The sequence below is a fragment of the Paraburkholderia sp. genome, from assembly GCF_035948235.1.
Taxonomy (GTDB): Bacteria; Pseudomonadota; Gammaproteobacteria; order Burkholderiales; family Burkholderiaceae; genus Paraburkholderia.
This window is the reverse complement of sequence record NZ_DASZJJ010000310.1, coordinates 1-41,160: the sequence shown is the minus strand read 5'-3', so window position 1 is coordinate 41,160 and position 41,160 is coordinate 1. Positions and strand designations below refer to the sequence as shown.

Annotated in this window: 42 protein-coding genes; 23 read left to right on the top strand and 19 right to left on the bottom strand. The window is 64.5% G+C overall.

Annotated features, from left to right (window positions below; genetic code table 11):
- From VG320_RS27760 to cysM, 5 genes are all read left to right on the top strand, one after another.
- On the top strand, window positions 1-862 hold an 862-nt coding region (locus VG320_RS27760; protein WP_327203272.1), incomplete at its 5' end, for a UDP-glucose dehydrogenase family protein.
- Complete coding sequence (rfaE1, locus tag VG320_RS27755; protein ID WP_327203271.1) at window positions 825-1,817, top strand: D-glycero-beta-D-manno-heptose-7-phosphate kinase; 993 nt, start codon at window positions 825-827, stop codon at window positions 1,815-1,817. The genes VG320_RS27760 and rfaE1, both read left to right, overlap by 38 nt.
- Window positions 1,818-1,921: 104 nt before the next feature.
- Entirely contained in the window at window positions 1,922-2,914 is a 993-nt protein-coding gene (gene rfaD, locus VG320_RS27750) for an ADP-glyceromanno-heptose 6-epimerase (RefSeq protein ID WP_327203270.1), read from the top strand.
- A 78-nt stretch (window positions 2,915-2,992) separates the two neighbouring features.
- Window positions 2,993-3,361, top strand: a complete 369-nt coding sequence (locus VG320_RS27745; RefSeq protein ID WP_327203269.1) for a ComEA family DNA-binding protein — start codon at window positions 2,993-2,995, stop codon at window positions 3,359-3,361.
- A gap of 252 nt (window positions 3,362-3,613) precedes the next feature.
- The gene (cysM, locus tag VG320_RS27740) at window positions 3,614-4,516 is read left to right on the top strand and encodes a cysteine synthase CysM (protein ID WP_327203268.1); all 903 of its coding nucleotides are present in this window, start codon (window positions 3,614-3,616) and stop codon (window positions 4,514-4,516) included.
- Window positions 4,517-4,609: 93 nt separating this feature from the next.
- Here the strand turns inward: cysM and mltB are convergent, their stop codons facing one another.
- Complete coding sequence (gene mltB / locus VG320_RS27735) at window positions 4,610-5,926, bottom strand: lytic murein transglycosylase B (protein WP_327203267.1); 1,317 nt, start codon at window positions 5,924-5,926, stop codon at window positions 4,610-4,612.
- 273 nt (window positions 5,927-6,199) lie between these two features.
- On the opposite strand from mltB, the gene VG320_RS27730 reads away from it, so the two are divergent.
- Together VG320_RS27730 and VG320_RS27725 are read left to right on the top strand one after the other, a co-directional pair.
- Window positions 6,200-7,126, top strand: coding sequence for a histone deacetylase family protein (locus tag VG320_RS27730; protein WP_327203266.1), 927 nt, complete (start codon window positions 6,200-6,202; stop codon window positions 7,124-7,126).
- A gap of 22 nt (window positions 7,127-7,148) precedes the next feature.
- Window positions 7,149-7,931, top strand: coding sequence for an enoyl-CoA hydratase (locus tag VG320_RS27725; protein WP_327203265.1), 783 nt, complete (start codon window positions 7,149-7,151; stop codon window positions 7,929-7,931).
- Window positions 7,932-7,940: 9 nt separating this feature from the next.
- On the opposite strand, the gene VG320_RS27720 is transcribed toward VG320_RS27725, so the two are convergent.
- Window positions 7,941-8,774, bottom strand: a complete 834-nt coding sequence (locus tag VG320_RS27720) for an alpha/beta hydrolase (protein ID WP_327203276.1) — start codon at window positions 8,772-8,774, stop codon at window positions 7,941-7,943.
- Between the two features lie 386 nt (window positions 8,775-9,160).
- Here VG320_RS27720 and VG320_RS27715 point away from each other — a divergent pair, with 386 nt between their 5' ends.
- From VG320_RS27715 to VG320_RS27690, 6 genes are all read left to right on the top strand, one after another.
- Complete coding sequence (locus VG320_RS27715) at window positions 9,161-10,198, top strand: methionine ABC transporter ATP-binding protein (RefSeq protein ID WP_327203264.1); 1,038 nt, start codon at window positions 9,161-9,163, stop codon at window positions 10,196-10,198.
- The gene (locus VG320_RS27710; protein ID WP_327203263.1) at window positions 10,188-10,841 is read left to right on the top strand and encodes a methionine ABC transporter permease; all 654 of its coding nucleotides are present in this window, start codon (window positions 10,188-10,190) and stop codon (window positions 10,839-10,841) included. The genes VG320_RS27715 and VG320_RS27710 overlap by 11 nt, the downstream gene beginning before the upstream one ends.
- Window positions 10,842-10,941: 100 nt before the next feature.
- Complete coding sequence (locus tag VG320_RS27705; protein WP_327203262.1) at window positions 10,942-11,739, top strand: MetQ/NlpA family ABC transporter substrate-binding protein; 798 nt, start codon at window positions 10,942-10,944, stop codon at window positions 11,737-11,739.
- Between the two features lie 269 nt (window positions 11,740-12,008).
- The gene (locus VG320_RS27700; RefSeq protein WP_027817369.1) at window positions 12,009-12,758 is read left to right on the top strand and encodes an electron transfer flavoprotein subunit beta/FixA family protein; all 750 of its coding nucleotides are present in this window, start codon (window positions 12,009-12,011) and stop codon (window positions 12,756-12,758) included.
- 15 nt (window positions 12,759-12,773) lie between these two features.
- A complete protein-coding gene (locus VG320_RS27695; RefSeq protein WP_327203261.1) occupies window positions 12,774-13,709 on the top strand; it encodes an electron transfer flavoprotein subunit alpha/FixB family protein in 936 nt (311 codons plus the stop codon).
- 115 nt (window positions 13,710-13,824) lie between these two features.
- Entirely contained in the window at window positions 13,825-15,612 is a 1,788-nt protein-coding gene (locus tag VG320_RS27690; protein ID WP_327203260.1) for an acyl-CoA dehydrogenase, read from the top strand.
- Between the two features lie 85 nt (window positions 15,613-15,697).
- On the opposite strand, the gene VG320_RS27685 is transcribed toward VG320_RS27690, so the two are convergent.
- Window positions 15,698-16,984 carry a D-amino acid dehydrogenase gene (locus VG320_RS27685; protein ID WP_327203259.1) on the bottom strand — a complete coding sequence of 429 codons (1,287 nt, stop codon included), beginning with the start codon at window positions 16,982-16,984 and terminating at the stop codon, window positions 15,698-15,700.
- 180 nt (window positions 16,985-17,164) lie between these two features.
- Here VG320_RS27685 and VG320_RS27680 point away from each other — a divergent pair, with 180 nt between their 5' ends.
- Window positions 17,165-17,653 carry an Lrp/AsnC ligand binding domain-containing protein gene (locus tag VG320_RS27680; RefSeq protein WP_103707571.1) on the top strand — a complete coding sequence of 163 codons (489 nt, stop codon included), beginning with the start codon at window positions 17,165-17,167 and terminating at the stop codon, window positions 17,651-17,653.
- A 95-nt stretch (window positions 17,654-17,748) separates the two neighbouring features.
- The gene (locus VG320_RS27675) at window positions 17,749-18,942 is read left to right on the top strand and encodes a PA0069 family radical SAM protein (protein ID WP_327203258.1); all 1,194 of its coding nucleotides are present in this window, start codon (window positions 17,749-17,751) and stop codon (window positions 18,940-18,942) included.
- Between the two features lie 12 nt (window positions 18,943-18,954).
- Here the strand turns inward: VG320_RS27675 and VG320_RS27670 are convergent, their stop codons facing one another.
- Complete coding sequence (locus tag VG320_RS27670) at window positions 18,955-19,425, bottom strand: NINE protein (RefSeq protein WP_327203257.1); 471 nt, start codon at window positions 19,423-19,425, stop codon at window positions 18,955-18,957.
- 137 nt (window positions 19,426-19,562) lie between these two features.
- Window positions 19,563-20,678, bottom strand: a complete 1,116-nt coding sequence (locus VG320_RS27665) for a PQQ-dependent sugar dehydrogenase (RefSeq protein ID WP_414696137.1) — start codon at window positions 20,676-20,678, stop codon at window positions 19,563-19,565.
- 353 nt (window positions 20,679-21,031) lie between these two features.
- Between VG320_RS27665 and rpsP the strand changes: the two genes are divergently transcribed.
- The 6 genes from rpsP (at window position 21,032) to VG320_RS27635 (ending at window position 25,354) form a co-directional block, all read left to right on the top strand.
- Window positions 21,032-21,292, top strand: coding sequence for a 30S ribosomal protein S16 (gene rpsP / locus VG320_RS27660; protein ID WP_027817363.1), 261 nt, complete (start codon window positions 21,032-21,034; stop codon window positions 21,290-21,292).
- Between the two features lie 84 nt (window positions 21,293-21,376).
- On the top strand, window positions 21,377-22,123 hold the full coding sequence (rimM, locus tag VG320_RS27655) for a ribosome maturation factor RimM (protein WP_327203256.1): 747 nt from the start codon (window positions 21,377-21,379) through the stop codon (window positions 22,121-22,123).
- Between the two features lie 34 nt (window positions 22,124-22,157).
- Window positions 22,158-22,925, top strand: a complete 768-nt coding sequence (gene trmD, locus VG320_RS27650) for a tRNA (guanosine(37)-N1)-methyltransferase TrmD (protein ID WP_327203255.1) — start codon at window positions 22,158-22,160, stop codon at window positions 22,923-22,925.
- Window positions 22,926-23,078: 153 nt separating this feature from the next.
- Entirely contained in the window at window positions 23,079-23,477 is a 399-nt protein-coding gene (gene rplS, locus VG320_RS27645; protein WP_103707565.1) for a 50S ribosomal protein L19, read from the top strand.
- Window positions 23,478-23,563: 86 nt separating this feature from the next.
- Window positions 23,564-24,259, top strand: a complete 696-nt coding sequence (locus VG320_RS27640; RefSeq protein ID WP_327203254.1) for a CoA pyrophosphatase — start codon at window positions 23,564-23,566, stop codon at window positions 24,257-24,259.
- Window positions 24,260-24,415: 156 nt separating this feature from the next.
- Window positions 24,416-25,354 carry a CobD/CbiB family protein gene (locus VG320_RS27635; protein WP_327203253.1) on the top strand — a complete coding sequence of 313 codons (939 nt, stop codon included), beginning with the start codon at window positions 24,416-24,418 and terminating at the stop codon, window positions 25,352-25,354.
- A gap of 81 nt (window positions 25,355-25,435) precedes the next feature.
- Here the strand turns inward: VG320_RS27635 and VG320_RS27630 are convergent, their stop codons facing one another.
- From VG320_RS27630 to VG320_RS27620, 3 genes are read right to left on the bottom strand one after another with little or no spacing between them, the layout of a single operon-like run.
- Window positions 25,436-25,759: a DUF2007 domain-containing protein gene (locus VG320_RS27630; RefSeq protein ID WP_327203252.1), complete on the bottom strand. Its 324-nt coding sequence runs from the start codon at window positions 25,757-25,759 to the stop codon at window positions 25,436-25,438.
- 21 nt (window positions 25,760-25,780) lie between these two features.
- Window positions 25,781-26,764, bottom strand: coding sequence for a ribosome small subunit-dependent GTPase A (gene rsgA, locus VG320_RS27625; protein ID WP_327203251.1), 984 nt, complete (start codon window positions 26,762-26,764; stop codon window positions 25,781-25,783).
- The gene (locus VG320_RS27620; RefSeq protein ID WP_327203274.1) at window positions 26,761-28,023 is read right to left on the bottom strand and encodes a M48 family metallopeptidase; all 1,263 of its coding nucleotides are present in this window, start codon (window positions 28,021-28,023) and stop codon (window positions 26,761-26,763) included. Before VG320_RS27620 ends, rsgA begins: the two co-directional genes overlap by 4 nt.
- A 151-nt stretch (window positions 28,024-28,174) precedes the next feature.
- Between VG320_RS27620 and orn the strand changes: the two genes are divergently transcribed.
- Window positions 28,175-28,819, top strand: a complete 645-nt coding sequence (gene orn, locus VG320_RS27615; RefSeq protein WP_327203250.1) for an oligoribonuclease — start codon at window positions 28,175-28,177, stop codon at window positions 28,817-28,819.
- Between the two features lie 71 nt (window positions 28,820-28,890).
- On the opposite strand, the gene mog is transcribed toward orn, so the two are convergent.
- Together mog and yjgA are read right to left on the bottom strand one after the other, a co-directional pair.
- Window positions 28,891-29,514 carry a molybdopterin adenylyltransferase gene (mog, locus tag VG320_RS27610; protein WP_327203249.1) on the bottom strand — a complete coding sequence of 208 codons (624 nt, stop codon included), beginning with the start codon at window positions 29,512-29,514 and terminating at the stop codon, window positions 28,891-28,893.
- On the bottom strand, window positions 29,501-30,112 hold the full coding sequence (gene yjgA, locus VG320_RS27605) for a ribosome biogenesis factor YjgA (RefSeq protein WP_327203248.1): 612 nt from the start codon (window positions 30,110-30,112) through the stop codon (window positions 29,501-29,503). The genes mog and yjgA overlap by 14 nt, the downstream gene beginning before the upstream one ends.
- A 267-nt stretch (window positions 30,113-30,379) precedes the next feature.
- On the opposite strand from yjgA, the gene pmbA reads away from it, so the two are divergent.
- Window positions 30,380-31,750 carry a metalloprotease PmbA gene (gene pmbA, locus VG320_RS27600; RefSeq protein ID WP_327203247.1) on the top strand — a complete coding sequence of 457 codons (1,371 nt, stop codon included), beginning with the start codon at window positions 30,380-30,382 and terminating at the stop codon, window positions 31,748-31,750.
- A 93-nt stretch (window positions 31,751-31,843) separates the two neighbouring features.
- Here pmbA and VG320_RS27595 read toward each other — a convergent pair whose 3' ends face one another.
- From VG320_RS27595 to VG320_RS27555, 9 genes are all read right to left on the bottom strand, one after another.
- Entirely contained in the window at window positions 31,844-32,341 is a 498-nt protein-coding gene (locus VG320_RS27595; RefSeq protein WP_327203246.1) for a dihydrofolate reductase, read from the bottom strand.
- Window positions 32,342-32,483: 142 nt separating this feature from the next.
- On the bottom strand, window positions 32,484-33,887 hold the full coding sequence (locus VG320_RS27590; protein WP_414696136.1) for a sigma-54 dependent transcriptional regulator: 1,404 nt from the start codon (window positions 33,885-33,887) through the stop codon (window positions 32,484-32,486).
- 242 nt (window positions 33,888-34,129) lie between these two features.
- A complete protein-coding gene (locus tag VG320_RS27585) occupies window positions 34,130-35,623 on the bottom strand; it encodes a hypothetical protein (RefSeq protein WP_327203244.1) in 1,494 nt (497 codons plus the stop codon).
- A 192-nt stretch (window positions 35,624-35,815) separates the two neighbouring features.
- A complete protein-coding gene (locus tag VG320_RS27580; RefSeq protein WP_327203243.1) occupies window positions 35,816-36,682 on the bottom strand; it encodes a peptidase C39 in 867 nt (288 codons plus the stop codon).
- A 14-nt stretch (window positions 36,683-36,696) separates the two neighbouring features.
- A complete protein-coding gene (locus VG320_RS27575; RefSeq protein WP_414696135.1) occupies window positions 36,697-37,416 on the bottom strand; it encodes a C39 family peptidase in 720 nt (239 codons plus the stop codon).
- A gap of 93 nt (window positions 37,417-37,509) precedes the next feature.
- The gene (locus tag VG320_RS27570; RefSeq protein WP_327203242.1) at window positions 37,510-39,093 is read right to left on the bottom strand and encodes a hypothetical protein; all 1,584 of its coding nucleotides are present in this window, start codon (window positions 39,091-39,093) and stop codon (window positions 37,510-37,512) included.
- A 27-nt stretch (window positions 39,094-39,120) separates the two neighbouring features.
- Window positions 39,121-39,732, bottom strand: a complete 612-nt coding sequence (locus tag VG320_RS27565) for a hypothetical protein (protein ID WP_327203241.1) — start codon at window positions 39,730-39,732, stop codon at window positions 39,121-39,123.
- Window positions 39,729-40,241 carry a hypothetical protein gene (locus VG320_RS27560; protein ID WP_327203240.1) on the bottom strand — a complete coding sequence of 171 codons (513 nt, stop codon included), beginning with the start codon at window positions 40,239-40,241 and terminating at the stop codon, window positions 39,729-39,731. The genes VG320_RS27565 and VG320_RS27560 overlap by 4 nt, the downstream gene beginning before the upstream one ends.
- A 119-nt stretch (window positions 40,242-40,360) precedes the next feature.
- Window positions 40,361-40,969 (bottom strand): hypothetical protein, encoded by a 609-nt coding sequence (locus VG320_RS27555; protein ID WP_327203239.1) that lies wholly within the window; start codon window positions 40,967-40,969, stop codon window positions 40,361-40,363.
- Window positions 40,970-41,160: the final 191 nt, after the last annotated feature.

Sequence of the window (41,160 nt, the reverse complement as noted above, 5' to 3'; positions counted from 1 at the left end):
CACGCGCTCGGAGAAAGCGCGCAAGATCATGGCGGAGCTCTACGGACCTTTCGTCCGCACCGAGAACCCGATCCTCTTCATGGATCCGCGCTCGGCCGAGCTGACCAAGTACGCGGCCAACGCGATGCTGGCCACGCGCATCTCGTTCATGAACGAGATGGCGAATCTGGCCGACCGCGTGGGCGCGGATATCGAATCCGTGCGCCGCGGCATCGGCTCCGATCCGCGCATCGGCTATCACTTCCTGTACGCGGGCTGCGGTTACGGCGGCTCGTGCTTCCCGAAGGACGTGCAGGCGCTCATCCGCACCGCTGCGGAATCGGGCCAGAACCTGCGCATCCTGGAAGCCGTCGAGGACGTCAATCACGCCCAGAAGGACGTGCTGGTGGGCAAGATCGTCAAGTCGCTGGGCGAGGATCTGCGCGGGCGTCACTTCGCGGTCTGGGGTCTCGCGTTCAAGCCGAATACCGACGACATGCGCGAGGCGCCGAGCCGCCGCCTGATCGCCGAATTGGTGTCGCGCGGCGCGACGGTGTCGGCCTACGACCCGGTCGCCACCGAAGAAGCGCGCCGCGTGTTCGCGCTCGACTTCGCGCAGTCGCCCGAGTTGCTCGCGCGCATCACTTTCGCGCCCAGCCAGGACGACACGCTCACGGGTGCCGACGCGCTCGTGATCGTGACCGAATGGACGGCCTTCAAGGCGCCCGATTTCGAAGCGCTCAAGGCGGAACTCAAAGCGCCGCGCATCTTCGACGGACGCAATCTCTACGAGCCGGACGCGATGGCGGAGCACGGCTTTGACTATCACTCGATTGGGCGGCCCCATGTCAAACACGCAAGCGACGCAACCCCAGCAGCCTGACCACGCGGCCCTCGCGCCCGACGTCCAGGTGGTGCCGCGCGAGCAGTTCGGCAAATCGCGCGTGCTGGTGGTGGGCGACGTGATGCTCGACCGTTACTGGTTCGGCGACGTCAACCGCATCTCGCCGGAAGCGCCGGTGCCGGTCGTGCACGTGCAGCGCCAGGAAGATCGCCTGGGCGGCGCGGCCAACGTCGCGCGCAACGCGGCGGCGCTCGGTGCGCAGGCAGGGCTGCTGTGCGTGGTGGGCCATGACGAGCCGGGCGAGCGTATCGTCGCGCTGCTCGGCGAAAGCCATGTGCACGCGCATCTCGAACGCGACCCCGCGCTGCCGACCACCATCAAACTTCGCGTGCTGTCGCGCCAGCAACAACTGCTGCGCGTGGACTTCGAGAACACGCCGGCGCACGAGGCGCTGCTCGCGGGCCTGGCGCGCTTCGACGCGCTGTTGCCCACGCACGACGTGATCCTCATGTCGGATTACGCGAAGGGCGGCCTTACGCACGTTACGCAGATGATTTCGAAGGCGCGCGCGGCCGGTAAGGCGGTGCTGGTCGATCCGAAGGGCGACGACTGGGAGCGCTATCGCGGCGCGAGCGTCATCACGCCGAATCGCGCGGAGTTGCGCGAAGTGGTGGGCACCTGGAAGTCGGAAGAAGATCTGTTCGCACGCGTGACGAAGTTGCGTACGGAACTGCAGTTCGACGCGCTGCTGCTCACCCGTTCGGAAGAGGGTATGACGCTCTTTTCCGCGGACGGCGTGCTGCACACGCCGACGGTTGCGCGCGAAGTGTATGATGTCTCGGGCGCCGGCGACACGGTGATTGCAACCGTTGCAGTCGCGCTGGGCGCGGGCCTTTCACTGCAGGAAGGCGTTGCGCTCGCCAATCGTGCGGCGGGCATCGTGGTCGGCAAGCTCGGCACCGCCACCGTCGATTACGACGAACTCTTTCAATGACGTTGCACGCGTAGCTGCCCATCGCACCGCTTTGGGCAGCCGAAGGCCGGGATTTCTGGAGAGTTCTCCCGGCCTCGCGTGAACTTCATCAACGCAGAAATACCATGACCATCATTGTGACCGGCGCGGCCGGCTTCATCGGCAGCAACATCGTCAAGGCGCTGAACGAACGTGGCGAAGACCGCATCATCGCCGTCGACAATCTCACGCGCGCCGACAAGTTCAAGAATCTGGTCGATTGCGAAATCGACGACTACCTCGACAAGACCGAATTCGTCGAGCGCTTCACGCGCGGCGACTTCGGCAAGGTGCGCGCGGTGTTCCACGAAGGCGCCTGTTCGGACACGATGGAAACCGACGGCCGCTACATGATGGAGAACAACTTCCGCTTTAGCCGCGCGGTGCTGGACGCATGCCTGGCGCAGAGTGCGCAGTTCCTCTATGCGTCGTCGGCGGCAATTTATGGCGGCTCGACGCGCTTTGTCGAGGATCGCGAAGTGGAAGCGCCGCTGAATGTCTACGGCTATTCGAAGTTCCTGTTCGACCAGGTGATCCGCCGCGTGCTGCCCAAGGCGCAAAGCCAGATCGCGGGCTTCCGCTATTTCAACGTGTATGGCCAGCGCGAGACGCACAAGGCGCGCATGGCGTCGGTGGCGTTCCACAACTTCAACCAGTTCCGCGCAGAAGGCCGCGTGAAGCTGTTCGGCGAGTACAACGGCTACGCGCCGGGCGAGCAGACGCGCGACTTTGTTTCCGTGGAAGACGTGGTGAAGGTCAACCTGTTCTTCTTCGATCATCCGGAGAAGAGCGGCATCTTCAATCTGGGCAGCGGCCGTGCGCAGCCGTTCAACGATATCGCCACGAGCGTGGTCAACACGCTGCGCGCGATGGACGGCAAGCCTGCGCTCACGCTCGAAGAGCAGGTCAAGGAAGGTCTGATCGAGTACATCGCGTTTCCGGACGCGCTGCGCGGCAAGTACCAGTGCTTCACGCAGGCCGATCTCACGAAGCTGCGCGCAGCGGGTTACGACGCGCCGTTCCTGACGGTTCAGGAAGGCGTCGATCGTTACGTACGTTGGCTATCTGGCCAGGTGTAAGCGCAAGCGGTCTCTCCCTAAACTGGACTCTCCTCGCCGGCGATGGTCGCCGGTGTTGGCTCACAACGGAGATCCAGCATGATCAGGAAAATTCTCGCACTGGTGGCGCTGCTCGCCGCCTTCGGCCAGGCATTTGGTGCCGTGGACGTGAACACGGCCAATGTGGACGCGCTGCGCGGCATCAAGGGCATTGGGCCCGCGCGCGCCAAGGCTATTCTCGACGAGCGCGGCGCACATGGTCCGTTCAAGGACGCTGCCGATCTCAGCAAGCGCGTGAAGGGACTGGGCGGCCATACCGTCGAACGTCTGCAGGCCGAAGGATTGTCGGTTGGCCCCGCTAACGGCAAGCCCGGTGCCGCAACGCAGACGGCCAATGCTGCAACCGGCGCGAAGGGCGCGGTGGCTGGCGCTAACACCGGTAGCACTACGGTCGCGGTCAAGAAGTAGCGTTTGCGCTTGAAAGCCGCGCTGCGTGCCTCGCGTGGCGCGGCGGCAGTCTCCTTCAGGTGTCGCCACGGTGCCGCTCAACCACCGTTCAGGCGAAGTTGAACCCGCGGTCCAGGCCGCGGGCTTTTTGCGTCTGTTTTGCCTGCAGACTCGACCCTTCTGCCACCATGGCCAGCCGGAGCGCCCCAGCGCTGACAGGCCGCGTGGTTTAGAATCGAAAGATCACGTAATCGCGCCTGACTGCCATCCCCTATGCCATACAAGACTATTGAAGACACGATCGGCAATACGCCGCTCGTGCAACTCGTCCGTTTGCCCGACGACGACATCCGCGCCCGCAACAACATCGTGCTGGCCAAGCTGGAAGGCAATAACCCGGCAGGTTCGGTCAAGGACCGCCCGGCGCTCTCGATGATCCGTAAGGCGGAGCAGCGCGGCCGCATCAAGCCGGGCGACACGCTGATCGAAGCCACCAGTGGCAACACCGGCATTGCGCTGGCGATGGCAGCGGCGATTCGCGGCTACAAGATGATCCTCATCATGCCGGAAGACCTGTCGGTCGAACGCCGCCAGAGCATGGCCGCCTACGGCGCCGAAATCATGCTCACGCCCGTGAAGGGCGGCATGGAATACGCGCGCGATCTCGCTGAACAGATGCAGCGCGACGGCAAGGGCATCATCCTCGACCAGTTCGCCAATCCCGACAATCCGCTTGCGCATTACGAAGGCACCGGCCCCGAACTCTGGCGCGAAACCGAAGGCCGCATCACGCACTTTGTGTCGTCGATGGGGACGACGGGCACGATCATGGGCACGTCGCAGTATCTGAAAGAGCAGAACCCGGCCATCGAGATCGTCGGTGCGCAGCCGGAAGAGGGCTCGCGCATTCCGGGTATCCGCAAGTGGCCCGAAGCCTATCTGCCGAAGATCTTCGATCGCAGCCGCGTGGATCGCGTCGAGAATGTGAGCCAGGCCGCCGCCGAAGCGATGGCACGACGTCTGGCCTCCGTCGAAGGCATCTTCGCGGGGATTTCGTCGGGCGGCGCGTGTGAAGTGGCGATGCGTCTTGCGCGTCAGCTCGAAAACGCGACGATCGTGTTCATCGTCTGCGATCGCGGCGACCGTTATCTGTCGACGGGCGTGTTCCCGGCGTAAGCGTCGCCGTTAAGCCGGCTCGCTCGAATGCAAAAGGGCGGTCTGTCGTGAAGACAGACCGCCCTTTTTTATGGCGCGAAGACCGGTTACGCCTTATTGCCCTTGCTTCAAGCGCTGCAATTGTTGCGGTGTCAGCGTCGTCGTACCGTTTGACGGCCCTGCGCTTACGCCATCGTCCGAGTCGGCGCCCGAATCCGTGCCGGTACTCGCTCCCGACTGCGTTGCCAGCATTTGCGCCTTCACGCGCATGCCTAGCTGATACACCGACAGCGCGTAGAAGAAGCTGCGGTTATAGCGCGTGAGCACGTAGAAGTTCTTCAGGCCCAGCATGTATTCGGTCGGGCGTCCGGGCGTCGGCAGGTCGATTACCGTGACCGGCGTGCCCCCTTCGGCGGCGATGTCCACATTCGGCTCATTGAGCACGAGGCCCGAGCGCAGCAGTTGCACAAGCGGCCAGCGCGGATCCGGTTTGCCGTCGGCGGCGGCCTGCGCGATGCCCTGGCTGCCCGGATCGTTGGCAATCTTCCACACCACGGGGCGGCCCGTTTCCCAGCCGTTCTGCTTCAGATAGTTCGCGACGCTGCCGATCGCATCGGCCGTGCTCGCACGCAGATCGATATGGTGATCGCCTTCGTAGTCGACGGCGTACTGCACGATGCTGCTCGGCAGGAACTGGGGGATACCGATCGCGCCCGTGTACGAACCCAGCACCGTCGACGGATCGATCTGCGAACCGCGCGTCCACACCAGGTAGTCTTCGAGGTTCTTGCGGAACGTCGCCATGCGGTCGGCGCGATTGGGCGTATCCGGATAATCGAACGCGAGCGTCGTAAGCGCGTCGAGCACGCGGAAGTTGCCCATATAGCGGCCGTAGATCGTTTCCACGCCGATGATGCCGACGATCACTTCGGGCGGCACGCCGAACTGATCGGAGGCGCGTTGCAGCGTCGCCTGGTTCGCGCGCCAGAACTTCACGCCCGCGTTGATACGCACGGTGTCGAGAAAGCGCGACTGATACGCGCGCCAGTTTTTCGCGCCCGGCGTGGGCGAAGGTGTGACCAGCTTCACCGCCGTGGCCGAATAGCTCGCGCTCGAAAACAGCGCGTGCAGTGCATCGGCGTTGAAGTCGTAGCGCGCCACCATGTCGTTGATAAAGGCATCGACATTCGGGTTGTTCGCGTAGCGTTGCGGAACGATCTCCTCTTCGAACGTCTGGCCTTGCGAGGCGGATTGCGGCTGCGCCTGGGCGAGCGTCACGGGCTTGCGCTTCGTGACGGACGCGCCCGCGGATTGCGCGTGCGCGGCGCCGGTCCACAGCGCCGCAGCAGTGCAGAGCGCGAGGGCGAAAGACGGGATGCGCGGGTGGCCGGAAACAAACGGAGCGGACTTTTGCGCGGACTTGTGCGTCATGGGAGGCGAGCGGGTCTGAACGGGAGGAGATGATCCGGGGCAGTATACCCGAGCACTTCGCGAGCACTAGCCCTGATGGGCGTGCGGCAGACACGCGGCGTTTGCATCCCGCGCCGGCTGGCGCAATCGATGCAGTAGCCGTGTGGTAACGTGACGCTGGACCGCGCTCGACCGCGGCCCGCGCGACTGTTGCGAATCCCTGCGCAGCACCCGACGAAAGACCTGATGGAGACCCGTGTTGCGCATCGTTGCGCCGCGCGGCCAGTACGACACATGACGACCGGATTTTTCACGCACCCCGACTGTCTGCTGCATGAAATGGGCGAATGGCATCCCGAATGTCCGGCGCGCCTGCAGGCAATCGAAGACCAGCTCATCGCCAGCCGCATCGACTCGCTGATCGAACGCGACGACAGCGCGCCTCTTGTGGACGAAGCAGCGTTACTGCGGGTGCACACCCAGGCGCATGTCGACTACCTGCGCCAGCTTGCGCCGCAGGAAGGCTACGCCGCGATCGATCCCGATACCTCGATGAACCCGCACACCTGGCAGGCCGCCTTGCGCGCGGCGGGCGCAGCCGTCGCTGCCACTGACGCCGTGATCGCGGGCCGCTTCGAAAACGCCTTCTGCAGCGTGCGCCCGCCCGGCCATCACGCCGAACCCGCGCGCGCGATGGGCTTCTGCTTCTTCAACAACGTGGCCGTCGCGGCGCGTCATGCGCTCGATGTGCATGGACTGTCGCGCGTCGCCGTGATCGACTTTGACGTACATCATGGAAACGGCACGGAAGCCGCCTTCGCGGGCGATTCGCGCGTGCTCATGTGCAGTCTGTTCCAGCATCCGTTCTACCCGTTCTCGGGCGCCGACAATCAGGCGCCGAACATGGTTAACGTGCCAATGGCGGCGCGCACCAAAGGCATGGAAGTGCGCGAGGCCATCGACATTCTGTGGCTGCCGCGCCTGCACGAATTCAAGCCCGAAATGGTGTTCGTCTCGGCGGGTTTCGATGCGCATCGCGAGGACGATCTCGGCAACATGGGGCTTGTCGAGGACGACTACGCGTGGATCACCGAGCAGATCGTCGATATCGCCAAACGCTATGCAAAAGGGCGCATCGTGAGTTGTCTCGAGGGCGGCTATAACCTATCGGCGCTCGGGCGCAGCGTGGTGGCGCATCTGCGCGCGCTGGCCGGCATCTGATTTTCAAAGGGAGCACGGCGTCATGAATCCCGCTTCTTCGCTGGTCGACGTGACGCACGACGCCTATGGCGTAGCGGGCGTTGTACGTCTCACCCTGAACCGGCCCGATGCGTTCAACGCGCTATCCGAGGCGCTGATCGACGCGTTGCAGGCACAACTCGCCGATATCGCGAAATCGGACGCGCGCGTGGTCGTGATCGCGGCGGCGGGGCGCGCGTTCTGCGCGGGCCACGATCTCAAGGAGATGCGCGCCGAGCCCTCGCTCGACTATTACAAGGCGCTGTTTGCGCGCTGCTCGAAGATGATGCTGGCGATCCAGAAGCTGCCGCAGCCCGTGATTGCGCGCGTGCAGGGCGTGGCAACGGCGGCGGGCTGCCAGCTCGTGGCGATGTGCGATCTCGCCGTGGCCGCCGACAGTGCGCGCTTCGCGGTGTCGGGCATCAACCTCGGGCTGTTCTGCTCGACGCCCGCGGTGCCGCTCACGCGCAACGTGTCGCGCAAGGCCGCCTTCGAGATGCTGATGACGGGCGACTTTATCGACGCCATGACGGCGCAGCGCGAAGGGCTCGTGAATCGCGTCGTGCCCGCGGAGGAACTGGATCACGCTGTGTCGGCGCTGGCCGCGAGCATTTGTGCGAAGCCGCGCGAGGCGGTGGAAGCGGGCAAGGGGCTCTTCTACCGCCAACTCGAAATGGGTATCGAGGCCGCCTATCAGCTCGCCGGGCAGACCATGGCGTGCAACATGATGACGGAGCCTGCACTCGATGGCGTGCAGGCTTTTATCGACAAGCGCGGATCGAAATAGCCCTGTGCTTCAGCAGCGTTTGTCGATCCAGTCGAGCAACGCCGTAATCACCCGCTCGCGATCCAGATCGTTGAGCGTCTCGTGCAAGCTGCCTTCATAGAGCGTAAGCGTGCGGTCGGGCGAACCCACCCGCGCGCCGAACGCGCGGCTGCCTTCCGGTTCCGTGAGCTTGTCCTCGGTGCCGTGCCAGACGAGCACCGGCAGGCGCAATTGCGCGCGGCCCGCCTCGATGCGTTTCATCGCTTCGAGCAATTCCGCGCCGGTACGCGCGGGAATCGCACCGTGGTGCACGAGCGGATCGGCGCGATTGGCCTCGACCACGGCGACATCGCGCGCCAGCAGCGCGGCGTCGATTTTCATCGCCGGGAAGCTCGGCCAGATCGCGCTCATTACGCGGCTTGCGGAAATCATCCACTGCGGCACATCACGGCCGGGTGCGAGCGCGGCGCTCGACAGCAGCAGGCCCGCGAATTTCACACCCGCGCGCGGCGCGCGCTCGATGGCGTAGAGCGCGGCGATCGCGCCGCCCATGCTGTGGCCCATCAGAAAGAGCGGTGTGTGGCGCTTCGCGGTTTGCGCAGCGGCATGCGCGACGAGCGCCTCCGTGTCGTCGAGATAGTCGTCGAAGCGCCGGATGGTGGCGCGCCGCCCGCTCGCACGGCCGTGGCCGCGCAGATCGATCGCATAGACGTCGATGCCTGCGGCGTTCAGCCGCGCTGCCAGTGCGGTATAGCGGCCGGCGTGTTCGGCAAGGCCGTGAATCAGCGCGATAGCGGCGCGCGCCGGCGTGGTGTGGGTGCGCCAGACGTAGAGCGGCAGTTCGGCGCCGTCGCGGGCGCGCAGCGTGACGGTCTCGGCTGCGCCGTAGCCGTTTTGCGTGGTGTCTGCAACCCGGTTCGGCACGGCAGCCGCCTGGTTTGTCTCCATATGCGCCTCTTTTCCTTGATGGTGTCGTTATTGTTTGAAACGGGATCGGGCAGTCGGGGCAGGGTAGCGCCGTTTCGCCGCACGCACAGCCGCATTTCACCGCACGTTCCCTCTAATGAGCAGGAGTTATGAAAGTATCGGAATTGATTATTAAAAGGAATTTTGCGAGCCAGGGTAAAATGCCGAGTTGATTCCAGTCCAGCAAACGGCGGCAGTCTGCCGGCGCGACGCGGCTTGTGCGGTTGAAAGATCGCGGCAAGATTCCAGCGGCGCGCGGCACACCCCGCCGTTTCGTTTTTTTCATGATCGAAATTCGAAATGTGTTCCAACGCTTCGCCGGCCCGCAAGGTGGCTGGGTCGAGGCGTTGCACAACGTCAATCTGACGATTCCGCAGGGCGAGGTGTTCGGCATCATCGGCCGCAGCGGCGCGGGCAAGAGTACGCTCGTGCGCACCCTCAATCTGCTCACGCGACCCACCGAAGGCGACATCGTCGTCAACGGGCGTTGGCTCACGTTGCTCTCCAGCGCAGAGCTGCGCGAAGCGCGTCGCGAGATCGGCATGATCTTTCAGCACTTCAACCTGCTGTCGTCGCGCACGGTCTACGACAACGTGGCGCTGCCGCTCGAACTCGCGGGCATGAAGCGCGCGCAGATCGACGAGGCGGTGCTGCCGCTGCTCGATCTCGTCGGCCTGACGGCGCAGAAGGATCGCTATCCGTCGCAGATCAGCGGCGGGCAGAAGCAGCGCGTGGGCATTGCGCGCGCGCTCGCCAGCAAGCCGAAGGTGCTGCTCTCGGACGAGGCGACTTCGGCGCTCGACCCTGAAACCACGCGTGCGATTCTCGATCTGCTGCGCAAGATCAACCGCGAGCTGAACCTGACCATCGTGATGATCACGCACCAGATGGAAGTGATCAAACAGGTCTGCGACCGCGTGGCCGTGCTCGACGCGGGCCGAGTGGTGGAAAGCGGCCCGGTGCTCGACGTGTTCCTGCAGCCGCATCACGAAGTCACGCGCGCGCTGCTCGGCGACGTGATCGCCCAGGAACTGCCGCCCACGCTCAAGGCGCGCGTGGTCGAGCGTCTGGCCAAGGGCAACGCCCATCTGCTGCGTCTGGCCTTCAAGGGCTCGGGCGTCGATCAGCCGGTGCTGTCGGAAACGATCCGTCGCTTCGAACTCGATTTCAACATCCTGCACGGCCAGATCGACGAGATCCAGGGGCAGGCGTTCGGCTCGCTCGCGGTGCTCGCGGGCGGCGATCCGGTGAAGGTGGCGCAGGCCATGACGTGGCTGCGCGAGCAGGGTGTGGTGGTGGAGGAGCTGTCCCATGTGGAGTGAAATGTTCGATATGTTCGTCCAGTCGTTCTGGGAGACGCTCATCATGGTGGGCATCTCCGGACTGGTTGGCGCGGCGGTCGGCTTGCCGCTCGGCGTGCTGCTCTATCTGACAGACCGCAACGGCGTGCTGCAGAACGTGGGCGTCAATCGCGCCATGGGCGTGGTCGTCAATGCCGTGCGCTCGACGCCCTTCATCATCCTGCTGGTGGCCGTGATTCCGTTCACGCGCATCGTGGTCGGCTCGTCGATCGGCACGGCGGCCGCTATCGTGCCGCTGACGATTTCCGCCGCGCCGTTCATCGCGCGTCTGGTGGAAACGGCGCTGCGTGAAGTCGACCGCGGCCTGATCGAAGCCGCCCAGTCGATGGGTGCGACCACCAGCCAGATCGTATTCAAGGTGCTGCTGCCGGAATCGCTGCCGGGCGTGGTGGCGGGTCTCACGATCACTTTCATCTCGCTGGTCGGCTATTCGGCGATGGCCGGTGCGATCGGCGGTGGCGGTCTGGGGGATCTGGGCATCCGCTACGGCTATCAGCGCTTCGAGCCTGAAGTCATGCTGCTGGTGGTGGTGGTGCTGATCGTGTTCGTGCAGATCGTGCAGTCGTTCGGCGACTGGCTGGTGCGGCGCTTGAGCCACAAATGAGTCACAAATGAGCCACAAATAAGGCGATCGTCCAAACCGACGAGGCTGGCCGTACGTTTTTTCGCTATAGATAAACACTACAGAGACAAAGGTTAGGCTTATGCAACGTCGTTTTGTGATCCGGATGGCTGCGGCGCTCGGCGCTGCGGCACTCGCCGCGCCGCTGTTCGCGCATGCCGCCGAAACCATCAAGGTGGGTGTGACGGGCGGCCCGCACGAGCAGGTGATGGAAGTGGTGAAGCGGGTCGCGGCGAAGAACGGCCTCGACATCAAGATCGTCGAGTTCTCGGACTACGTGCAGCCGAACGCGGCGCTGGCGGGCGGCGATCTGGACGCCAACAGCTATCAGCACGAGCCGTATCTGGATGCACAGGTGAAGGATCGTGGCTACAAGCTGGTGAAGCTGGCGGACACGGTCACCTTCCCGATGGGCATCTACTCGAAGAAGATCAAGTCGCTCGCGGATCTGAAGCCGGGCGCGCGCATTGCGGTTCCTAACGATCCGACCAATGGCGGGCGAGCCTTGCTGCTTCTGCAAAAACAGGGGCTCATCAAGCTGCGCGCCGATGCGGGTCTCAAGGCCACGCCGATCGACATCGTGGATAACCCCAGGAAGCTGAAGATCATCGAACTGGACGCGGCGCAGATTCCGCGTTCGCTCGACGATGTGGACGTCGCCGCGATCAACACGAACTTCGCGATGCAGGCGGGCCTGAAACCCCGCGAAGATGCGATTGCGATCGAAGATCCGCATGGGCCGTACGTGAATATCCTCGCGATCCGCGCCGAAGACCGCAACAAACCGTGGGCGGCGAAGCTGGCGGCGGCGTACCGGTCGCCGGAGGTCAAGCAGTACATCGAGCAGAAATTTGGCGGCGCGGTGATCGCCTCTTGGTAATGCTGATAAGGCAAGTCCAATCGCGACGCGAATTAGATAGAGAATTCAGTCGGAGCCCGGGCTTGAGCCCGGGTTTTTTCCGACATAAAATCGCACGACCGTTCGCTACTGGCGACAATGTAGCTAACCACGCAATCCGACCCCGAAACAGGGGCGGCTGCGGTATCAAAGCGGGTCGTGCGGGAAAAATGCTGGCGGCGGATGCGCGCGGGAACGCTATCGCTATAATGTCCGCCAGGTTGACGTATTCGTAACTTCGGAGCATGTGAATGAAAGTCCTTGTGCCAGTCAAGCGCGTAGTCGATTACAACGTGAAGGTTCGTGTGAAGTCGGATGGCACGGGCGTCGACATCGCAAACGTGAAAATGTCGATGAACCCGTTCGACGAAATCGCTGTTGAAGAAGCGGTGCGTCTGAAGGAAGCGGGTGTGGCGACGGAAGTGATCGCTGTTTCCGCCGGTGTGGCGCAGGCGCAGGAAACGCTGCGCACGGCGCTGGCGATCGGCGCGGACCGCGCGATCCTGATCGAGTCGAACGAAGACCTCCAGCCGCTGGCTGTCGCCAAGCTGCTCAAGGCGCTGGTCGACAAGGAACAGCCGCAGCTCGTCATCCTGGGCAAGCAGGCGATCGACGACGATTCGAATCAGACCGGCCAGATGCTGGCTGCGCTGGCCGACCTGCCGCAAGCCACCTTCGCTTCGAAGATCACGGTTGCCGACGGCAAGGCGACGGTTGCGCGTGAAGTCGACGGCGGCGCGGAAACGCTCTCGCTGACGCTGCCCGCAGTCGTTACGACGGACCTGCGCCTGAACGAGCCGCGCTACGTCACGCTGCCGAACATCATGAAGGCGAAGAAGAAGCCGCTGGAAACGATCAAGCCCGAAGACCTCGGTGTGGACGTCACGCCGCGTCTGAAGACCCTCAAGGTCGCCGAGCCGCCCAAGCGCAGCGCAGGCGTGAAGGTCGCCGACGTGAAGACGCTGGTCGAGAAGCTGAAGACCGAAGCCAAGGTGCTGTAAGGGAGCGAGAAGAAAATGACGAATCTGGTTATTGCTGAACACGACAACGCATCGATCAAGGCAGCGACGCTGAACACGGTTGCAGCGGCGCAGAAGATTGGCGGCGACGTGCACGTGCTGGTCGCAGGTCACAACGCGCAAGCAGCGGCCGACGCAGCGGCGAAGATCGCAGGCGTTGCAAAGGTGCTGCTCGCCGACGCGCCGCAACTCGCGCAAGGTCTGGCTGAGAACGTCGAAGCGACGGTTCTGGCGATTGCGAAGAACTACTCGCACATCCTCGCGCCGGCAACGGCAGCGGGCAAGAACGTCACGCCGCGTATCGCCGCGAAGCTGGACGTCGCGCAGATCAGCGATATCACGGCAGTCGATTCGCCGGATACGTTCGAGCGTCCGATCTATGCAGGCAACGCCATTGCCACGGTGCAATCGGCGGATCCGGTCAAGGTCATCACGGTTCGTACCACGGCATTCGACGCTGTTGCAGCAGAAGGCGGCAACGCAGCGGTCGAAAAGCTCGAAGCCGCAGCCGACAACGGCAAGACGGCGTTCGTTGGCCGCGAAGTCACGAAGCTCGACCGTCCGGAACTCACGAGCGCGAAGATCATCGTCTCGGGTGGCCGTGGTCTGGGCAGCGGCGAGAACTACACGCAAGTGCTCGAACCGCTCGCTGACAAGCTCAACGCCGCTCTGGGCGCATCGCGCGCAGCAGTGGATGCGGGCTACGTGCCGAACGACTATCAGGTCGGCCAGACCGGCAAGATCGTCGCGCCGCAACTGTATGTGGCAGTGGGCATCTCGGGTGCGATCCAGCATCTGGCCGGCATGAAGGACTCGAAGGTCATCGTCGCGATCAACAAGGACGAAGAAGCGCCGATCTTCAGCGTGGCCGATTATGGCCTCGTCGGCGATCTGTTCACGGTCGTGCCGGAACTCGTCAAAGAGCTCGGCTGAACCGCGAACGTCGCGTGAAAGAAGCAAACAGACGCTTGTCACCACATGACGTCTGACACAGAAAAGGGGCGCCTCGTGCGCCCCTTTTTCATTATCGGAGACAGGGAGGACTGACATGTACGACGCGCCAATCAAGGACATGCTGTTCGTAATGAAGGAACTCGCGGGACTCGACGAAATTGCCGCGCTGCCCGGCGGCGAGGACGCCACGCCTGAAACGGTCGAAGCCGTGCTGCACGAGGCCGCGAAGTTCTGCGGCGAAGTGCTGGCGCCGCTGAACGCCGAAGGCGACCGTAACCCCAGCCGCTGGGACAACGGCACGGTGCACGCGACGCCGGGTTTCGGTGAGGCGTTCAGCCAGTACGTCGCCGGTGGCTGGCAGGGCGTGCAACATCCTCAGGAATACGAAGGACAGGGTTTGCCCAAACTGGTCGGCACGCCGGTCGTGGAAATGCTCAACGCGGCCAACCTGTCGTTTGCGCTGTGTCCGCTGCTGACCGACGGCGCGATCGAGGCGCTCCTTACCGCAGGCAGCGAGGAGCAGAAACAGCGCTTCGTGCCCAGGCTCATCTCCGGCGTCTGGACCGGCACGATGAATCTCACCGAGCCGCAGGCAGGCTCCGATCTCGCCGCTGTGCGCACGCGCGCCGAGCCGCAGCCCGACGGTACGTACAAGGTGTTCGGCACCAAGATTTTCATCACGTGGGGCGAGCACGATATGGCGGAGAACATCGTCCATCTCGTGCTGGCGCGCACACCCAATGCGCCCGAAGGCGTGAAGGGCATCTCGCTCTTTATCGTGCCGAAGTTCCTCAGCAACGCGGACGGTACGCCAGGCGCGCGCAACGATGTGCAGTGTGTGTCGATCGAGCACAAGCTCGGCATCAAGGCGAGCCCGACGGCGGTGCTGCAGTACGGCGACCACGGCGGCGCGATTGGCGAATTGATCGGCGAAGAGAATCGCGGCCTCGAATACATGTTCATCATGATGAACGCCGCGCGCTTCGCGGTGGGCATGCAGGGCGTGGCGGTGTCCGACCGCGCTTACCAGAAGGCACTCGCCTACGCGAAGGAGCGCGTGCAGAGCCGGCCCGTCGATGGCTCGGCGAAACAGGCGGTGACGATCATTCATCACCCGGACGTGCGCCGCATGCTCGCAACCATGCGCGCGCAAACCGAGGCCGCGCGCGCGCTCGCGTACGTGGCGGCAGCAGAAAGCGACCGCGCGCATCGCGATCCCGACGAGGCGCGACGCGCGCGCCATCAGGCCCGCTACGAATACCTCGTGCCGATCGTGAAGGGCTGGAGCACGGAACTGGCCATCGACGTCGCGAGCCTGGGCGTGCAGGTACACGGCGGCATGGGTTTCATCGAGGAAACCGGCGCTGCGCAGTTCTATCGCGACGCGCGCATTCTGGCGATCTACGAGGGCACCACGGCGATCCAGGCCAACGACCTGATCGGCCGCAAGACGCTGCGCGACGGCGGCGCGGTGGTGAAGGCGCTGATCGAGGAAATCGGCCAGACCGTCACGGAGCTGGTCAAACACGAGGGCGCCGCCTTCAAGTCGATGGCGAATCACCTGGCGCTCGGCCAGCAGGCGTTGGGTTTGACGGTGGACTTCGTACTGGCGAATGCGAAGCGCGATCCGAACGCCGTGTTCGCGGGCAGCGTGCCGTATCTATTGCTCGCAGGCATCGTGCTGGGCGGCTGGCAGATGGCGCGCGCGATGCTCGCCTCAGCGCGTCTGATGCAGGACGATCCGAAGTTCCACGGCGCGAAGATCGCGACGGCGCAGTGCTACGCCGAACACGTGCTGCCGCAGGCAGTGGCGCTGGAAGCGGCGATCGTCAGCGCGAATGGCTCGGAAGGTGTGCTTGCGCTGGACGAGGATCAGTTCTGATCCCAGCCGCGCGGTGAGTGGTAAACGCAAAACGGCGGCCCATTTAAACAGGCCGCCGTTTTTCTACAACCGGTAGAAGAGTGCTTTAAGCGTAAGCCGGACGATGCTCGCCCTTGATTTCGCCGAGATAGCGATAGACCGAAAGATCGTCGGCCTTGATTGCGGGTTTCTTGCCCGAGATGAGATCGGCGAGCAACTGGCCCGAGCCGCACGACATGGTCCAGCCCAGCGTGCCGTGGCCCGTGTTCAGGAACAGGTTCGAGAACGGCGTGCGGCCCACCACCGGCGTGCCGTCCGGCGTCATCGGACGCAGGCCGGTCCAGAAGGTGGCCTTGGTCGTGTCGCCGCCGCCCGGGAACAGGTCGTTCACGCACATTTCCAGCGTTTCGCGGCGGGCCTGCTTGAGCGTCTTGTCGAAGCCGACGATCTCGGCCATGCCGCCCACGCGAATGCGGTCGTCGAAACGCGTAATCGCGATCTTGTAGGTTTCGTCGAGCACGGTCGAAACGGGCGCTGCGCCCGTGTTGACGATCGGCGCGGTGATCGAATAGCCCTTGAGCGGATAGACCGGAATCTTCACGAGACCGGCGAGCATCTTCGTCGAGAACGAACCGAGCGCGACCACGTAGGAATCCGCGCGCACGACTTCAGCGCCGCACTGCACGCCCGCGATGCGCTCGCCTTGTACAACGAGGCCGTCGATCGGCGTGTTGTAGCGGAACTTGACGCCCAGTTCAGCCGCCATGGCGGCGAGGCGCGTGGTGAAGAGCTGGCAGTCGCCGGTTTCGTCGCCCGGCAGACGCAGGCCGCCCGTGAGCTTGTGCGACACGGCAGCGAGCGCCGGTTCCGCGCGATGCAGTTCGGCGGCGCTCAGCAGTTCGTACGGGACGTTGGCGTCCTTGAGGACGGCGATGTCCTTCTGCGCACCGTCGAATTGCTGCTGGGTGCGGAACACCTGCAGCGTGCCGCCGGTGCGGCCTTCGTACTGGATGCCGGTGTCGGCGCGCAGTGCCTGCAGGCAGTCGCGGCTGTATTCGGCCAGACGCACCATGCGGCCCTTGTTGAGCGCGTAGCGGTCGGTCGTGCAGTTCTGCAGCATTTGCCACATCCACTGCAACTGGAATTTCGTGCCGTCGAGGCGAATGGCCAGCGGCGCGTGCTTTTCGAACATCCACTTGATGGCCTTGAGCGGCACGCCCGGCGCCGCCCACGGTGCGGCGTAACCCGGCGAGATCTGGCCGGCGTTCGCAAAGCTGGTTTCCAGAGCGGGGCCGGCCTCGCGGTCGATCACCGTCACTTCATGGCCCGCGCGGGCAAGATACCAGGCGCTGGCCACCCCGACCACACCACTGCCCAACACGACGACTCGCATAGCTGCTCCACCAGTTAGATTTGTTTGGGGCTACGCCGTTTTGCCGGGCCGGATACGCCTGTTTGAGGCGTGTGCAGCGCACAAGGCATGAAAAATCGGGGGTAGCCAGTGATATCGACTATGCTATTGTTCTACGTCTAGATTTTGTTATCGTATTTTTCAGATTTTCAGGAAAAAGACATGAGAACGCAGCGTCAGCCGGTCCGTGCGCTCGACCGGCTCGATCACCGCATCCTGAAACTGCTCCAGGAGGATGGCCGCATGGCCATGAAGGACCTCGCAGAGCAGGTGGGGTTGTCGGTCACGCCCTGCATCGAACGGGTCAAACGCATGGAGCGCGATGGCGTCATCACCGGCTACTACGCGCGCGTGAATCCCAACGTGCTGGGCGCGGCGTTGCTGGTGTTCGTGGAGATCACGCTCGACCACAAGAGCGGCAACATGTTCGACCAGTTCCGCCGCGAGGTGCAGAAGATTCCCGAAGTGCTCGAATGCCATCTGGTCTCGGGCGATTTCGATTATCTGATCAAGGCGCGCATTGGCGAGATGGCCGACTACCGCAAACTGCTCGGCGACATCCTGCTGCAACTGCCGGGTGCCGTGCAGTCGAAGAGCTATGTGGTGATGGAAGAGATCAAGGAATCGCTGACGATCGCCGTGGGCGAGTAGCAGCGATAGAGTCTGCGGCCCCGTTTTTCGCGCTCGACAAAGCGTCTCGATACTGTATATTTGTACAGTATCGAGACGCTTTTTTGCATTGAGCCGTGAACGACCCACACTCCAGGCGCGCGAGCGAAACCGCACGCGAGCGCGAGCCCGACTCCGAAACGTGGTATCCCGTCGCCCCGCCTGCGCCGCGCAAGGGGCGCGGCGCGGTCACGAACCTGCAGGGCCGCTACGAAGTCGATCAGCGCGAAGCCTTCGACGATGGCTGGCAGCAGGCGCCATCGGAAGAAGGCGAGGCGCATGACGAGGGCTATGAAGCGGCTCAAGCCGACATCCTCCGCACTCAGGTTTTCGAGGAGCGCGCGAAGAGCATTCTCACGCGCAACCAGTCGCCCGATATCCCGTTCAACGTTTCGCTCAATCCGTATCGCGGCTGCGAACACGGCTGCATTTACTGTTTCGCGAGGCCCACGCACAGCTATCTCGGTCTCTCGCCAGGGCTCGATTTCGAAAGCCGTCTGTACGCGAAGATCAACGCGCCGGAACTACTTGTGCGCGAACTCTCAAAGCCGTCCTACGAGCCGGAGCCGATCGCGCTCGGCGTGAACACGGACGCCTGGCAGCCCATCGAGCGCGATCTGCGTCTCACGCGCCGCGTGATCGAGGTGCTGGCGCAGCGTCAGCATCCGTTCGCGGCCATCACCAAGTCGTCGCTGATCGAGCGCGACATCGACCTGCTCGCGCCGATGGCGCAGCGTCGCCAGTTCATGGCCGCGATCACCATCACCACACTCGACGCGGATATCGCGCGCACGCTGGAGCCGCGCGCGGCCACGCCCGCACGGCGTCTGCGCACCATCCGCACGCTCGCCCAGGCGGGCATTCCCGTGGGCGTGAGCATCGCGCCGGTGATTCCCTTCGTGACCGAGCCGGACATGGAACGCGTGCTCGAAGCCTGCGCCGAAGCCGGAGCGACGAGCGCGAGCTATATCGTGCTGCGTTTGCCGTGGGAGGTTTCGCCGCTGTTTCAGGGCTGGCTGGAGGCGCATTTCCCGCAGCGTGCGGCGCGCGTGATGAGCCGCGTGCGCGACATGCGCGGCGGCAAGGATTACGAGTCGGAGTTCTCGCAGCGCATGAAGGGCACGGGCCTATGGGCCGACCTGCTCAAGCAGCGCTTTCACCAGGCCGTGAAGCGCCTCGGGCTTAACGAGCGGCGCCACGGCATTCTGGATATGTCGGAGTTCGTGCGCGAGAAAACCGTGCGGGACAAGCCGCAGCTCGATCTGTTCTAGAACGGCCCGGCTTTATTGCGAGAGCGCTTTGGCCGCTTCGACCTGCGATTCGAAATACGTCTGGAACGACAGCGCGAGTCCCGTCATCAGCAGGAAGGCACCGATCAGCAGAGAGAAGATCACCACGAAGATCACGGTCCAGCCCGAGCCGCTCACGCGCGTGCCCGTGAAAGCGGCGTTGAACTGCGCGTCCCATTTATCGTCGGGGCGCAGGCCGTAGACGATCGCAGCCAGAAACGCCGACAGCACCGAAACCGCACCGATCACGGCAAGGACCCAGCCGGCGATCGATGCACGTTCAGTGGCAATGAGCAGCATCACGCCCGGAATACCGAGCAGCGTAGCGGCGATGTGGGCCCAGCCCCACGCATCGCGCGGGCCATACAGATAGAAGCGGTGAGCGCCAAGGCTGCCGAGAAGAAAGGCGAGGGCGGCGGTGAGGGTCTTGTTGCGAAAGCGTGCGGGATTATTCTGCTTGGACATGGGCTGGCGGAGTGGTCGGGCAATACGTCAATCAACGAGCAAACGACACGCGGGCTGTCTCGGCCCGCGGCCCATTGTACGTGCCACGCTCCCGCTTCAGCAGGTGCTGCGCCTTATGTCCGGAACCGCTGCAACGTCTATGGCTGCGCGTAAGTCACGCGATAGATCGCGCCCGCGTAGTCGTCGCTGATAAGCAGTGAGCCGTCCGGCAGCGGCAGCACGTCGGCGGGGCGGCCCCACTGGGTGTCGTCGGCATTGAGCCAACCCTGCGCGAACACTTCCTGATGCGCGTTCGCGCCGTTGGCATCGGCCGTGACGCGCACGACGCGGTAGCCCACCTTGCGGCTGCGGTTCCACGAGCCATGTTCGGCGATAAAGATGCTATTGCGATACGCCGCCGGGAACATCGCGCCGGTATAGAAACGCATGCCGAGCGACGCGACATGCGCGCCCAGCTTCTCGACCGGCGGTGTGAAGCCCCTGCACGGGTGATCCTTGCCGTATTCGGGGTCGCTCACATTGCCGCCGTGACAATAAGGAAAGCCGAAGTCTTCGCCCACATGCGCGAGCCGGTTGAGCTTGTCGTCGGGGATATCGTCGCCGAGCATGTCGCGGCCGTTGTCCGTGAACCACAGTTCGTGCGTCTGCGGATGCCACGCAAAGCCCACCGTGTTGCGCACGCCGCGCGCGATGGTCTCGTAGTGGGAGCCGTCGGGGTCCATGCGGCCGATCATGGCGTAATGCGTGCGCTGCGGGTCGTTCGCGGGCAGGCAGACGTTGCAGGGCGCGCCCTGGGGCACGTAGAGCTTGCCGTCCGGACCGAAGGCGATGAACTTCCAGCCGTGATGGCGCTCGCTGGGCAACTGGTCAGTAACGACGGCCGGTTTGGGAGGATCGTCCAGATGCGTATCGATGGCGTCGAGCCGCACGATCGACGACACGGCGGATATATAGAGCGCACCGTCGCGCCACGCCACGCCGACTGGCATGTTGAGGCCGCTCGCCACCACATGGCGTTTCATGGCTTTGCCGTCGCGCAGTTCGAGCGCGTAGACGCTGCCCTCCATGCTGCCCACGTACAGAATCCCTTTGGGCGAGAGCGCCATTTCGCGTGCGGCGGGCACGTCGTCGCTAAGTATCTCGATATGGAAGCCGGGCGGCAGCTTGATGCGCTCGATGGGCAGCGCGGCGTGGGCGAGCGTTGCACCGAACACGACGCCGACGACCTGCGCCGCGACGATGTCGCGTACAATCCGCCCCACGCCGCGCACGACCGCTGTATGCGATGCGCCGGCGCCACACCCCGCGCAATTGAGGGGCGTATCCGCTGACGGCGCGAAAAACCGGTGGCGGCCTCGCCCGAAGATTGTCCCGAAGGCCATCCGGGCCCGCGCCAGCAACCGCTGCGCCGCTACCCGGCAGGCGCGCACGCCGCGCCTCTGAGCCGATGTTCGATCGCCTTGCATCGTCGCCTTCCTTGCCGCTTTGCTGCGGCCTTTCTGGTTGAGCTGCGCGGTTTTCAGTTAAGTGTTTGTTATGCCATTGGTTTCGGGCTATAATCGCATGTTTCAGTAGTCCCGAACCCCCGGTTTTCAAGGATTCTAGTATGGTTATCATCCGTCTGGCACGCGGCGGCTCGAAGAAGCGCCCGTTCTACAACATCGTCGCAACCGATTCGCGTAACCGTCGCGACGGCCGTTTCATCGAGCGCGTGGGCTTCTACAACCCGGTCGCTACCAAGGGTGAAACGCTGCGCATCGCTCAAGATCGCGTGACGTACTGGCAGGAAAACGGCGCGCAAATGTCGCCGGCTGTCGAGCGCCTCGTGAAGGAAGCGCAAAAGGCTGCAGCTCAACCGGCTGCCTAAGTCTTTGACGTGTTTTACCCCGTGCGCGCAGGCTGGGTTTCATAAGCCGCGTGTGCGAATTCAAGCTGACTGCGAGGTTTGTCCATGCCTGTAATCAGGGACGCGAAAGCGGACGCCAAGGCTACGGGCGAAGCGACGCCGCAGGACAGTGGCAAGGCTGGCGGGCGCCCGGCACGTTCCGCACCGACCTTCGGTGCGTTCGTGCCGTCCGCGCGTAAAGCGCCAGTGCGCGAAAGCGCGCCCAGGGCAGAGGCTACGGCCGAAGGCCTGCGCGCTGAAACGCCGGCAAGCTGGCCGGCCGATCTGATCGAAGTCGGTGCTGTGATCGAAGCCTATGGCCTCAAGGGCGGGCTGAAGATCGCGCCGCACGCGCAAGGCGGCAAAGCCTTGCTGGCGGCAAAGCGCTGGTGGCTCCTCAAGGGCCGCGAACAGCCCGAACGTCATTCCGCGGTCCGCGTAAGCGCCAAGGTGCACGGCGATTCTGTCGTCGGGCAACTGGGTGGCGTCGCTGATCGTGACACTGCGCTGCTGCTGCGCGGCGCGCGCGTCTACGTGAGCCGTGCCGATTTTCCGGCACCGGAAGCGGACGAGTATTACTGGGTTGACCTGATCGGTCTCGATGTTGCCAATGAGGCGGGCGTCGAGCTGGGCAAGGTCGCCGACCTGATCGACAACGGTGCGCAGTCGGTGTTGCGCATCGAGTTCCCGGAAACGGGCAAGGACGGCAAGCCCACCACCGGCGAGCGGTTGATTCCGTTCGTCGGCGTGTTTGTGAAGACGGTGGACCTGGCGGCGAAACGCATCGTCGTCGACTGGGAAGCCGATTACTGAACCTGCTGTGCTGATTCGCTGAACGGAGAGAGCGATGCAGTTCGATGTCGTTACGCTCTTCCCCGAGATGTTCCGTTCGATCACCGATTGGGGCATCACCAGCCGGGCGGCCAAGCAGCAGCGTTACACGTTGCGTACGTGGAATCCGCGCGATTTCACGACCGACAACTACCGCACCATCGACGATCGTCCTTATGGCGGCGGGCCCGGCATGGTCATGCTGGCCAAGCCGCTGGAAGCGGCGATCGGCGCGGCGAAGGCTGCGCAGGCGGAGCAGGGCGTCGCTAAACCGCGTGTGCTGCTGATGTCGCCGCAAGGCAAGCCGCTCACGCACGAGCGCGCCGTGCAGTTCGCGCAGGAACCCGGTTTCGTGATCCTGTGCGGCCGTTACGAAGCGATCGACCAGCGTCTGGTCGACCGTTGCGTGGACGAGGAAGTCAGCCTCGGCGACTTCGTGCTCTCGGGTGGCGAATTGCCGGCGATGGCGCTGATGGATGCCGTGGTGCGGTTGCTGCCGGGCGTGTTGAACGACGCGCTCTCGGCGGTGCAGGACAGTTTCGTGGACGGTCTGCTCGACTGCCCGCATTACACGCGGCCGGAGGAATACGACGGCGTGCGGGTGCCCGATGTGCTGCTCGGCGGCCATCATGCGGAAATCGAGCTATGGCGTCGCCGCGAAGCGCTGCGCAACACGTGGCAAAAACGGCCCGATCTGATTGCTCGGGCCCGCAAGAACAAGATGTTGAGCCGTGCCGACGAGGCATGGCTGACTAGTCTCGCGAAAAGCGCGAACGAAGCGTAAGGCTTCGGGCGTGCAGGGCGCGAGGCGCCCAAGGCGGCGCCGCTTCATGCGTGAACGGTGCCAGTTGTGAATCCATCCTCTATCGGGGCCGTAGTTGCCGGAATTTCCAGCAACGGGTACGAACGCCGACAAGATGGCTTACGGAGTCAATCCATGAATCTGATTGCAAAACTCGAGCAGGAAGAGATCCAGCGCGTGCTGGGCGAGAAGACCATCCCCGAATTCGCTCCTGGCGATACGGTGATCGTCAATGTGAACGTGGTCGAAGGCACGCGTAAGCGTGTTCAGGCATACGAAGGCGTCGTGATCGCAAAGCGTAACCGCGGTCTGAACTCGGCGTTCATCGTTCGCAAGATCTCGTCGGGCGAAGGCGTCGAGCGTACGTTCCAGACGTACTCGCCGCTGCTGGCCAGCATCGTGGTGAAGCGCCGCGGCGACGTGCGTCGCGCGAAGCTCTACTACCTGCGCAACCTGTCGGGCAAGAAGGCTCGCATCAAGGAAAAGCTGGTGTCGAAAGACCGCGCAGCTGCTCCGGCTGCCGAGCAGGCGTAAAAGCTGTAAGAAAGAAGCACCCTCCGGGGTGCTTTTTTCTTTTTGGCCGCAAAATATTCAGATGTGCCCGAACCCCGAGTCAGCCGTTGATCCGTCCAGTATTTGAACCCGAAAGCCTGCCGATAGAATCGACTGGCGCCGATCTGCCGAAGGTCGCCGCCGGCCTCCTCACGCCCGATGGCCTGCGCGCGCGCTTCGAACAACGTCTGCCCTGGGACCCGGAGCCACAGGAGTCCCGCGTCACTGACATCCGCGACCCGCGTGAAGCCGCCGTGCTGATCCCGCTGGTGATTCGCGCGTCGGGTCTTTCGGTGCTGCTCACACAGCGCGCCGACCACCTCAGCAACCACGCGGGGCAGGTGAGCTTTCCCGGCGGCAGCCGCGAACCGTCCGATCCCACGCCGGTCGCCGCCGCGCTGCGCGAGGCGCACGAGGAAATCGATCTCGATCCGGCGCGGGTGGAAGTCCTGGGCGCGCTGCCCGAGTATCTGACCGGCACGGGCTTTCGCGTGACGCCGGTGGTGGGCCTCGTTCACGAGCCGTTTTCGCTGGCCGCCGATTCGCTCGAAGTGGCCAGCATCTTCGAAGTACCGCTGAGCTTTCTGATGAACGCCGCGAATCATGAGATCCGCGTGTTCCGCTGGGAAGGCGGCGAACGCCGTTTTTTCGCCATGCCTTATCCGCAGCAGGGGCTGCAGGCCGGGACCGTCGGCACCTCGCATTTCATCTGGGGCGCGACCGCCGGCATGCTGCGCAACTTCTATCGCTTCCTGCTCGCCTGAGACGGCACCTTCTTGCCGATTCGCGACGCAAACTTGCATGGCTGTTGTGTCTTTGCCGCCAGACGCTCAGGTACATCTGGCCCTGTGATATCGTTGCAACAATTTTCTGAAAGCCCCTGAAACCTCTTTTGCAACCCGACTTGCACGGCGCGTCGCATGACCTTCTTCTCCGTATTGCTGGCTCTCGTCATCGAACAGGTGCGGGCGCTTTCGCCGAATAATCCGGTGATGGCGCTGGTGCGCCTCAATGCGGAATGGGCCGCGCACGGCTTCGACGCGGGCAAGCAGAAGCATGGCCTGATCGCCTGGCTGGTGGTGGTGCTGCCCTGGACGGTGGCCACGGCGCTGGTCTACTACGTGCTCTATCACATCAGCTTCGTGCTGGCGTTCCTCTGGAACGTGGTGGTGGTGTACTTCACGCTGGGGTTTCGCCAGTTCAGCCACTATTTCACCGATATTCACCTCGCGCTGAACAACGACGACGTGCCGCGCGCCCGTGAAATCCTCACCGAATGGACCGGCATCGACGCCGTGGACATGCCCGTGAGCGAGATCGTGCGCCACACGCTCATTCATGCCGTGGTGGCCTCGCATCGTCATGTGTTCGGCGTGTTCTTCTGGTTTCTCGTGCCGATCGGGCCGGCCGGCGCGGTGCTGTATCGCCTGTCGGAATACCTCGCGCGCGAGTGGGCGCGTCCCGCCGAAGACCGCACCGAAGCCTTCTCGAACTTCTCGCAGCACGTATTCTTCGTGATCGACTGGATTCCGGCGCGTCTCACCTCGCTGGGTTTCGCCATCGTCGGCAATTTCGAGGATGCGATCTACGCCTGGCGCAATCACGCCAACCAGTGGCCCGATACCAACGAGGGCGTGCTGCTGGCCGCCGGCAGCGGCGCGCTGGGTGCGCGCCTCTCGGGTCCGCTGGCCGAACAGTCGAGCGTCGATGTGCTGGCGCAGCCGGGCGACGGCGGTCCTTACACCGTCGGCGACGACTGCACGCCGCGCACGCTGCAATCGGCCGTGGGCCTCGTCTGGCGCGCCGTGATCCTGTGGATGATCCTGCTGCTGATGCTGACGATCGCCTTGTGGGTTTGAGCGGCCAGAACGCCCGCTAGCTCGCTTTGCATACGAAAACGGCCCGCTTCGAGCGGGCCGTTTGCATTTGCAGCGGGAGAGTCAATCGTCGCGCGGATCGCGCTCGCGCCCGCATTGCCAGCAGACGGTGAACTGCGGCTCCAGCGTCTCGCCGCACTGAGGACAGCGCCATGAAGGCGTGCCGGGCTTGGGGCCCTGCGTCGCGTCGGCGATCAAGCGGCGCGCGAGCGTCTCGTCGCGATCGTCGACGAGCCAGATTTCGGGCGCGCATTGCTCGGCCGGAATCTCGCCCATCGCGCCGCTCAGATAACGGTTGTGCAACTCGCAGGGCACGCCCGCCGTGGCCAGGATGTTCATCCAGTGCTGGGCGATGACCACATTGGGCGCGCGCACGAGCTTGAGCATGGGCTTTCGCGAAGGCGCGCGTCAGCGCACGACCTGGCTGATTTCGTGCACGAGTTGCGCGTAGAGTTCGTGACGCTCGGGCGCGACGCGGCCGTCCTCGACCGCTTCGAGCACCGCGCAGCCCGGCTCGTGCAGATGATGGCAGTTGTAGAAGCGGCAATGCGCGAGCAGCGGCCGGAACTCGGGGAAGGCGCGCTCGAGCGTGCCTTCGGTGAGGTGATAGAGGCCGAACTCCTGGAAGCCCGGCGAATCGATCAGCGCGCCGCCGCTTTGGCCACCTTCGTTGCCTTCGTCGCCCGTTTTCGGCAGCTTGTAGAGCCGCGTGAACGTGGTCGTATGGCGGCCGCTGTTGAGCGCCGTGGAGATCTCGCGCGTGGCGGCTTCGGCGTCGGGGATCAGCAGATTCACGAGCGTCGATTTGCCCATGCCCGATTGCCCCAGCAGGATCGTCTGATGGCCCTGAAGATGCGCGGAAAGAATCGCGTGCGCCTCTTCCGGATGCTTCTTCTCCGACACTTCCAGCACCGTATAGCCCAGCTCCCGATAGCGCTCCAGCCGCTGGCGCGCGAGCGGCAGCACGGCTTCCAGGTCGATCTTGTTGAGCAGGATGATGGGCTTCAGATTGTTGGCTTCGGCGGCGACGAGCGCGCGCCCGAGCAGATCCTCGCTGAAGTGCGGCTCGGTGGCGAGCACGATCAGCAACTGGTCGAGATTCGCCGCGAAGAGCTTCGACTTGAACTGGTCGGAGCGATAGAGCAGGTTGCGCCGCTCGCCGATCGCGACGATCACGCCCTGATCCGCCGAAGTCGATTGATAGTCGACGCGGTCGCCCACCGCGACTTCGCTCTTCTTGCCACGCGGGAAGCACTGCAGCGGCGCGCCGCCGTCGTCCGGCGCGACGAGGTAGTGGCGGCCATGCGCGGCGATCACGACGCCATGCAGCGTCGCAGCTTCGGCGCGAGCGGGTGCAGCCCCGCCGGCGGCTTTCGATGCGCGCCGGTTCATGCGTGCGCGAGCAGTTTGTCGATCCGCTGCGAAGCCGGCGGATGCGAGTAGTAGAACGCGGTGTAAAGCGGGTCGGGCGTGAGCGTCGAGGCGTTGTCCTCATACAGCTTCACCAGCGCGTTGACGAGCTGCTGCGCGTCGGTCTGCGTGGCGGCGAAGGCATCGGCTTCGAACTCATGCTTGCGCGAGCTGAGGCTGTTCAGCGGCGTGATGAAGAACAGGAACACCGGCACCGCGAGGAAGAACAGCACCAGCGCGAGCCCTTCGTTGCCGCCGAGCAGCGACGGACGCACGCCGAGGCCCTCGTAGAACCACACGCGCTGCGTGAGCCAGCCCAGTAGCCCGAGCAGCACGAGGCTGATGAGGAAGGTGACGACCATGCGCTTGATGACGTGGCGGCGCTTGAAGTGGCCGAGTTCGTGGGCAAGCACCGCTTCGATCTCGCTGCCCGAGAGGCGCGCGAGCAGCGTGTCGAAGAACACGATGCGCTTGGCCGCGCCAAAGCCCGTGAAATAGGCGTTGCCGTGCGCCGAGCGGCGGCTGCCGTCCATCACGAATAAACCCTTGGCAGCGAAGCCGCAGCGCTGCATCAGCGCTTCGATGCGCGAGCGCAGCGCTTCGTCCTTGAGCGGCTCGAACTTGTTGAAGAGCGGCGCGATGAAGGTGGGGTAGAGCACCAGCACGAGCATCTGGAAGCCGACCCAGACCACCCACGTCCACAGCCACCAGAGGCCGCCGGCCTGCTTCATGAGCCACAGCACGACGAACAGCAGCGGAATGCCGAACGCCGCGCCGATCACGAGCCCCTTGAGGCGGTCCATGAAAAAGATACGTTTGGTCATGCGATTGAAGCCAAAACGCTCCTCGACCACGAACTGGCGATAGTAATCGAGCGGCAATTCGATGATGCCGCTCACCGCGAGCACTGCGCCAATCAGCGCGATCTGGCCGACGTAGCCGCGTCCGAGCAGGTCGGAGACGCCCAGATCGAGCGCCTGCACGCCGCCGAGCAGCGTCAGCGCGATCAGCACGACGGCGGACAGCACGATCTCGACCATGCCCAGGCGCGTGCGCGCGACGGTGTAGTCGGCGGCGCGCTGGTGTGCCGTGAGGGGAATGGTGGCCGCGAACTGCGCAGGCACCGCATCGCGATGGGCCGCGACGAAGCGCGTCTGACGCGAGGCCAGCCACAGTTTGGTCGCGACCATCGCCACGACGGCGAGCACGAAAAGCGCGCTGAAGCTCAGCGCTGGGGACATCGGGGGGGACAAGGTAGGCATCCGGGAGGTCCGTGGTATCTATGCGACAATTATATGTTCTTGGCGGCCCGCTCATGGCATCCCGGCGAACAGCGTACGCGGCGCAGGGTCGCCAATGCGCGCCGCCTTCTTACCGTTTCAGGCGACATTCATGACAGACATCACTTCTGCCGATCCGGCGGGCCAGGCGACTCCGGCGATGGAGCGCACCGACATGAACCTGATCTGGCTCGACATGGAGATGACGGGTCTCGACCCCGATAACGATCGCATCATCGAAATCGCCGTGGTGGTGACCAACTCGACGCTCGACAAGATGATCGAAGGGCCGGTGCTGGCGATCCATCAACCGGAGTCGGTGCTCGACCGCATGGACGAGTGGAACCGCAACACGCACGGCCGCTCGGGTCTGACCGAGCGCGTGCGCGCCTCCACCGTCACCGAAGAAAGCGCTACCGAGCAGATCCTGGCCTTCCTCGCGCAATACGTGCCGCCCGGCAAGTCGCCGATGTGCGGCAACTCGATCTGCCAGGACCGCCGTTTCATGGCGCGCTGGATGCCCACGCTCGAACGCTTCTTCCATTACCGCAATCTCGACGTGAGCACGCTCAAGGAACTGTGCCGCCGCTGGCAGCCCGCCATTTACAAGGGTTTCCAGAAGCGCGCGATGCACACGGCGCTGGCCGACATCCACGAGTCGATCGACGAACTCAAGTACTACCGCAAGCATTTCCTGATTCCGTCGGTGCCGGTTGGCGGTGCGACGGATGCGGCTGCGGGCGGCGAGGCGAAGTAAAACTCACCGCTTGCGATGAAAAACGGCGCCTTTGGGCGCCGTTCTGCTTTTTGGCTCAAAGGCTCAGCGCTTTACGCGCGCGGCGGCCGCTGGGCGTTTTTCGGCCGGAACGCCGCCACGATGGCCGGATCGGTTTCGATATACGGACCGCCGATCAGATCGATGCAGTAGGGCACCGCCGCGAAAATGCCGGGCACCTTCGCCTTGCCGCTCTCGTCGCGCAGGCCTTCCAGCGTCTCCTTGATCGACTTGGGCTGGCCGGGCAGGTTGATGATGAGCGCCGCGTGGTCCTCGGTTTCGCGGATCACGGCGACCTGGCGCGAAAGGATCGCCGTCGGCACGAAATTCAGGCTGATCTGGCGCATCTGCTCGCCGAAACCTGGCATTTCCTTCGTCGCCACGGCCAGCGTCGCCTCGGGCGTGACGTCGCGGCGCGCCGGGCCGGTGCCGCCCGTGGTCAGCACCAGATCGCAGCCCAGACCGTCGACGAGCGCCGTGAGCGTCGCCGAAATGGTGGCCGCGTCGTCGTGGATCAGGCGCGTTTCGGCGCGCCACGGCGACTTGAGCACGGCGCCGAGCCATTCCATCAATGACGGAATGCCCTTGTCCTCGTAGACGCCCGCAGTTGCGCGGTCGCTGACCGACACGAGGCCGATCACGAGTTCGTCAGGGTGGCTGCGCTCAGGTTTGGTCATCTTCGCGGTCCTCGCCGGCATCGTGGTCGGCGTCATCCGCTTCCTCGTTGCCCTGGCGGCTCACGTCCTTGATCCACTGGAACAGCTCGCGGAAGTATTTGGGCGGCTTGGCCTGCTGCTGCTCGCGGCGGGCGTTGCGGATCAGCGTGCGGCCTTCCTGCGGGTCGGCGGCCGGATAGTCGCGGATAAAGGCGGTGAGCGCCTCGTCGTCGGCCAGCAGCTTTTCGCGTGTGCGCTCGATCCAGTGCAGGCGTGCCGTAGCGGCCTTGTTCACGCCCTTATGCTCCTCCATCGCCTTGCGCAGCGCGGCGACTTCGGTTTCGGTGAGGCCGCGCATCATGCGGCCCACATACTGGAGCTGGCGGCGACGGCCTTCGTGGTCGGTGATGCGGCGGGCCTCGTGGACGGCGTCCGAGAGGTCTTCCGTCATCGGCATGCGCTTGAGGGCGTCCTTGGGCAGCTCGACGAGCGTCACGCCCAGCACTTGCAGGGCTTCCATCTCGCGCTTGAGCTGCGATTTGCTCGGGCGATCGTAACCGTTGTCGTCGACTTCGGCGACAGCGTCGTTCATGGGTTGAATGCGGGTTTTGCGTTTCATGACGCATATTGTAACGTGCGCGCGCGAGCCGATCGGACTCGATGGCCGCGGCCGCGTTCCCGGAGCGCGTGCGCGATGCGGCGTTGCGACACGCCTGGCCTCGGTGTGCGCGCGCAGTCCTTGCTATGATCGCGAAACGCGTCTGACGTAACGGCGCTACGTGTACGCAGTGGCATCAGCAAAGCGGGCACGCGCGCGACGCATCACGCGACACCTCCGACACACGACAAGCGGGCCGCACCGGCCCAATACCGGACCGTAACGACAATGGCAGCAGACATCGAAGCCCGGCAGCGTTTTTTTCCGCACACCCAGGACGAACTGAAGGAGATCGCGTCGGACATCCTCCGCCACGCGAAGGCGCTCGGCGCGAGCGACGCCGCGACCGAGATCTCCGAAGGCGATGGTCTTTCGGTGTCAGTGCGGCGCGGTGAAGTCGAAACCATCGAGCACAACCGCGACAAGATGGTCGGCGTGACCGTCTACATCGGCAACAAGCGCGGCAACGCGAGCACCTCGGACTTTTCCGCGCAGGCGCTCAAGGACACCGTGGCGGCCGCCTACAACATCGCGCGCTTCACCGCCGACGACGACTGCGCGGGACTCGCCGAGCGCGAGCTGCTGGAAACCGCGCCGCGCGACCTCGATCTCTACCATCCGTGGAGCGTCACGGCCGACGAAGCCGTCGAAATCGCGCGCCGCGCCGAAGACGCCGCGTTCGCCACCGACCGCCGCGTGACCAACTCCGAAGGCGCGAGCGTGTCCGCGCAGCACTCGCAGTTCGTGCTGGCCACCTCCAGCGGCTTCATGCACGGCTATCCGTATTCGCGTCATTACGTCGCCTGCGCGCCCATCGCGGGCAGCGGGCGCAGCATGCAGCGCGACGACTGGTACACCTCGCGGCGCAACGCGGACGAACTGGCCTCGCCCGAAGCCGTAGGCCGCTACGCCGCCGAACGCGCGCTGTCGCGCCTGAACGCGCGCGGACTCGATACGCGCAAGGTGCCGGTCCTGTTCGAAGCGCCACTGGCGGCCGGGATCCTCGGCGCGTTCGTGCAGGCCACGAGCGGCGGCGCGCTGTATCGCAAGACGTCGTTCCTGGTCGATAGCCTGGGCAAGCCGGTGTTCGCGCCGCACATCCAGATCGTCGAAGATCCGCACGTGCCGCGTGCGGCGGGCAGCGCGCCGTTCGACGAAGAAGGCGTGCACACGCAACGTCGCGAAGTGGTCAAGGACGGTGTGGTGCAGGGCTATTTTCTGTCGTCGTACTCGGCGCGCAAGCTCGGCATGCAGACGACCGGCAACGCGGGCGGCTCGCACAACCTGCGCCTGGAAAGCTCGCTCACGCGGCCCGAAGACGACTTCGAAGCGATGCTCAAGAAGCTGGGCACGGGCTTGCTGCTGACCGAGCTGATGGGGCAGGGCGTGAACTTCGTGACGGGCGATTATTCGCGCGGCGCGTCGGGCTTCTGGGTCGAGAACGGCAAGATCCAGTATCCGGTCGAGGAAATCACGGTGGCGTCCACGCTGCAGGAGATGTTCCACCACATCGTCGCGGTGGGCGCGGATACGCTCGCGCGCGGCACGCGTCAGACGGGCTCGGTGCTGATCGAGCGCATGACGGTGGCGGGGCAGTAAGCGGCGCGGGTGTTACGCCCGCTGGAAATGCGAACGGCACGCCTTGGCGTGCCGTTTTGTTTTGAGCGGCGGCAAAGCCGCCGCAGCCGCGCCTTAATCCCGCCGTTCGTAAGTCACAAAGGCGAAATCGAAGGTGTTCGGCGCATTCGCGTGCAGCGTCTCGCGTGCCGTCTCATGCCAGATTGCCGCGTCCGGCGCGGGGAAAAACGCATCGCCTTCAAAATCGGCGGCGATTTCCGTGACGATCAGTTTCTGCGCGAGCGCGATGCCTTCGGCGTAAAGCTGCGCGCCGCCGATCAGGAAGGCTTCGGGCGCCTGGTCCTCGCCCGCGAGCGCGAGCGCCGCTTCCAGGCTCGTGACCGTATCGCAGCCGGGAAAGCGCTTGCCGGCATCGCGCGTGACGACGATGTTGCGCCGTCCGGGCAGCGCGCGGCCGATCGATTCGTGGGTCTTGCGGCCCATCACGATGGGCGCGCCCATGGTGGTGCGTTTGAAGAAAGCGAGGTCTTCGGGCAGCCGCCAGGGCAGCTCGTTGTCGCGGCCGATCACGCCGTTCTGGGCGCGAGCGACGATCAGGGTGAGCGTCGTCATCGAGTGGGTCGGAGAGGGTCGAATTGCGATGGAATTGAAAGGTCGATCCCATCGATTCTACCCGACGGCGCGTTTTGACCCGCATCAACCCCAGGCGCTGCCACGGCCGACTTCAGCGTCGGGCCGCGGCGTCGCGCCTGGCTTAGTCGGCTGGGTCCGCTGGATGCGGTTCGCTTTGCGCCGCGCTTTCGGACTGATTTTCCGCATCCCCGCCGAAAATCGTCTTTTCGTCGCGCAGGCCGTGTGAACCCATCAGGCGATAGAGCGTCACCCGCGAGATCCCCAGATCGGCCGCCGCTTCGGTCAGGCGATGGCGGTGGCGCAGCAGCGCCGCCTCGATCGCGCGTTTCTCCGCCGCCTCGCGCGCCTGCGCGAGCGTGACCGTCTGCTGCTCGGTGAACTGGCCGAGGTCGAGATCCTCCGCCGAGATCAGCTTGCTTTCGGCCATCACGATGGCGCGGCGCACGCGGTTGATCAGTTCGCGCACGTTGCCGGGCCAGTTGTAGTTGTACATGGCCTCGATGGCGTCCGGCGTGAAGCCGCGGATCTTGCGCGCGCTGTCCATCTTGAACTTGTGCAGCACGTGATGCGCGAGGATCTCAATGTCCTTGCCGCGCGCGCGCAGCGGCGGCTCGTCCACGCGCAGCACGCACAGGCGGTGAAACAGGTCCGCGCGGAAACGTCCATCGCGCATCGCCGCTTCGAGATCGACGTGAGTGGCCGCGATGATGCGCACATCGACGGGAATCTGCTCGTGGCCGCCCAGGCGCTCGATCTTGCCTTCCTGCAAAAAGCGCAGCAGGCTCGCCTGGCTTTCCAGCGGCAGATCGCCGATTTCGTCGAGGAACAGCGTGCCGCCGTTGGCCGCCTCGACGCGGCCGATCTTGCGCTGGTTCGCGCCCGTGAAGGCGCCGCGCTCGTAGCCGAATAATTCGGATTGCAGAAGATGGTGCGGGATCGCGCCGCAGTTGATCGGCACGAACGGCGCCTTGCGGCGCGGCGAGCGTTCGTGGATCGCCAGCGCCGTCAACTCCTTGCCCGTGCCCGATTCGCCCGAGATGAACACCGACGCATCCGTGTTGGCCACCTTGCGGATCGTGCGAAAGAGCTGCTGCATCGCCTCGCAGGTGCCCACCATCTCATCTTCGTCCGCGCTTGCCGCCGACGCGGGGGCGTCGTCGAGATCGCACAGCGTGACCATGCCGAAGGCGTGGCCAACGAGATAGTCGAGCGTCGCGGGCGCGACCGGCAGATGCACATAGTCGAAGCAGTAGTGGCGGATCAGGCGGCGCACTTCCGGATCGGTCAGGCGCTGCGCATCGGTGAGCGCGATCCAGCCCACTTGTTGCAGCCGCAGCACGGCTTCGAGCCCGGCCAGATCGCGCGTGGCGAAGCCGGTCAGATCGATGATGCCGGCGCAGGTCGGCTCCTGCTTCACGAGGCGCGTCGCTTCGTGCGCGGACTTGGCCGTGGCGACTTCCCAGCCGCGGCTTTTCAGATACGCGCCAAGCTGCGTGTCGGGCGTGCGCGCGACGTACAGCAGCATCCGGTCGATGTCCGCAATCGGCCGGCCGTCGCTGGCCTGGCTCGCCTTGGCGGCGCCGGGCGCATCGAGATTGCGCGCCGATGAAGAACCTGCCGTACCCGACGTACCTTCGGCCGTCGCGTCCGCCTGCAAGGCGGCCAGCGGCGACTGTCCCACCACGGCGAGCCGCTGGCCCGCCCCGGCGAACGACGTCACGTTGGCGCTCAGATGTGAGGATTCGCGCACGATTGACCTCGTATTCATCAGAAGGTGTAGGGGAACCGCACGCCGACGACGAAGTTCGGCGCATCGGGCGTGAGGCCCACCGAGACAGCGCCGTTGATCGTCAGGTGCTTGTTGACCACGTGATTGAGCCCGAAGTTGAGCACCGAGGCGGTCGTTTCGCTGCCCGGCACGCCGGCCCAGCTGCCGCCGGGCGCCTTGGTCTTCGATTGCGGCTCGATGGCCATGGTGTAGGAGATGCTGGCCGAGTCCTTGTCCGAGAAGGCGAGTGCAACGCCGCCGCCGAACTGGATGATGTCGCCGAGCTTCACTTCGGCCGGCTCGGTCTGCCCGATGACCGACGAGATGTCGGAGAACGAGCGCGAGATGTTGTAGGTGTACGACAAGCTGCCGAACAGCACGACCGGGTCATAGGTCTTGAGCACGGACAGACCAGCCGTGACGTTCCAGAAGCCGGTGCCGGTGGGCAGCTTGGAGGGTGCGACGAGGTTGGTGTTGTCCTGCGAGATCTGCTGCACCTTGATGCCGAACGGCGAGGTGCCGGTCGGCGTCTTCACGCGCAGGCTGCCCACCACGTCGGGCATGTTGTTGGTTTCCTTCAGGAACTGATAGTAGATCCCGAAGTTGACGTCGCCGATCGCATTCGAATTCACCGACGAATCGGACAGCGAACTGGCCGAGCCGCCCGCGCCGCCCACAATGAAGCTGCTGTGGCGGTAGATGTAGGGCACATCGATGTCGATGCTCATGCGGTCGGTCAGGCCGTACCGCGTGTCCAGATCGGCCATGATCTGGTGCGACTTGGTTTCGCCCAGATTGATGTTGCCGAGGAAAATCGCATCGAGCGCGAGGAAGCCGGAAAGCTGCAGCTGGCGCCGGTCGTAGTAGGTGTCGCTGATACCCCAGTCGAGCGTGAGCTTGTGGTCGAACAGCGGTGCGTGCTCGCGCTGCACGACGGCCTGTTCGGCCTGGGTGCGCTCGGGCTCGGCGTTCTTCTGCGTTTCGCCGACAGTCGGGTTATTCGGATTGTTGGGGTTCACGCCAACGGGCGCACCCTGTTGCGGGCCGCTCGCGGCGGAGGTGCCGGTCGCCGCGCCGCTTGGGCCGGCGTCAGGCGAGGGCGGGTTCACCGGCACGCCGGTGGCAGTGCCCGTGAGCGAGCCCGGCGCGGTGGCGCCTGGCAGCGCCTGCGCGAGCGGCGGCAGCGGGACGGGCAAGCCGTCCGCGCCGGGTTGCTCGGCGACGCTTGTGCCGGCGGCGGCGTCGGGCGCACCGGCGCCCGGCATGCCGCGTCCGCGCTCGGACATTTCCAGGTTGGTGACCTGGCGCTCGAGAGACTGGATCTGGCGTTGCTGCTCGTCGACCACACGCATGAGCGTGTTGACCCGATCTTCAAGCGACTGGCCTTGCAGCGCCTGCGCGTGGGCGGATTGCGCGAGCGTGAAAAGCAGGACTGCTGCTGGAATCGCGGCCAGCGAAAAATGCGGCGCTGCCGTCTTCAATATCGTGTTCATTTTTCTTCCCCCGGATCGAAATCGCACGCATGACCGAACCCCCTGGTCCTGTACCCCGCGTACGTCGATTCACCTCCTCGATACGTCACGCAGGGCCTCGGCCTGCGTGTACTGGTCCCCCTGCTTCGGTCTCCTTCTGGTGTATGGCCGTCCATGGCGGTGGACGGCTTGTCGTTGATTGGCGGTTGGTTGTCAGCGGATGTTGCGCAGAGCCTGTAATACGCCGGCCTGCCGGATCATTTGCGCGCTCATCTGCTGCGTCTGCAGGCTGAGTTGCAACTGGTTGGCGACCTGCTGGTTATTGCCCGCGACCTGGAGCAGCTGAGCGATGGAGCCCGCCTGCGCCGTGTTGCTCGGCATGATGTTCTGTGTCGCTATGCCGGCGGGTGTCTGCAACGTGACACTGATGCCGTTATTGCCGAAGGCAATGCCCGCGCGGACTGTGCCGTTGGCGTTCGAGGCGGATGCGCTCGGCGTGTTCGCGAGGCTCGCGATCTGTGCGCTGTTGCTGCTGCCGCCGCTGCTATTGGCGTAGTCGATGGTCGCGGCATTGGAGCCGACGTTGTTGTTGCCGGCCACCTGGGTGACCTGCGAGACGCCGTTGACCGACACGTTCTGTCCGCCCGTGGCCGACGTGTTCGGCGTGGCGCCGCTGTTGGCGGTGGTCGTGCCGCCCGCGACGGGGTCGGTGACCTTGGCGCTGGTCTGTACGCTGGCGCTCAGCTGGTTGGCCGTGTTTTGCACGACCGTGAGCGCGCCCTGGGCCGTGGCGGTGGCACCGTTGGGCAACTGCCATTGCGAGATGACGTTCAGGACCATGCCCGAAATCATGTCGTTGCCGGCGTATTTGCCGGTCTGATGGGCGAGCACGTCGTCGTCGACGGCTTCGACTTCCACGGGGTGCGCGTCGGCGCCGCCTGCGGAAAGAAATGCGGGTGCGAGGGGCAAAGGCGGCTGCGTGGCGGCGAGGCTCTCGGCGGCGTACGCACCGTTCGAATAAGCGCAGGCGAGCGCGCAGATACCTGCAGCGATGCCAGTCTGTGAGAGGTTGCGATTCATGACTCTTGTGTACTTCAGAACATGACGGCCTTATCGAGGCCGTATTCGAAGAAGGGAGTCGCGGCGGTGCCGTTGAGCAGGGCGTTCTCGCGCAGCTTCAGCGCGAGCGACTCGTTGTTCTGCAACAGCGGAGAGTCCTCCAGAAACGGTCTGCCGAGTACCGCGAAAACCAGTCCATTCCAGGTCTTCGCGAAATCGTCTTCGGCCACGATCCGGTTACCGAGCGCGGGGTCCGCGATAAAGACGCGGCCGTTCTCGGCGTGCTTGACGATCACGAAATGCTCGTAGCCATCGATGTTCATCAGCACGAGCACGGGAATCTGCAGGTGATACAGGGCGTCGGTGTTGACGCGGAAGCCGCGCCCGCGCAGGCCGATCGTTTCGACGAACTTCTTCATGTCGAGCATGGAGAAGCCGTTCTTTACGACGACCTCGGGCGTGGAGTACACCATCATCCGGCGGATCAGTTCCGGTTCGGGGATGTCGATGCCGTAGCCATACTTGAGCAGCGTAGCGAGCGCGGCGGCGCCGCAGCTGTAGTCGTATTGCTGGCTGACGATGCTGCTGTACCGGATATCGCGCATCGAGTGCAGCGGCAGCTTGATCGGCACGCCGACCAGATGCGTTGCGTCGATCATCGATTGCGCGTGGACAGGCACGAAAGCCGCGGTGGCGACGAGCGCCAGCGCGACAGCACACATCCTTGACGCCGGGGACGATGCGAGCCCGGACATGGTGGTCTCCTGCTTCTGGTTCACGCACCGGCCGCGTGTGGCGGCGGCCGGTGCGTCGAGGTACAGCCCTGTTTGCAGCGACTTGCTGACTGCTTAGTGGCCGTTGCTGATTGCCGCGATGGCCATGCCGTTGTGCTGCAGGTTGCCGATACCGCCGGCAATGTTCACGCCGATGTTGCCGCTGGCGCCTGCAAGTGCGCCGGCGCCGAGGCTAGCCGTGCCCTGGAACTGGCCCGTGGCGTTCATCGCCGCGTCCTGCACGTTGTTGTCGGTCGCAACCATCGCCGTCGTCTTGGCGGTGCCTGCGTTGCTGGACGTCGTCACAGAGCCGGCGAGGCTGTTGTTCTGCGCGTTGCCGATACCCGATGCCACGTTCACGCCCACGTTGCCCGAGACGCTGGCGAGCGAACCATCACCCACCGACGCATTCAGGTTGAAGTTTTTCACGTTGGCGGTGCCGCCCGAAGCTTGAGTGTTGAAGATCTGAGCGTTACCGAACACATTGCCGACATCGACGGACGCGAGGGCAACGTTGTTGCTCTGTGCGTTGTTGATGCCTTCGGCGATGTTCACGCCCAGGTTGCCCGTGACACCCGTTGCTGCGTCGCTGCCCGTGGTGGCGTTGAGCGTGCCGGCGACTTGCGTGTCGTAGTGCTGCGTGACCGAACCGGTCGTCGTTTCGTTGACCGTGGTGAGCGAGTCGCTCACGTTATAGCCCCACGACTTGCTGGCTTCCGTCGCCGTTGCATACGAGTGAGCGCTTGCGCTCTGGCCGCTGCTCGATTCGCTGGACGAGCGGCTGGCCGACTTGCTCGAGCTGCTCGACTTCGAGCTGCTGCCGTTCACGTAGGCCGACAGTGCTGCGCTGCCCGTGCCATCGGCGTAGGCGGCGTTCGCGTTCTGCGACGTGCTGCTCGTGCTCTTGTTGTCGGATGCCGTCCAGGCCACGCCTGCGGACGTGTTGTCCGTGTTGTTATGCGAGTTGGTCGTCGTATGCGTCGTCGCTTCGTTGCCCGCGATGGCGCCGCCGGCCATGCCGTTGTGCGAATTGCCGCTGTGGTTCCACGACACTTCCACTGCGGCGTTGCCGCTGCCGCTTTGCGACTTCGTCGACGTGTTGTTCCCCGTGCTGTTGTATGCCGTCGCGACCGCTGCGTTGCCCGTGTTGCTGGAAGCGCTGGTGGACGACGAGTTGCTGGCGCTGCCGCTATCCGTGGCGACGTGGTAGTCACCCGAGATGCCGGCGTTCAGGGTCTTCGAGAAGTTCGAGCTGCTCGACGAGGACTTCGACGACGACGACGAGGAGCTGCTCGAGTGCGACTGCGAGTGCGACGAAGCCGACTGGTCAGCCGTGGCATACGACGAGTTGGCGTAGACGCTGTTGGTGCCCGTACCGGTCACGCTCCACGTGTTGTTGTCATACGTGGTCTTCACGTTGCCGGTGACATAGCTCTGTGCCTGGGGCAGCAGCGTGCCGCCTTGCGTCGTCTGCGAGTTGTTGATGACTGCGCCTGCCGTGCTGGAGACGGCGACGCAACCATACAGGCTGACCCAGCCTTCGATGCCGACCTGTTCGCCCACTGCCGTGTAGTTGAACAGATAGGCCGAGTTCGAGGCTGCAAACGAGGACGTGGCTGCCGTTGCGAGGACTGCCGCTGCGATGAGGGTGCGCTTCATGTTTCGCTCCGATACTTGAGTGGTCAGTTAGAAAAGAGTGCCCGCCGGGGGACGGAGCACAAAACTGTTCGCCGTTGCATTACCGGCACCGGCCGTCTGGTTCACCTGCACGAGGCCCGTTGCATTCCTGAAGGTCACACCGTCGATGCGTACCTCACGAATGCCGCCTGCCTGGCCTGCCTGGTTTGCCTTATTGCCGTTCTGAGCGGTGACCGCGGACAGCTCGCCGTCCGAGAGCATCGCCACTCCGAGCGCCCCAGTGCCGATCTGCGCACTGTTACGCTGGATATTGCCCACGCCTGCCGCCTGATTGATCATCATGGCGCCCGACGTGTTGTTGAATGCACCCGAGCCGATGATCGCGCTGGCGTTGCCTAGCCGTGCGCGGGTCGAGGTGCTCTGGTCATCCAGATTCAGATTGCCGACTGATCCGCCCGTGGCGATGGTCAGCTGGTTGCCTTGTGCGTTGTCGAGCCCAGCCGCTTCGTTCACGGTCAGCGCGCCGGTCGTCGAGGTCGCGGCGTTCGGCGCGATCACGGCGATGGCGCCGACGGTGGCCTGCGCGTGGGCGCCGGTTGCGAGCGCAACGGAAGCGGTCGCGAGCGCAAGCGTGGCCAGAAGTTTGGGACGACGAATCATTTCACTCCTCCGATGGAACCGAGCGCGCTGGTCAGCGGCGCCAGTGCACCGGTGACGGTGCTGGAAATCGTGTTGCCGATACCGCCCATTGCGGTCGCGCTGCCGCCGGCGCCCAGGCCGCTGTTCGAGCCGCCTGCCGGGTTGCCCACGAGGATGCGGTTGATGGCCTGCACGCCCGCAGCTTCGCCTGCCATTGCGCCGCTGGTGTTTACGCCCGAGTTGCCGCGGGCGTTGGTCAGATCCGTATCGTTGACGAGCGTGGCCATGGCCGGGTCGAAGGAGTTCTTCGGGAACGTCGTGGCGCGCACGAGTACCGGGTCCTGGCTCTTCGGAACACTGGCGAACGCGCTGCGTGGCGTGACGTCGCGCTCGACGATGATGTCGCCGGGGTTCGTCACCTGCTGCGCGCTGACGCCTGCTGCGAGTGCCGTTGCACACACACCGCTTAGGACTGCTGCGATCTGCGCGCAACGCCGGCGCACGCCTGGCGTCGTAATGCGAACATTCATGTTGGTCTCCGTCTTGCCCCTCGGGGCGGCGACTATCGTTCGCCGCTCCCGAACCGCGCCGCCTTCTGCGCGGGTCCTGTATCTGGATTACAGCGTGTGTCTGACTGCGTTAATCTGTTTCACTTGCGGGTGTAGCTGGCGATGTTGCCTTGCGCGGCCTGTCCGCTATCCACCGGAATCGGCAGTGGCGCGGGCGGGGCGATTTCGTCCCAGAGCGTCACGTTGTTGCCGCCGCGCATCAGTTGCGGGGTGGCGGCCACCATCAACATGCCGACCGCGCCGCCGCGTTGATGCGAGAGCGTCTGGTCGTCGATCGAGCCGACGCCGGCGATCACCGGTTCGTCGCCGGCTTGGCCCGGATCGGCGGCGAGCGGCGCGGCGCTCAGGTTTGCGCCGCTCGTGCCGTTGTCCGTATTGCTGGCAGCGTTTTGGTCCACGGCGGCTGCGGTGCCCAGATTCAGCGTGGCCGGCTGCATGCCGGCTTCGATGCCGGCCTGGACGCCGGAATCAACTGCCGGCGTGATCAGGGTGCTGCTGACTGCGGTTGTTGCAGGAACGACATCGGCGTTCACGCTCGCCACGACGAAGGAGGCGCTGGCCGCATCCGTTGCGGTTTGCGCATACACCGACGGGGCGACCGCGAGGAGCGCAGCGGGGATCAGCACGGCCGCCAGAGCGGTGGCGTGACTGACTGCGCTGTGCTGGACGTTCGAAGGAATGAGTCGCATGGCTTGCCTCCTGGTGCGAGGACATTTAGCGAAACGTGTGCCATGTCCCGCAAACCGTTGATGCGACGGGGGTCCCGATATTTTCTGCGGGCTTTGAATTGCGGATATTCGAGAAAATGTTTCAGTGCTGAAACGTCGGGCTCTTTAAACCCCTGGAAATCGTTCAGGAGTTTCAACGGAGAACGTTTGCG

Excerpts from the sequence above, each read along its gene's own strand:
- rfaE1 (WP_327203271.1), top strand. The coding sequence starts at position 825 with ATGTCAAACACGCAAGCGACGCAACCCCAGCAGCCTGACCACGCGGCC.
- rfaD (WP_327203270.1), top strand. The coding sequence starts at position 1,922 with ATGACCATCATTGTGACCGGCGCGGCCGGCTTCATCGGCAGCAACATC.
- VG320_RS27745 (WP_327203269.1), top strand. The coding sequence starts at position 2,993 with ATGATCAGGAAAATTCTCGCACTGGTGGCGCTGCTCGCCGCCTTCGGC.
- cysM (WP_327203268.1), top strand. The coding sequence starts at position 3,614 with ATGCCATACAAGACTATTGAAGACACGATCGGCAATACGCCGCTCGTG.
- mltB (WP_327203267.1), bottom strand. The coding sequence starts at position 5,926 with ATGACGCACAAGTCCGCGCAAAAGTCCGCTCCGTTTGTTTCCGGCCAC.
- VG320_RS27730 (WP_327203266.1), top strand. The coding sequence starts at position 6,200 with ATGACGACCGGATTTTTCACGCACCCCGACTGTCTGCTGCATGAAATG.
- VG320_RS27725 (WP_327203265.1), top strand. The coding sequence starts at position 7,149 with ATGAATCCCGCTTCTTCGCTGGTCGACGTGACGCACGACGCCTATGGC.
- VG320_RS27715 (WP_327203264.1), top strand. The coding sequence starts at position 9,161 with ATGATCGAAATTCGAAATGTGTTCCAACGCTTCGCCGGCCCGCAAGGT.
- VG320_RS27710 (WP_327203263.1), top strand. The coding sequence starts at position 10,188 with ATGTGGAGTGAAATGTTCGATATGTTCGTCCAGTCGTTCTGGGAGACG.
- VG320_RS27705 (WP_327203262.1), top strand. The coding sequence starts at position 10,942 with ATGCAACGTCGTTTTGTGATCCGGATGGCTGCGGCGCTCGGCGCTGCG.
- VG320_RS27700 (WP_027817369.1), top strand. The coding sequence starts at position 12,009 with ATGAAAGTCCTTGTGCCAGTCAAGCGCGTAGTCGATTACAACGTGAAG.
- VG320_RS27695 (WP_327203261.1), top strand. The coding sequence starts at position 12,774 with ATGACGAATCTGGTTATTGCTGAACACGACAACGCATCGATCAAGGCA.
- VG320_RS27690 (WP_327203260.1), top strand. The coding sequence starts at position 13,825 with ATGTACGACGCGCCAATCAAGGACATGCTGTTCGTAATGAAGGAACTC.
- VG320_RS27685 (WP_327203259.1), bottom strand. The coding sequence starts at position 16,984 with ATGCGAGTCGTCGTGTTGGGCAGTGGTGTGGTCGGGGTGGCCAGCGCC.
- VG320_RS27680 (WP_103707571.1), top strand. The coding sequence starts at position 17,165 with ATGAGAACGCAGCGTCAGCCGGTCCGTGCGCTCGACCGGCTCGATCAC.
- VG320_RS27670 (WP_327203257.1), bottom strand. The coding sequence starts at position 19,425 with ATGTCCAAGCAGAATAATCCCGCACGCTTTCGCAACAAGACCCTCACC.
- rpsP (WP_027817363.1), top strand. The coding sequence starts at position 21,032 with ATGGTTATCATCCGTCTGGCACGCGGCGGCTCGAAGAAGCGCCCGTTC.
- rimM (WP_327203256.1), top strand. The coding sequence starts at position 21,377 with ATGCCTGTAATCAGGGACGCGAAAGCGGACGCCAAGGCTACGGGCGAA.
- trmD (WP_327203255.1), top strand. The coding sequence starts at position 22,158 with ATGCAGTTCGATGTCGTTACGCTCTTCCCCGAGATGTTCCGTTCGATC.
- rplS (WP_103707565.1), top strand. The coding sequence starts at position 23,079 with ATGAATCTGATTGCAAAACTCGAGCAGGAAGAGATCCAGCGCGTGCTG.
- VG320_RS27635 (WP_327203253.1), top strand. The coding sequence starts at position 24,416 with ATGACCTTCTTCTCCGTATTGCTGGCTCTCGTCATCGAACAGGTGCGG.
- VG320_RS27630 (WP_327203252.1), bottom strand. The coding sequence starts at position 25,759 with ATGCTCAAGCTCGTGCGCGCGCCCAATGTGGTCATCGCCCAGCACTGG.
- rsgA (WP_327203251.1), bottom strand. The coding sequence starts at position 26,764 with ATGAACCGGCGCGCATCGAAAGCCGCCGGCGGGGCTGCACCCGCTCGC.
- VG320_RS27620 (WP_327203274.1), bottom strand. The coding sequence starts at position 28,023 with ATGTCCCCAGCGCTGAGCTTCAGCGCGCTTTTCGTGCTCGCCGTCGTG.
- orn (WP_327203250.1), top strand. The coding sequence starts at position 28,175 with ATGACAGACATCACTTCTGCCGATCCGGCGGGCCAGGCGACTCCGGCG.
- mog (WP_327203249.1), bottom strand. The coding sequence starts at position 29,514 with ATGACCAAACCTGAGCGCAGCCACCCTGACGAACTCGTGATCGGCCTC.
- yjgA (WP_327203248.1), bottom strand. The coding sequence starts at position 30,112 with ATGAAACGCAAAACCCGCATTCAACCCATGAACGACGCTGTCGCCGAA.
- pmbA (WP_327203247.1), top strand. The coding sequence starts at position 30,380 with ATGGCAGCAGACATCGAAGCCCGGCAGCGTTTTTTTCCGCACACCCAG.
- VG320_RS27595 (WP_327203246.1), bottom strand. The coding sequence starts at position 32,341 with ATGACGACGCTCACCCTGATCGTCGCTCGCGCCCAGAACGGCGTGATC.
- VG320_RS27590 (WP_414696136.1), bottom strand. The coding sequence starts at position 33,887 with ATGCTGCTGTACGTCGCGCGCACGCCCGACACGCAGCTTGGCGCGTAT.
- VG320_RS27585 (WP_327203244.1), bottom strand. The coding sequence starts at position 35,623 with ATGAACACGATATTGAAGACGGCAGCGCCGCATTTTTCGCTGGCCGCG.
- VG320_RS27580 (WP_327203243.1), bottom strand. The coding sequence starts at position 36,682 with ATGAATCGCAACCTCTCACAGACTGGCATCGCTGCAGGTATCTGCGCG.
- VG320_RS27575 (WP_414696135.1), bottom strand. The coding sequence starts at position 37,416 with ATGTCCGGGCTCGCATCGTCCCCGGCGTCAAGGATGTGTGCTGTCGCG.
- VG320_RS27570 (WP_327203242.1), bottom strand. The coding sequence starts at position 39,093 with ATGAAGCGCACCCTCATCGCAGCGGCAGTCCTCGCAACGGCAGCCACG.
- VG320_RS27565 (WP_327203241.1), bottom strand. The coding sequence starts at position 39,732 with ATGATTCGTCGTCCCAAACTTCTGGCCACGCTTGCGCTCGCGACCGCT.
- VG320_RS27560 (WP_327203240.1), bottom strand. The coding sequence starts at position 40,241 with ATGAATGTTCGCATTACGACGCCAGGCGTGCGCCGGCGTTGCGCGCAG.
- VG320_RS27555 (WP_327203239.1), bottom strand. The coding sequence starts at position 40,969 with ATGCGACTCATTCCTTCGAACGTCCAGCACAGCGCAGTCAGTCACGCC.